Here is a 56247-nt window from a genome sequence, read left to right on the forward strand (position 1 = left end):
GCTGCATGGGGTATGCGTTATACTGCGCGCACCCTATTGCTCAAAGAAATTTCCAGTTATAACTTGGCTAAATTAAAACTCCACGTTCCATTTAAAAAGGACTCGTGGAGCTAGGAACAAATCATATTATACGAGGAGGAAGAAAGATGGAGGTATCCCGTCGTAATTTTCTGAAGCTTTCGGGAGCATCACTCGCTGCCTTAGTGACAGGGCTTGGGTTTGAACCGGAAGTTGCTCAGGCACAAGGGTATGCTCTAAGAATCGAGGGAAGTCAAAAGCTCCCAAGTATCTGCCATTTTTGTTCTGGTGGCTGCGGTATGCTTCTTTATGTTAAGGAGGGCAAGCTTGTTCATTTAGAAGGAGATCCGGATAATCCGACAAATGAAGGGACTTTGTGTCCGAAAGCTGCCAGCTTACGCAGTGTTGCTTACTCACCGGATCGTGTAACGAAACCTCGGCGCAGAGCTCCCGGTTCTGATCACTGGGAAGAGATTTCCTGGGAAGACGCTCTGGACCGGGTTGCCAAAAAAGTAAAAGAAGTCAGAGATGTCACTTGGAAAGCTACCGAACAAGTCAAGAATGCGAAGACGGGTGAAACGGTAGATCTCAGTGTTAATCGCGCAGAGGGAATTGCTTTTCTGGGCTCTGCCGAAGTGGATAATGAAGAATCGTACATTTTCACAAAGTTTTGCCGTGTTATCGGTACACCTTATATTGAACATCAGGCCCGTATATGACACGCTCCCACGGTGTCAAGTTTGACACCCTCATTTGGCCGTGGTGCTATGACCAATTCTTGGTCAGACTTACAAAATTCCCAGGTATTCCTCATTGCCGGCTCAAACTGTGCCGAAAATCACCCCATTGCAATGCGCTGGATTAATCGTGCCAAAGCAAAAGGGGCAAAGGTAATTGTCGTTGATCCTCGGTTTACACGGACTGCATCACAGGCCGATGTTTTTGCACAGATCCGTCCGGGAACAGATATTGCCTATTTAGGAGCAATAATCAACTATATTATTGAAAATAAGGTTTATGATGAAGATTATCTTAGAAAGCATACAAATGCCTTATTAAAAATAAATAAGGATTATAAGTTTGAAGAAGGACTCTTTTCAGGGTTCGATTCGAAAACGAATAAATATGGTACGGCGAGCTGGAGTTATCAACTTGATGCTGATAAAAAACCGCTGCAGGCTACCTCTTTCGAGGATTCTGACTGCGTTATGAGCAAGCTTAAGGAACATTATGCCCGCTATACCTTCGATACGGCAGAGAAAATTACGGGAATTCCGGCCGCTAAAATTAAGGAAATTGCCGAGACGTTCTGCGGTGCCCGCCCGGGAAGTATTCTCTATGCCTTGGGAATGACCCAACATACGACCGGGGTTCAAGGAATTCGTGCCTATGCCGTAATTCAGCTGTTGCTGGGTAATGTCGGTAAGGCCGGCGGCGGAATCAATGCGCTGCGCGGGGAGCCTAACGTCCAAGGCTCTACGGATATGGCCAATCTAGTCAACAATCTCCCGGGTTATCTTCCATATCCTATCAATACTGATCAAACGCTTCAAGATTATTTGGTGCGCAATGGCTCTGTTCAAGAGAAGCCGATTGTGGCCCTTCTCAAAGCGTGGTTTGGCGAAAATGCTACAAAAGAAAATGATTATGGGTTTGGTTATATACCGAAAACCAATCCAGCGGTAAATGCGACAATGGTCAAGGTCTTCGAATTGATGGAAAAAGGGCAGTTTAAGCTTCTCTTTAATTTTGGTTCGAACTCCTTAGTATCGATTGCGAATCGCCAGCTTGTCCGTTCCGCACTCAGAAAAGTGGATATGCTCGTCGTATCCGACCTGTACGAGATTGAAACCGCTCAATTCTGGCGGGAACCCGGAGTAAACCCGGCGGAAATTCAAACTGAGGTCATCATGTTCCCGGCAGCCTTTGTCTATGAAAAAGACGGTTCTCTGACCAATTCTTCGCGTTGGATTCAATGGAAGGATGCGGCGCTTAAACCGCTGGGCGAGGCTAAGCCTGATCTTGATATTATCGATTCCCTGTTTAAAAAGCTACGTCATTTGTATGTCGGAAGTACTGAAGCGAAGGATGCTCCGATTCTCAAGGCCCGTTGGGATTATGGCGAAGAGCCCAGTGCGCTTAAGGTACTTCAGGAGCTCGGGGGTTATGATGAAACGACGGGTCAGGTTTTACCGACATTAGCAAGTTATCTCAATGCTCCGGTGGGAACTGTTTCAACAGGATGCTGGGTCTATGCAGGTGTCACTGGGAATGGGAATTTAGCCGCACGTCGGAAAAACGATGATCCGTCGGGCCTCGGGCTTTACACCGGTTGGAGCTATGCTTGGCCGGGCAATATCCGTATTTTGTACAATCGTGCCTCCTGTGATGATCAAGGGCAACCGCTTGATGCAAAGCGTAAGCTTGTCTGGTGGGATGATGAGAAAAAGCTCTGGACAGGAAATGACGGACCGGATGTTGCGGATAAAACGAAAGGTCCGGATACTCCTCAGGGAATGCAGAGTTTCCGGATGAACCCCGAAGGGGTCGGCCGTCTCTTTGCAGCGACATATACGAGCGGTATGCCCACAACTCCGCCTGCCGACGGAAAACCGGTTATCGGTGTGCGCCCGGCTGCACTCTGTGTCGATGGGCCTTTCCCGGAATTCTATGAACCGACGGAAAGCCCAACCACGAATCTCTTACACCCCGCAGTTTCGGAAAGTCCCACGGCAATTGTGCCTTCTGCTTTCCCGGAAATTCAGAAACGCGGTAAGCCAGAGGATTATCCTTATGTATTAACAACCTATGGCGTTGTGGAGCATTTCTGTGCAGGCGGGATTACGCGTAATATTCCTTGGCTTAATGAATTGATGCCTGAGCCTTTTGCTGAGATCAGCAAAAATCTGGCGCAAAAGATTGGCGTCAAAGAGGGAGACAAAGTTGAAGTTTCCTCGGCCCGCGGCAAAGTGGAAGTGCGCTGCTTAGTCACGGATCGCCTTCAAACTTATAAAATCAACGGCAAAGATACGGAGACCATTGGGATGCCTTGGAGTTGGGGATTTGCAAGCTTAAGCCCCGGACCGAGCACGAACGAATTAACGATTGCATCTATTGACCCCGGTGCAGGAACTCCTGAGACCAAAGTCTGTCTGGTCAACCTAAGGAGGGCTTAAGATGTCAAGAAAAATGGTTTTGGTCGATACTTCAAAATGTACGGGCTGTAAAGCATGCACCGTTGCCTGTAAAGAGTGGAATGAACTCCCGGCTGAGAAAACCAAGCTTGTGACTAGCTACCAGACTATGAAGGATTTCACACCGAATACCTGGACATATATGACGTTTACGGAAAAGTATGAAAAGCAGAAGATGAACTGGTATATTCGTAAGGCACAGTGCTTCCATTGTGAAGAGCCGGCCTGTCTGAAGTCGTGTTCTTCGAATGCCATCAGCAAGAAGGATTCCGGTTATGTCGTGATTGATCAGGAATTATGCATAGGCTGCGGATTCTGCGTCGAGAATTGTCCTTTTGGTGTTCCCAAACTGGATAAGACAACTAAAAAGGCGTACAAATGTACAGGATGCATTGACCGGGTCGAAAATGGCTTAATCCCCTCCTGTGTCGCAACCTGCCAACCGGGAACTCTCCAATTCGGAGAGCGTGAGACGCTTATGGCTGAGGCGAAGAAAAGACTGGCCGAAGTTCAAAAGACTCATCCTAAGGCCCGAATCTATGGAGAAACCGAGATGGGTGGGACAACATTCGTCTATCTGCTCCTGGATGATCCCGAGGTTTACGGCTTGCCGGTCAATCCGCAAACGCCGCTTTCCCTTACATTATGGAAAGATGTTGTCCGGCCGGTAGGTAAAATTGCCGTAGGCGGGGCTGCTGCCGCAGTGGTCGTTGGAGTCATGGGAAACCTCTTGCGCGGAGGATATCGGGGAAAAGATTCAGATGAGTAAGAAGTATAGAAAGGGGGCCAAACGCTGATGTCAGTTCAGACAGGAACAAAAAATAATTTGGGAAAGACCGTCAATTCTAATAAGGTGTTGCGTTTTACGTTGGGCGAGCGCGTAAGCCACTGGGTCCATGCTATATCATTCTTTCTCCTTCTTTTTACGGGGGTGGGGATACTGTCTCTCGCCTTTCGTCCGGCATTAGGGATAATTGGCGGAGTAGACGTTGCTCGTCTCCTTCATCGCGTTGTAGCTGTCATTTTCGTTGTTGTTGTTGGGGCAATGTTTTTTATCGGCAATCCTAAGTATCATTGGTATTGGTTAAAATCAATTTTTCACTTTTCAAAAGCGGATTTGCAGCATGTCACGGCTTTTCCAAAAGAGTTTTTCGGCGGGCATGGAGATTATCCCGCTCAGGATAAGTTTAATGGCGGAGAGAAAATTAATTCACTGTTAACAGTATTTGGCACGATCTTTATTACATTGAGTGGGATTGTTATGTGGTTTGCACCTGCTTTTCCGCCCGCACTGGTTCGCTGGGCATACCCTATTCATGATCTGGCCATGTTTATTATGACGGCTGCGGTGCTCGGGCACTTTTACCTAGGCGTTTTGCATCCGGAGTCGCGCGCGGCTTTGCCGGGTATGTTGAATGGTTATGTTTCCGCTAAGTTTGCCAAGGCCCATCATGCTGCATGGTATGAGAGGATGAAGAAGGGTCAAGAATGATCTGCAAAAGGAGAGGAATCCTGTGACACAGCTAAAACCTTTAAAGGCAACAGAAGAAACAAAGGATACAGAGGAAACAAGGGATAAAGAGCTTGAATCACTGTACAAGGCATATATAAATCTACAGAATATCATTCGGCAATGGCAAAAGGAACGCGGGCAGTATTGGACCCAAAAAATTGTTCCGGCTAAGAGTTATCCCTATTTTAGCTTGTCCAGTCTACCGGAGGAGCCTGTCCTGGAATTAGTCAATCGTTTACTTAATGAAAGTAAGCGGTTATGCTCGGCTGAGGAAATTCAATCCGCCTGGAATGTCTATCGTTTGGAGCAAAGCCTTGAGGATCAAGAACTCTTCAGCTATTTTACGCTAGCTGTTCAGGGGGTTTTCAAACTCGCCTGTCAAACATTGTCCGAGGATCTCATCAAAAATGCGGATGGCGAAGGGGGGTATACTTGCCCTATTTGCGGGCAGGAGGCTGGGTTTTCCGTGCTTGTTCCCCCTGTTGGAAAACGCTTCCTGCATTGTACACGCTGTGATCATGAATGGCCGGGTAAACGGGTAGGATGTATTCACTGCGGCAGTGAAGAAGCGTCTGATCAAACGTATCTAAAAAATGAGAATTATCCCGGTGTAGAGATCGTTGTTTGTCAGGCGTGCGGCGGGGATTTCAAAGAAGTGGATCTAAGAGAACGGGCGGTAGAGGACTGGGGTTGGGAGGATATCCGAACCTTGCCCCTCAATTATGCCGCTGAGAAGTGGGCCCATGAACAGGCCGCGAAAAAGGGTTTAATCTCATAGTTGTTAATCGAATAAAAAGCATTCCTAAAAGACCCAGTCCTTTTGAATCGTTAATGAACGAGAGTCATTAATGCAAAAGGACTGGGGTCTTTTTACCAAATAAATTGCATGCAATATTATAGATTTGGTTATAGAATAAGGGTAAGAGCACAAAGAATAAAATAAGGGAGGGATTTTTATGTATAAGAAAATTCTTGTACCCACAGATGCTTCGGATTATTCCAGACGCTCATTGATGACAGCAATCGAATTGGCTAAGACGTTCCAGTCGGAAATTGAGGTTTTTCATGTCACATATACGCCCCAGGCTTATTGGGGCTATACTGTTTCCTATGGAATCAGCGTAACTCAAGAAGATTTAAACAAGCATGGGAAAATTGCTTTAGATGCTACTCTTGCCGGAATCGATACTCAAGGAGTAGAGATCAAAGCGGTGTTGGCTTCGGGGCATCCGGTGACTAAAATCTTGGAAGAAGTTGAGAAAGAGAACATTGATTTGATCGTCATGGGCAGCCATGGTTATGGTGTTGTGGCGGGTTCGGTTTTTGGAAGTGTGAGTCAACGTGTGTTGGTAAAAGCAACATGTCCAGTTCTTATTACGAAGTGATGTAGAAAACTAAAGAAATACTATCGAAATATAGGGTTTTAGAGAAATCTGTATATGAATTTAGGACTTTGGTCCTTCTCCTTCGGGCAGGGATTTCCGGTGTTAATCGCGAATACCAAAAAGTGTAAACGGTTAATTAACGACTGCAGCTAGGAGACGGTTCCGGAATGAAGGAAAAGATAATTGAATTAAGTTCAGAGGAAATTCGTTATTTGCTGGGCGGAACGATTCACTGGCAGGATATTCAGGAAAAGGAAAAACAGACAGTGCGCAGTTCCGCGGTGAAATCTGAAATGAGTCATTCTCCGGAGACACAGGTTAGCGAACGCCAAGTTAGCGAATGTCAAGTTAGCGAACGTTCTGAATTGAACCGTATATTATTGGGAAATAATCAAAGCATAAGTCCACATTGTTTAGAAGGAAAGCCGGTTGTGTTTGTCTTAGCAACAGTAGGCTTGCTTACTGTATCGGCATGGATATACTTCGTTTTCGCGGGTTAAGCGAAAACGAAGTTTTTTATTTATAGGGGATTATTATTTATACTTTTTAACTTGCAAATTAGAATCATAATGAGTAAGATAATGTTAAAGGTCAAAGAAGGTCATAACGTCAGAAAACGTCATAGTTTAGGAGTGGATCACAATGGGTAACCTTGCAGACCGCATCGAAGCATATTTATTAAGAATATTGGAGGAATCTGACGAGGGATTTGTCGTTCTCCAGCGAGGCGTTCTTGCCGGAGAATTCTCTTGTGCTCCTTCTCAAATCAATTACGTCTTGGGTACACGGTTTACGGTTGAACGGGGATATTTAGTCGAGAGCCGCCGTGGAGGCGGCGGATATCTGCGAATCGTTCGCCTAGGCTGGGATCATGATAATCAATTCCAGAATATTATACGTCAGTTAATCGGCAGCCAGCTTTCTTATGAAAGGGCGCTCGGGCTTCTAAAAAGGCTCTTGCAAGAGGAAGTAGTGACCACCCGGGAAGCGGCCTTGATTCGGACAATGATGCACCCGGATAGTTTAGACAATGGAGTAGTCAATCCGGATGTGCTGAGAGCGCATATCATGAAGCGAATTTTAATCACTCTGAGTCGAGAGGATTTGAATTAAATTGTGAAAGGGGAGAGCCGATATGCTTTGTCAAAAATGTCAACAACGCGAGGCAAATGTACAGATTACGAAAACGATAAACGGAAAAACCCAAAACTTATATCTTTGTGAATACTGCGCACATCATGCGCAGGGATTAAATTTTGTCATTAATCCGGGCATCGTCCCCGATTTCCTGCAAGCTCTCTTTGGCCTGACAACATCGGCCCAAAATCAAGGACAAGATCAAGCCCTAAATCCAACCCAAGAAAAGGTGTGCCCACAGTGCGGCATAAGTTTCTCCCAAATTACACAGGCCGGAAAACTGGGCTGCAGTGTATGCTACCAAACCTTTAGTGATCAGTTGGAACCTTTGCTGCGGCGTATACACGGAGGCGGACAACATGCGGGAAAAATACCGGCCCGCCGCGGAAAAATGCTTAGGGAAAAAGTTCAGATAACGAAGTTAAAAGAAAGACTTCAGCAGCTTGTGCAAAAGGAAGATTTCGAAGGCGCAGTTCTTGTCCGGGATGAGATTAAGAGACTTGAGCAAGCCAAAGGAGGGGAGGAGTAATGCAGCGAAAAGAGCTTTTGTTAGGCCAAAGCGAATGGCTGAAGGAAAGCAGCAATTCCGTTGTCGTCCTCAGCAGCCGCGTGCGCTTAGCCCGGAATCTGGAAAGCATTCCTTTTCCTCATGTTTTAACACCGGAAAAGTCGCATGAAATAGAAGAGAAAATTGCGGAGACCATTAAAAATATAACATTCGAGGGAGAACAACTGACTTATTTATCGCTTCCCGATCTATCGCCTATTGAGCAGCAGGTTCTCATTGAAAAACATTTAATCAGTCCCGGTCTTGTGCAGAGCAAGGGCTCACGGGGCGTAGCGCTGACTGGGAACCATCGTATTTCAGTGATGGTTAACGAAGAAGATCATATCCGGATTCAGTCTCTCCTTCCCGGAAATCAACTTCGAGAATGTTATCGTTTAGCAAACTTAATGGATGATTATTTGGAAGAACGGTTGGATATCGCCTACCAGGAGGCTCAAGGGTATTTAACAGCCTGTCCGACGAATGTCGGAACGGGAATGAGGGCTTCTGTCATGGTCCATCTGCCGGGGTTGGTGATGACCAAGCAAGTCCAGCAAATTTTAGGTTCTCTTTCGAGCCTGGGGCTGGCTGTTCGAGGTCTTTATGGTGAAGGCTCACAGGCCTTTGGCCATCTTTTTCAGGTCTCTAACCAAATCACTCTGGGACAGAGTGAGGAGGATATTTTAACTCATTTGGAAGCAGTAACAGGTCAGATTGTTGAACATGAACTGCATGCCCGAGATGCGCTTAAAAGTGGGGCGAAATCAGTTCTGGAAGATCAGGTATGGCGGGCTCGGGGAACTTTGCAAAATGCGCGGCTGCTTTCCTCGGAGGATGCAATGCATCTATTATCCTTAGACAGGATGGGAGTGGATATGGGACTTCTGCCGCGGACGGAAAAAAGTTTTCAAACCCTCTTAGTCGATTCATTGCCGGGCAATCTTCAGTACATCCTAAACCAAGAATTAGATCCGGCCCAGAGAGATGAAGAACGCGCTCGTATTATTCGAGGAGCGTTAAGTGATCATACTTTGACTGATAAAAAGGAGAGTGAATAATTATGCCGCAGCAATATACGGAAAGGGCAATAAAAGTTTTAAACTTGGCTAAGGCTGAAGCGCAGCGGATGGGACACAATGTTGTAGGAACCGAGCATCTTCTTCTGGGATTGGTTGCCGAAGGGGAAGGAATTGCAGCCAAAGCCTTAAATGCGATAAATGTCGATCCCGACAAGGTCAGAGAACAAATTGAGGCCCTTGTCGGCGTTGGCCAGCCTTATAACGGTGAAGTGGGATTTACACCGCGTGTCAAGCGTGTGCTGGAACTCGCGAATGAAGAGGCTCGGCGTCAGGGCGTAAATTATATTGGGACAGAGCATATACTGCTTGGACTCTTAATGGAAGGAGAAGGAGTAGCGGCCCGCGTGCTTCTTAATATGGGGGTAAGTCCCGATAGGATTTGGAAACAGGTCATCCGTTTGCTGGGAGGCGAACCGGAGGATATTCCAATGCCTGCCGGAGCGAATTCCGTACCGACCGGAAAAAACGCAAGTCAGGGAAATACGCCAACCCTGAATGAATTTGGACGCGATCTCACCCAATTGGCACGGGAGGGGAAACTCGATCCCGTAGTGGGACGGGAGAATGAATTGGAACGGGTGATTCAGATCTTGTGCCGCCGTACCAAAAATAACCCTGTGCTCATTGGTGAGCCGGGGGTTGGGAAAACGGCGATTGCGGAGAGCTTAGCCCAGAAGATTGTTCAAAATAAAGTTCCGGAAATCCTGGCCAATAAACGCGTGGTTACGTTGGATATTTCGTCTGTCGTAGCGGGAAGTAAATATCGCGGAGAATTTGAAGAACGCTTGAAGAAAGTGATGGAGGAAATTCGTGTCGATGGGAATGTCATTGTCTTCATTGACGAATTGCATACCTTAATCGGAGCCGGTGCAGCCGAAGGAGCCATTGATGCCGCCAATATTCTCAAACCGGCTTTGGCCCGCGGTGAGCTGCAGTGCATAGGTGCTACTACACTGGATGAATATCGAAAGTATATCGAAAAAGATGCGGCTTTAGAGCGGCGCTTCCAACCGATTACCGTCGGTGAACCTACGGTTGAGCAGGGAATTGAAATTCTGAAAGGACTTCGCGATCGCTATGAAGCCCATCATCGGACGAAGATCACGGATGAAGCGATTGAAGCAGCGGTTCGTTTATCTGACCGCTATATTTCCGACCGTTTCCTGCCGGATAAAGCCATTGATTTAATGGATGAAGCGGCTTCACGCGTCCGTCTAAAAACTTATAATGCGCCACCGGATATGAAGACTCTGGAAGAGCAGGTTGAACAACTGAAAAAGGAAAAGGAAGCTGCTGTTTTAGCCCAAGAATTTGAAAAGGCTGCAGAAATTCGGGATCGTGAGCATAAGCTTCGCGAGGAACTGGCCCAAAAACGGGCGGATTGGGAAAGCAAGCGGGATATCCATAAAACGAGTGTTACCGAGGAAGATATTGCTCAGATCGTAGCAAGTTGGACAGGAATTCCAGTTAAAAAGATCAATGAAGGAGAGAGCGAACGCCTCTTGCATCTGGAAGATATCTTGCATGAGCGGGTAGTGGGTCAGGATGATGCTGTAGCCGCAGTGGCTAAAGCCGTCCGTCGGGCACGCGCGGGACTGAAAGATCCCAAACGTCCGATTGGTTCCTTTATTTTCCTTGGCCCCACCGGAGTTGGGAAGACTGAACTTGCGCGTACCCTGGCCGAAGCACTCTTTGGTGAGGAAGATGCGATGATTCGGATTGATATGTCCGAATATATGGAGAAACATGCGGTATCCCGCCTCGTCGGAGCACCTCCCGGATATATCGGACATGACGAAGGGGGACAACTCACCGAAGCCATTCGCAGAAGGCCCTACAGTGTCATATTGCTTGATGAAATTGAAAAAGCCCATCCCGATGTTTTTAATATTCTTTTGCAAGTTTTAGAAGACGGCCGTCTGACCGATACGAAGGGTCGAACTGTGGACTTTCGCAATACGGTGGTCATTATGACTTCTAATGTCGGAGCATCCTTCCTTCATAAGGAAGCAATGGGTTTTGCTTCACGCAGAGATGCTGATACAGACTATAAGAATATGCGTTCAAACGTTATGGATGAACTGAAAAAAACGTTCCGTCCGGAATTTTTGAATCGTGTTGATGAGCTTGTCGTTTTTCATTCTCTGCCGAAAGAAGCCTTACTCAAAGTTTCTGAGATTTTGATGAAGCAAGTGAATAAGCTTGTTGAAGAACAAGGCTTTAAACTGCAGGTGGAAATGAGCGCACTGGAACTTATTGCGAAGGAAGGCAATGATCCAATGTATGGAGCTCGTCCTCTGCGCCGGGCAATTCAACGCCTGATTGAGGACAGCCTGTCTGAAAAGATCCTCCAAGGTGAATTTAAAACAGGTGATGATATCCGTGTTGAAGCTGGAGAGGGGAAAATGAAGTTCACGAAGATTTAATAAAGAAATGAGTAATCCGGCTATGCACGTATTGATGTGTACAGCCGGATTTTTCTTTTCTTTATCTTTTGCCGAATGAAGTGGAGGAATACAAGCGTGTTAAAGCGAAAAAGGATAGAGAGAAGGAGGTTTCTATGAAGGCAAAAGTCATTTATCGTTGTTCTCAATGTGGTTATGAAAGTCCGCGCTGGATGGGAAAATGTCAGGAATGTGATTCATGGAATACCTTTGAAGAAGTGATTCACCAGTCCACAGGAGTTTCGGCATCTGCTTTAAATCGCCCGAGGCCTTTCGCTAAAAAACTATCCGAAGTCTTAGCGGGTAACAGTGATCGAATTGTTACGGGAATTAAGGAATTCAATCGCGTTCTGGGCGGCGGGATTGTCAAGGATTCACTGACCATTCTTACGGCTCGCCCGGGTGCGGGTAAGTCGACACTGCTTCTCCAAGTTGCCGATGATGTAGCCTCACAGGGTTATAAAGTCCTTTATGCCTCGGCCGAAGAAAGCGAAAGTCAGATTAAAAGCAGAGCGGATCGCATACTGAAAAGAAATCACCATAATATTTGGCTTCATTCGGATACGCTTTTAAACAATATTCTCGCTTCTGTCGAGGAGCTTGACCCTGATTTAGTGATTATTGATAGTGTTCAGACCTTCTCCTTAGAGCAATATAATTCTCGGCCGGGTTCTCCTGTCCAAACGATGGAATGTGCCAATGAGCTGCTTAAAATTGCCAAAAATAGTGAGCGTCCTCGGGCCGTGATTATGGTCGGGCAGATGACCAAAGAAGATGAAATAGCCGGCCTTAGAGCTTTAGAACATCTTGTGGATACGGTGTTGATTTTAAACGGGGAAAGCGGAGAAGAGCTAAGGGCCGCCTGGTGCTCGAAAAACAGGTTTGGAAGTACGGGAGAAATCGGCTTTTTTTCGATGACCGATCAGGGGATGCTCTCCATTGACAATCCATCCGAGTTTTTTATGACGACGCGTTCACCGGGAGAAAAAGTCTCCGGAAGTGCGCTCACTGTGGTCAAGGAAGGTACCCGTCCGATCATTGTCGAGGTAGAAAGCTTAGTTTCAAAATCCTTTACACCTTATCCCTCAAGAATTTCGGAATGCTTGCGCAGGGAGCAATTAAATACGTTAATTTCGATTCTCGAGCAAAGGGGAAAAATCGATTTATACGATAAAAATGTCGTCATCAAAACAACGGGCGGACTTCAGTTAAAAGAGCAGGCGGTCAATTTGGCAGTGATCCTGAGCATTGTGTCCTCCGTAAGAGATGTGCCTATTCCCGGAGATTCGGTTTTTGTGGCGGATGTGGGGTTGACAGGAGAGCTAAAAAAGGTTCCGGCGCTTGAGTCGCGTATCCGCGAACTGGACAGGATGGGTTTTAAGAAAGTGTATATTCCAAAGGATACGATCAGGAAACCTATGGACTTAACGCAAATTAAGATCGTTGAGAAAGGGACTTTGCGCGAAGTGATTGAGGAGATCTTAAGAACCGGAAAGGGCTAAAATAAGGGAGGGTTTCAGTGGTTAAACAAAAGAAGAAAGTAAAAACAGTTTATAAGTTTCTTTTCCTTACGATTGGAGCAATACTGGCATCGATTGGCTTGGAAATTTTCCTTGTTCCCAATAATATTGTAGACGGTGGAATCAATGGGATATCCATTATTACGAGCTATTTAACGAAGATGCCTTTAGGTGTTTTCATATTCGTCTTTAATCTTCCTTTTCTCATTTTCGGGTATTCTCAGATTGGCAAAACCTTTGTTATTTCAACCCTTTATGCGATTAGCATACTATCCTTGGGTGTAAGTGCTTTTCATACTATGCCGAGTTTAACGCAAGATCCCCTGCTGGCGGCAGTGTTTGGCGGGATTATTATTGGAATTGGCGTGGGAATGGTGATCCGTTATGGCGGCTCTTTAGACGGAACCGAAATCGTGGCCATTATTTTGTCAAAGAAAACAGCGTTTTCCGTGGGCGAAATCGTTATGTTTTTTAATCTCTTTATATTGAGCAGTGCGGGAGTGGTTTTTGGATGGGATCGAGCGATGTATTCCCTCATTGCCTATTTTGTGGCCTTTAAGGTGATTGATTTAACGATTGAAGGGTTGGATGAATCAAAAGCGGTGATTATCATTTCGGATAAACCGGATGAAATTGCCGAAGTATTGATGGCACGTCTTGGCCGCGGCGTTACGTTTTTGGAAGGCCAAGGGGGTTACAGCAAGCAGGCTAAAGGAGTTCTCTACTCGGTTGTTACCCGTTTAGAGGTGTCAAAGTTAAAATCAATAATTGATGAAATCGATGAAGAAGCTTTTGTCACAATTCAAGACGTTCATGAAGTTCTTGGGGGACGTTTGGCTAAAAAGGCAATCCACTAGATCCATAATTTTGTGCACACGAAAAAGGGGCTGTTTTGTAACAGCCCCAGCAGTTTCACGCGCGCCACGCGTGGCACTTAAAAGGTTTTTAAAGTTAAGTAAAATTGAAAATAGTTAAAGTCTTAAGCTTGCTTTCCTCTTTAGTAATAACTTCAGCAAGTGAAATATCCAAAGTATTTGCCAAAGCAGCAATATAAAAGAGTTGTTTTCCTAATTCTGTTTGTATAATATCTCTGCAATTATCACAGAGTTGTCCATCCAATTGACTATTGAGTATGTCCTTTAAGTCGTGGATACTTACATTTTCAGGGAGAGGTTTTTTGTGTGCATCGATTCCAAGGCAGCCACAGCTGGTTACAGATTTTACTACAGCCCGATTGACACGGGCAGAAGCCTCCTGTCCCTTTGATAAAATATCTAAGATACTTTGATGACGGATGAGCAACGATTGGACACTATCTTGGAAATGATCAGTGATTTCTTCCATGGGATCGAACCTCACTCCTTTCTGACCACTTTATTATAGCTAGGCTTGAGGGCAGTTGTCAATTTTCGCGATAACATGCGCTAACAATTGACATTTTAGACAAGACTATGATATAGTTTACTATTTTAAAATTTTGACCCATTTGGGAAACCTTGTTATAATAGGAACAGGGGGTGAATCGTGTGTTTGGAATCGGTGATAAGGTCGTCTATCCAATGCATGGGGCCGGGGTCATTGAAGCGATTGAAGATCGGGAAGTCCTTGGTGAATCTCGGCAGTATTATGTTATGCATATTCCGGTTGGAAGCATGAAGGTTTACATTCCACTGAACAATATTAAACAACTTGGGATACGTCAGATCATATCCCCTGATGAGGTTCCCAAAGTCTTTAAGATCCTTGAAAATGATAGCGAGCTTCCGGTACTTGCTTGGAATCGACGTTATCGGGCGAATCTTGAAAGGATTAAAAGCGGAAGTATTTTTTCTGTTGCGGAAGTCGTTCGCAGCCTTTCCCAGCGTGATCATGAAAAGGGTCTTTCTGCAGGCGAAAAGAAGATGTATGAGAATGCCTATCAAATCTTAATCAGTGAACTTGTTTTAGTCGAAGAGTCACATGAGGAGGAAATGCGCCAACGTCTTAAGGGATTGCTCGTATAGAAACAACGTTGTTTGTAATTATTCGGTGAGTCGGAGTATAATAAGAAATATTTTTAGAAAAAATAAGGTTAAATGCCTTAAAGGAGGTGATGCGATGATTCGCAATATTATACGCGGGATCATCACACTAATTTTTGGTGGAATCGGTTTTTATGCAGGCTTCATTTTATTAAGGTTTGATTTATTACCTTTTTTATCGGGACAATTATCACCTATTTGGATTTCGAGTATCATCGCCCTTATTTTTGCGGTAATCGGTTTTTTAATTGCGCCAAAGTGTATTGACGGTTTTTTGGTTTTAGTGCGTTGGATGGATACTCGGTTGACCAAAATACCGACGCATGATTTAATGGGCGGAGCGATTGGGATTATCATCGGACTTATTATTGCTAGTTTATTAAGTAATACAATATCCCAAATTCCTTTTCTTGGACCTGTTTTATCGATATTGATCAGTCTCTCGCTGGGGTACCTGGGGTTAATTCTTGGTGTTAAACGAAAAGAAGATATTCTGGGATTTTTCAATATCCTGCCTCGTTTAAGAGGAGAAAAAGGGGAAAAAAGTAAAGAACCTAAAGCTGAGCTTCTTCATGAGCAATTATCTAACTCGAATTATAAGATTTTAGATACCAGCGTTATTATCGATGGCCGAATCGCGGATATCGTAAAGACGGGTTTTGTTGAAGGGGTACTCTTAATCCCCGGTTTTGTCTTAGAAGAACTTCGGCATATTGCCGACTCTTCGGATTTGCTTAAAAGAAACAGGGGAAGGCGTGGGCTCGATATCCTGAATCATATCTCCAAAGAGACGGTTATTAAGGTCGAAATTTATGAACAGGATTTCGAAGATATTGCCGAAGTGGATAGTAAACTGGTACGATTAGGGCAGGTTTTAGGGGCTCCCATTTTGACAAACGATTATAATTTAAATAAAGTGGCTGAATTGCAAGGGGTTAAGGTTTTAAATATCAATGAATTAGCCAATGCGGTTAAACCGGTCGTCCTTCCGGGTGAAGAAATGGTCGTGCAAGTGATGAAGGAAGGTAAAGAAGCAGGACAAGGCGTTGCCTATCTTGATGATGGGACGATGATCGTTGTCGATACCGGCCGCCGTTACATGGGGCAGCATCTCACGGTTTTGGTAACAAGTGTTTTACAAACAGCCGCCGGCCGCATGATCTTTGCAAAACCAAAGGGTGTTGTCGGAAAAAAGCCGATGGACCTTTCCTCGACGGATGAGGTGAACCTTCTTGGCTGAGATAGGTATCGTTATTCCTGCCGCCGGGCAGGGAAAACGAATGGGGGCCGCCTGCAACAAGCTCTTTTTAATGCTTGACGGCCGACCGATCTTGGCCCATACTTTAGCTCTCTTTGAATCTTCACCAGAGGTTCGGGAAATTGTAGTCGTTGGTTCTGAGGGAGATTTGCCAAGAATTCGGACCATCGTAGCGCAGTATCGGTTTAATAAGGTTTCTCAAGTTACGCTTGGCGGAAAGGAACGCCAAGAATCAGTTTATGCGGGGGTAAGGGCTCTGAATCCAGCCATCCAACGGGTGGCTGTGCATGATGGGGCACGCCCCCTTTTGACATTGGAAGAGCTCACCCGTTTTTTTACAGAATCGGAAAAGTTTAAGGCAGCCATTATGGCTATACCCTTGAAGGACACCATTAAACGTATCGATGAAAAAGGGTGTGTTCTTGAGACGCCTGCCCGCGAAACATTGAGGGCGGTGCAGACGCCTCAAATATTTGAACGCGGGCTTTTGGAGAGAGCTCATCGTCAATGTGCAGCTGCCGGTTTTCTGGGGACAGATGATGCGAGTTTAGTGGAATGGCTGGGCGAAGCAGTGCAGGTCGTTGATGGAACGCCGGAAAATATTAAAATAACTACGCCGGAAGATTTATGGTTTGCGGAAAGCATCCTTAAGAAAAGATTAGAGAGTGAACACAGAAAAGAATAAGGAGTGAGAACGATTAGAGTTGGTATTGGCTATGATGTACATGCTCTGGTCGAAGGCCGCCCTTTGATTCTCGGAGGAATTGAAATTCCATATGAGCGGGGATTGCTTGGCCATTCAGATGCAGATGTTTTAACCCATGCGATAATGGACGCACTTCTCGGGGCTTTGGCCCTTGGAGATATTGGCAAGCACTTTCCTGATACCGATGAGCGTTATCGAGGAATTTCGAGTTTAGCCTTACTTGAAGAGGTAAGGCAATTATTAAATTCAAAAGGGTATGTCTTGGGTAATTTAGACTGTATCATTATTGCCGAACGCCCGAAACTTGCGGGATTTATCCTTGCTATGCGGGAGAAATTAGCCGCAGCACTGAAGGTTAAAGCAGATCAGGTCTCAGTCAAAGCCACGACGACGGAACACCTGGGGTTTGAAGGCCGAGAAGAGGGTATTAGTGCTCAGGCTATTGTTATACTATCGAAAATAGGGGAGGAACAATAAAATTATGATCAAAGTTCGTTTTGCGCCAAGTCCTACAGGACCTTTACATATTGGAGGGGCACGCTCCGCGCTTTTTAATTATTTATTAGCTCGTCATGAAGACGGAGTATTTATCGTTCGCAGTGAGGATACAGATTTGGAACGGTCAAGCCGGGAATCCGAACACAACATTCTCGAGGCGTTGCGTTGGCTTGATATCAAGTGGGATGAGGGAATCGAAGTCGGCGGCGAAAACGGGCCTTATCGTCAAACGGAGAGGCTTGATCTTTACCGCCAATATACGAAGAAATTGTTAAAAAGCGGACATGCTTATTATTGTTATTGCTCGGAGGAGGAAATTGAAGAGGAGCGCCAAGCTCTGATTGCTAAGGGGGAAACTCCGCGTTATCTGGGCAAATGCCGTCACTTAACAGAAGAACAAAAGGCGCAATATGAAGCAGAAGGACGTAAACCTGTGGTGCGTTTTCGAGTACCTGAAGGACAGCAAATTGTGATTCACGACCTGGTTCGTGGCGATGTCGTTTTTGACAGTGATGGAATCGGTGATTATGTTATTGTCAAATCGGATGGTATCCCAACCTATAATTATGCGGTTGTCATTGATGATACATCAATGCATGTTACCCATGTTGTTCGTGGGGAGGAACACCTTTCGAATACACCACGCCAAGTCTTAATCTATCAGGCTTTGGGACTTCAAGCCCCCGAATTTGCGCACATTTCTCTGATTTTAAATACTGAGGGCCATAAAATGAGCAAGCGGGATGGCGATACGGCTGTCATTGATTACAAAGCAAAGGGTTATTTGCCGGAAGCTGTGGTCAATTTCATTGCCCTTATGGGTTGGGCTCCATCCGGAGAGGAAGAATTCTTTACGATGGAGGAACTAGAAAAAATATTTTCCTTAGACAGGGTTTCTAAGAGTCCGGCTGTCTTTGATTTGAATAAATTGAACTATATTAATGCACATTATATTAAGCAGTCCTCACCTGAACGATTGGCTGGACTAGCGCTTCCTTATCTGCGGGAAATAGGGGTGATGCCTCAGGGTGAGCTTTCCGAGGAGAAAAAAGCATGGCTTATGCATTTTGTCCAAGCGATTGTGAATCACCTTTCGTATATGGCTCAAGTGAAGGATTATGTTCAGTATTTTTATGGGGCTGTGGCTCCGGCTCCGGAGGGAGAGGCCCTCGAAATTCTTCGCGGAGAACAGGTGCCGGCAGTGCTTGAACTCTTTAAGGCTAAGCTTCAAGCGTTGGAAGAGGTAACCGTCGGTGAGATAAAACCCTTATTAAAGCAGATTACCAAGGAATTGAAACTTGGAGGCAAGCTGGTTTATATGCCAATCCGCATTGCCTTAACCGGACAAATGCATGGACCGGAACTCTATGATATTATTCCGCTTTTAGGAAGGGAGAATGTGTTTAAACGGTTGGAGGCAGCGGGTCAGTACCTTTAATTTAAAGGAATGTTGACATTAGGCCGGGGATTATCTATACTTTTATTCAAGCTTGATCCTGATAATTAAAAATGTGAGTAAACGTGATGATAGGAAGAGTAGGAAGGAACCCGATGTTAAGAGAGGATGGACTGGGTGGAAACCATCTCAGAGGGGCCTTGTGAAGTGCATCCTGGAACGGAGCAGAGGAAGTTTGAGTATTCAAATCCGTAGCGGCTGCGTTAAAGCCTTGTGAGAAACAAGTGAGTCTTGTTTAAACAGAGTGGAACCACGGAAATCCTTCGTCTCTGATGAGGGGTTTCCTTTTTTATATTCATTGACTTAAGTGGTTGAAGATTTAGCATATGTATTTCTGAAGGGTGATAGATGATGTTTCATCAAATTAGAAAAGATATTCAGGTAATTTTTGAACGTGACCCGGCCGCAAGGAGTATTGTTGAAGTCATATTATGCTACCCCGGCTTTCATGCGATTCTTTTCCACCGTCTGGCACATTGGCTTTATGGTAAAAAACGGGTTCTTCTTGCCCGGATCATTTCTCAACTCGCTCGTTTTTTAACCGGAATTGAGATCCATCCGGGGGCTAAGATTGGACAGGGATTTTTTATTGACCATGGCATGGGTGTGGTTATTGGAGAAACTGCTGAGGTCGGTGATAATGTTACCCTCTATCAAGGGGTGACATTAGGGGGGACGGGCAAGGAAAAAGGAAAGCGGCATCCTACAATAGGCAATAATGTCTTTATTGGCTCAGGTGCCAAAGTTTTGGGCTCGATCACAATAGGAGACAATGTTAAGATTGGTGCGGGCTCGGTCGTAACGAAGCCTGTTCCGGACAATTCAACGGTGGTGGGAGTACCGGGAACGATTGTAAGGCATATGGGAGTTCGGGTGAACCCTGAGATGGAGCCGACTAAAGAAGTACCGTCAGGCCCAACCGAAAACCTCCCGGATCCCGTTCAGGAAATGTTAAGATGTCTTATGGAGCGGGTAAACGCATTGGAGCAATCTCAAAAAGCAAAGGAGAGTCAATTCGATGTCTTTGAAATTATTCAACACAATGAATCATCAAAAAGAGGAGTTTAAGCCTCGCGATAGTGGGAAAGTTGCGATGTATACCTGTGGCCCCACTGTTTATAACTATGTGCATGTCGGAAACGGGCGGATGCTTGTTGTGTTTGACATGATCAGACGTTACTTGATGTATAAAGGATATGATGTAACCTTTGTTCAGAATTTTACCGATGTGGATGATAAGATCATTAAGCGTGGATTAGAAGAAGGGGTAGATCCTTTAGTGCTCTCTCAAAAATATATTGAAGAGTATTTTAAGGATGCCCGGGCGCTTCATGTTCTGCCGGCAACCGTTCATCCTAAGGCAACAGAGCATATTCCTGAAATGCTTGAGATTATTCAAGGACTGATCACAAAAGGACTGGCTTATGAGGTGGACGGCGATGTGTATTTCGCGGTAGACAAATTCCCTCACTATGGTAAGCTGTCAGGCCGTTCCTTAGAGGATATGCAAGCAGGAGCCCGCGTGGATGTGGATGATCGCAAAAATAATCCCATGGATTTTGCGCTTTGGAAAAAAGCGAAACCCGGTGAGCCTTCTTGGAAAAGCCCTTGGGGGGAAGGACGCCCCGGCTGGCATATTGAGTGTACAGCGATGTCCCTGAAATATTTGGGAGCGGGCTTTGATATTCATGGGGGCGGGGGAGATCTTGTTTTCCCCCATCATGAGAATGAAATAGCGCAGTCGGAAGGCTATCTCGATGGGAAACCTTTTGTCCGTTATTGGATGCACAATGCCTTTTTAACTTTTAATCAGCAAAAAATGTCTAAATCCTTGGGAAATTTCTTTACCGTGCGCGAAGTTCTCGAACATTTCTCAGGGGAGGTTGTTCGTTTTTATCTGCTGAGTACGCACTACCGGAGTCCTCTTGATTTTGACGATGAGAATCTTCGGATGGCTCAAAAAGGTCTGGAACGCTTGCAGACTAGTCTTCGCTTGGCGAATGAGGCGCTGGCCAAGAATAGTCCGGTTGCGGTTAAGGTAGAATTAAATGAGGAGCTTTTAAAGGCTGCAGAGAAGGCTCGCCAAGATTTTGAAGCGGCAATGGATGATGATTTTAATTCAGCCCTCGCTTATGCCAGCCTTTTTGAATTAGGTAAGACCATGAATGCCCATCTCCAGGCTTATCCGTTTGCTTCGACCGGGCTTGCTAAGGCACGTGAGGTATTGCTGGAATTAGCAGGAGTACTGGGCTTTGATTTAGAACATCCCGAATCTCAAGATGTTGAACAGGATGAAAAACTAGCCGAAATTATGGAGATCCTTCTCAGCGTTCGGCTAAAAGCTCGTCAGAAGAAGGATTGGGAAATGGCAGACTTTATCCGGGATCAGTTAAAAGATGTTGGGATTGTGCTTGAGGATACTCCTCAGGGAGCACGGTGGACGATAAAGGGTTGACGATAAAGGGTTAATAAAAGGAGGAAAGGGCATTTTGCCCGTCCAGATGTCAAGAGGATGGCAGGAACAGAATTCACTAACCCTGGCCTATCTTGGGGATGCAGTGTATGAACTGTGGGTTAGAACACATTTACTGGAATTAGGCTACGAAAAAGTTAAGGATTTACATCATGCGGCAACGGATTATGTCCGGGCATCCACTCAAGCCCAGTTGTTACAGGGATTAATGGCTGAACTGACAGAGACAGAAAATCAGGTTGTCATGCGCGGAAGAAATACCAAAGGCAGCCATCCCAAAAGCACCGACGTTATCACTTACCGTCATGCAACGGCTTTTGAGGCTTTAGTAGGGTATTGGCACTTGACCGGACAAGAAGAACGAATGGTTTGGGCTTTTAACCGGGCTGATGCTGTTGTTGCGAGCTGCGGCGCTGTGGAAGATATGTAGCCTGGAAAGATATGTAAAAGATAGATTTAAGGTATAGAGAGAGGGTGGATCATAAGGTGAATGTCGAGTTGATTCAATATACACCGGACCCGGAAAAGGTGGTTGCTGCTGCAGCACGCTTATGTTATTCATCAGACCCTGTTCCGGAGCTGATGGAAAAGCTTACGGATGAAAAAATTGCGGATTTTGTACGTAAACTTAGTTCTATGGGGCATCTGTCTCCCTTTGAACATGTAAGTTTTCAGTTTTCCATCGACGGGGTGTCAAGATCGTTATCCCATCAGTTAGTCCGTCACCGGATTGCTAGTTACTCCCAGCGTTCGCAGCGTTACGTCAAGGAAACGGGATTTGAATTTGTGACACCTCCCAGTATCAATCGTAACCCTGAAGCATTAGAGCGCTTTGAAAGGATAATACAAACCTTGCAGGAAGAATATCAAGAACTTCTCAAAGCCGTTCCGGCAGAGGATGCGCGTTATGTTCTGCCTAACGCTTGCACGACTTCTTTAATGGCTACGTTTAATGCCCGCTCTTTGCTGAATTTCTTTGAGCATCGAACTTGTATGCGGGCTCAATGGGAAATCCGGCAGCTTGCTGAAAAGATGCTTCAGCTCGTTAAGGAAGTGGCTCCTAATCTTTTTGCCGAAGCGGGGCCTACCTGTGTTACCCAAGGCGTATGCCATGAGGGAGCAATGAGCTGCGGACGTATCAAGACACTTATAAAGCGACCGATGTAAAGCAAAATCCTGGCGATACAAAAATACCAGGAGGTAATTCCCGAAAAAATACGCTTAACCTAAGGAGCAATGCTTATGAGTGAAATAAACGATGAAATAGTTTATGGACGCAACTCAGTTAGAGAACTTTTAAAAGCCGACAAACCTATCAACAAAATTCTGTTCCAAGCTGAAGGAACAGGTACAAACTTCCGGGAACTTGTCGAAGCTGTACGAGAAAAAAGAATTCCTTTTCAGTTTGTCGAAAAATCAGCGCTCGATCGTTTAACGGAACATGCTAAGCACCAAGGTGTAATGGCTTATGTTGCGCCAAGAGAGTATGCAACTGTGGAAGATATTTTAGATTTAGCGCGATCTAAAGGGGAAGACCCTTTCATTCTCGTTCTGGATGAAGTTGAAGATCCCCATAATTTGGGCGCACTTATCCGTACCGTTGATGCTGTTGGTGCTCATGGGGTTATTATTCCTAAACGCCGCAGTGTAGGACTGACAGGAACTGTAGCCAAGACTTCGGCCGGGGCAGTTGAGCATGTGCTTGTTGCTCGGAAAACGAATCTCGTCCAAACGTTGAAGGAATTAAAAGAGGCCGGCTGCTGGGTCGCAGGGGCTGAGGCAGAAGGTACGGAGGCCTTTGCAACGGATTTAACAGGCCCAAGGGTATTGGTTATTGGCAGCGAGGGTAAGGGAATCAGCCGCTTAGTCCGGGAAGCTTGTGATGAAATAGTGAGCCTTCCGATGAAGGGGAGAATAAATTCCTTAAATGCCAGTGTGGCAGGTTCTATCCTTTTATACGAGGTTCTTCGACAACGTACCGCCAAAACTTCATCTTGAGGTTTTCGCGTCACTCGGTTATAATATGACTGTTGTTGCTTGCGGACAAGAGTTGTATATTATTTACGCTATCTTCATCACCATGATAAGGGGGGAGCAATTTGAGTTTTAATGCCCAACCTGAGGAGCCTGTAGGGTGCGATGCAATTGAGATCATAGCGGATGAAGAAATCGTAGAGCTGGCCAAAGAAGGCGATGCCGCGGCACTCGAGTACTTAATCAATAAGTATAAGAATTTTGTGAGGGCAAAAGCGCGATCTTATTTTTTGATTGGCGCAGATCGCGAAGATATTATCCAAGAGGGTATGATTGGTCTCTACAAAGCGATTCGAGATTTCCGCGGTGATAAACTCTCTTCATTTAGGGCTTTTGCCGAGTTGTGCATTACACGCCAAATCATTACGGCGATTAAAACAGCAACCCGCCAAAAACATATTCCCCTTAACTCATACGTATCATTAAATAAGCCGATCTATGATGAAGATTCAGATCGGACGCTCCTTGATGTGATTTCAGGAACTCGAATTACTGATCCCGAGGAGCTCATTATCAGCCAGGAAGAGTATGATGATATTGAGGAAAAGATGGGTGAGATTCTAAGTTCATTAGAGTGGAAAGTTTTAATGTCATACTTAGAAGGCAAATCCTATCAAGAAATTGCTGTTGATTTGCATCGTCATGTTAAATCAATAGATAACGCTCTTCAGCGGGTCAAGAGAAAACTTGAACGATATTTAGAGAGAAGAAATGTTTAAGGGTTTCTTACTTATAACTTCGCGGGGTGGAGCAGCGGTAGCTCGTCGGGCTCATAACCCGAAGGTCGTCGGTTCGAATCCGGCCCCCGCAACCAAGCAAATAATAAACTCCGTTTCATAAAATACGGAGTTTTTAATTCTAAATTTTAATTTTAATTTTAGTCTTTTTCAAATCTTTATTGTATTTTTCCGATAAGCAGGTCTTGTGATTAGCTTAAGGATGGGTTACAATAAATAAGATGCAGGAGACAGCGCGGCTGTCTTATTTATTTTACATTTATCTGCTCATTGCTTCAATTTCTTGACAGGACTAGACTCTTGTGATAAATTATTTGAGCATGGATTATTTTGGAGTCATATGTTTTTGCCCAGGGAGGTGTTCATGAATGCGTGTTGCACTTAATTTAGCGTGTACGGAATGCAAAAACCGTAATTATTCTACAATGAAAAATAAGAAAAACAATCCGGACCGAATAGAGCTTAAGAAGTATTGTAAATTCTGCAAGACTCACACTGTTCACAAGGAAACCAAATAATTATTGGGTTTAGGCGTACGCCGGGGGGCGTTGTTGCTAAAGTGCTGCAGATGTCTTGTAAGGATGTGATTGTTTGGGCGCTGAAAAGAAACAGAAAAATACTTCCGGACAAAAATCAGAAAAAGCGTCGGAGTATTTTAGAGGTGTTATAAGCGAACTTAAAAAGGTACAATGGCCGGATCGCCAACAACTCTTAACATATACAGGTGTTGTTTTGGTGGTTGTGGCAATCGTAGCTGTAATGCTTTGGGTAGTCGATAGTGGGCTGAGTTTCGTAATGACAAAAATGCTCGGATAGGATCTCAAACAGGTTGCCCTTAGACTTGGCAAGGAGGTTTGGGACCGGTATTGGAGGTTCCCGTTTGAATCATGGCAAAAAATTGGTATGTCATTCACACCTATTCCGGTTATGAGAATAAGGTGAAGACGAATCTTGAAAAACGCGTGGAATCCATGAATATGGAGGACAAAATATTTCGCGTTCTTGTTCCCATGGAAGATGAGATTGAAATCAAAAATGGGAAGAAGAAAGTTGCCAAGCGCAAGGTATTCCCAGGTTACGTTCTCGTCGAGATGGAAATGACGGACGATTCCTGGTATGTTGTCAGGAATACCCCTGGGGTAACCGGCTTTGTTGGGACAGGTGCAAAACCGATCCCACTATTAGAGCATGAAGTCGTAACTATTTTGCGTCAAATGGGTGTTGAAGAAGTACGAACCCATATTGATTATTCTTTAAATCAAAGCGTCCGCGTTACCTCAGGACCTTTTAAAGATTTCGTCGGTGTTATCCGCGAGATTTTAGAGGATAAAGGGAAGCTGCGAGTGGCTGTCTCCATGTTTGGCCGGGAGACACCTGTTGAACTTGATTTTGCCCAAGTCGAAAAAATCGACTAAGCAGATAGAATTACCCTATTAAGGAGGTGTATAGCATGGCAAAAAAAGTTGTTGGTTTGGTAAAATTAGCGATTACTGCGGGTAAAGCAACACCGGCACCTCCGGTTGGTCCTGCTCTTGGACAGCATGGTGTAAATATCATGGCCTTCTGCAAAGAGTACAATGAGCGCACAAAGGATCAAGCGGGACTTATTATTCCGGTTGAAATTACTGTTTATGAAGATCGCTCCTTTACCTTTATTACTAAAACTCCGCCGGCTTCAGTATTGCTGAAAAAGGCAGCGAATATCAATTCTGGTTCAGGCGAGCCTAACCGTAAAAAGGTGGCTAAGGTTGATAAATCCAAAGTTCGCGAAATCGCTGAACTTAAGATGCAAGACTTGAACGCTGCAAGTGTCGAATCTGCAATGCGCATGATTGAAGGCACAGCGCGGAGCATGGGAATTGTAATCGTCGAAGCTTAATTCGATACGTGGGAGGGCATAGGCCCGAATTGACCACAAGGAGGCTAAAGAATGTCTAAAGTAGGAAAAAACTATCAAGATGCAGTCAAAGCATTTGATCAGAATGCCCTTTATGAACCTGCAGAGGCTTTGTCTATTGTTAAGAAGGTTGCAAAAGCAAAATTTGATGAAACAGTAGAACTTGCCATTAAACTCGGCATTGATACCCGTCATGCTGATCAGCAAATTCGGGGAGCAGTTGTACTCCCGAACGGTACAGGTAAAACTCGTACGGTTCTTGTATTTGCAAAAGGTGAAAAAGCAAAGGAAGCCGAAGCAGCAGGTGCAGATTTTGTCGGCGCCGAAGATATGATCGCCAAAATCGAGCAAGGTTGGTTTGATTTTGAAGTTGTCGTTGCAACCCCGGATATGATGGGGATGGTTGGTAAATTAGGACGGGTACTTGGTCCTAAAGGACTTATGCCAAACCCGAAAACCGGAACGGTTACCGTGGATGTGACAAAAGCAATTAAAGAAATCAAAGCCGGTAAGATTGAGTACCGAGCTGATAAAGCCGGAATCATTCATGCTCGGATTGGAAAAGTGTCATTTACGGAAGAACAGCTTATGGAGAACTATAAGACTCTGGCTGAAGTTCTGTATAAAGCAAAACCTGCAGCGGCTAAGGGACAATTTGTTCGTAGCGCAACAGTCTCATCGACGATGGGACCCGGCGTTCGGATTAACCCGATTAAAGCGCTCTAATTGCAAAATAAGTAAATTCATTCTTGACAGGATTACACAGGTAAGATATACTCAGCAAGAATTGAATAGCATTCCGCTGTAGACAGCAGGGGCTTAAAAGCTTAATTAGCCTGCCGAGGTTGGAGAATAGGTCCTTTTGATTGGGCATTCTTAACCTCTGCATACGCGGAGGTTTTTTATTTTTATGTTTTCATTGTGATGAGTGTAATCTGTGGAAGGGGGTGGACTAAAGTGCCAAATTTCGAAGGTAAAGCACAAGTCGTTTCGGAAATAAAAGAGAAATTCCAAGGATCATCAGGAGTAGTCATTGCTGATTACCGTGGAATAACAGTTGCACAAGCAACCAAATTGCGCGCTCAATTACGTCAAGCCGGTGTCGAATATCGAGTATTGAAAAATACCATGGTTAGCCGTGCTGCGAATGAGGTTGGAATTGAAGGATTGGATGTTTACCTTGAAGGCCCAACCGCTGTTGCTTTTAGTGCTGATCCGGTAGCACCTGCTAAGGTAATAGCCGAATTCGCTAAAGAAGTCAAAAACTTCAAAATCAAAGGCGGTGTCGTTGAAGGCAAGGTCGTGGATTCTGAAGGGGTTAAAGTTCTGGCCGAATTACCTTCACGCGAAGTACTTCTTACACAAGTGGTGCGTGGAATGCAGGCTCCGCTGGTTGGTATGGTCAATGTTCTTCAAGGACCTATCCGCAAGATGGGTTATGCCTTAGAAGAAGTGCGTAAGCTTAAAGAAGCGCAAGCCTAATCGAACTTTATAAGCTTAACGTACAAAATGCTTAATTTAAAAAAGTGAAATTTTATTAATTTTAAAGGTTTTAAGGAGGATATTTTAACATGTCTAAAACTGCTGAAATTCTCGAAGCCGTAAAAGGTTTAACTGTGCTCGAACTCGCTGAACTCGTCAAAGCATTCGAAGAAGAATTTGGTGTTAGCGCTGCTGCTCCTGTAGCCGTAGCTGCTGCTCCCGGTGCTGCCGCTCCTGCCGCTGCTGCTGAGCAAACAGAATTCGATGTAATCCTTACCAGTGCCGGTGGATCAAAAATCAACGTCATCAAAGCTGTCCGCGAAATTACCGGACTTGGCCTTAAAGAAGCTAAAGAACTTGTTGACAATGCACCAAAAGCAATCAAAGAAAAAGTCAGCAAAGATGATGCTGATGCTTTCAAAACTAAACTTACCGATGCCGGTGCTTCAGTAGAAGTAAAATAAGTCTTAAAAAAACTTACGCTATAACAATAAAAGATGCTTTCCAGAGTTGGAAGGCATCTTTTATTTACTAAATTGTTTTGTAGTTTTTTAGATATTTTTAAATTATTCCTTGACAAAATAAAATTTCCTTGGTATCCTTATTAATTGTTACGTTACATATAATGCATATATTATCCAGTATATTCCTGTATAAAATAGCACATTGCAAAGTGCGTAATGGGGAGATTATCATTTGATCAATCGTATGAATGTAGAGGGATCTCCATAAATAGCGAAGCGAGGTTTTAAAATGAAGGCCTTGCTTTTGGTTGTTTATGTTCAAAATATTATTTCCTCGGGCGAGGACATCACACTTGAGGGGTGAAGCGTAAATGTTCTATCCTGTTAAGGTTGGGACGCGGGAGCGCTGGAGTTATTCCAGAATCCGAGAAGTACTCGACATGCCAAATCTAATTGAAATTCAGCAGAACTCCTATCATTGGTTTCTTGATGAGGGACTACGCGAAATGTTCCATGACATTTCTCCGATTCAAGATTTCACCGGCAATCTAGTCTTAGAGTTTATCGACTATAGTCTGGGTGAGCCTAAATATGATGTGGAAGAGTGCAAGGAACGTGACGTAACCTTTGCGGCTCCTTTGAGGGTAAAGGTTCGCCTCATTAATAAAGAGACGGGTGAGGTAAAAGAACAAGAAGTATTCATGGGAGATTTTCCTCTCATGACTGCGAAAGGAACGTTTATTATCAACGGGGCTGAGCGGGTTATTGTCAGCCAGCTTGTTCGTTCACCGGGTGTCTATTATAGTGAAACAATTGACCCCAGCGGTAAAAAGCTTTATGGGGCAACGGTTATACCTAATCGTGGAGCCTGGCTCGAATTCGAGTCTGACTTAAATGATAATATATTTGTCCGAGTTGACCGTACAAGAAAGCTTCCGGCAACTGTTCTTATCCGCGCTTTGGGCTATGCTTCAAATGGTCAAATTCTTGAGCTCTTTGATGATAATGAGCATATTCGCTTGACGCTTGAAAGGGATAATTCTGAATCTACAGAAGAAGCCTTAGTTGAAATCTACAAACGTCTGCGTCCCGGTGAGCCGCCGACGGTGGATAGTGCACGCTCTTTACTTGAAGCGCTGTTCTTTGACCCCAAACGCTATGATCTGGCTAAAGTGGGTCGGTATAAATTAAATAAAAAATTAAGTCTGGATATTCCTCCGGAAGTGCATCATTTAACGCGCGAAGATATTATTGCTTCCCTGCGGCAAATGCTTGATTTGATGAATGGAATAGGTCGTAAAGATGATATCGACCATCTAGGCAACCGACGTTTGCGCTCTGTGGGTGAACTGTTGCAGAATCAGTTCAGGATCGGTCTTTCCAGAATGGAAAGAGTTGTTCGTGAGCGGATGACGATTCAAGATGTCGATGTCATTACACCACAAGTTCTTATCAATATCCGACCTGTTGTCGCTGCAATCAAGGAATTTTTCGGAAGCAGCCAGCTGTCACAGTTTATGGATCAAACGAATCCTTTGGCAGAATTAACCCATAAACGCCGGCTGAGTGCTTTAGGACCCGGGGGTTTAAGCCGGGAACGCGCAGGTTTCGAAGTGCGTGACGTACACTCCTCACACTATGGACGGATGTGTCCGATTGAAACACCTGAAGGTCCGAACATCGGATTGATTGGATCTTTAAGTACGTATGGACGAATCAATGCCTATGGTTTTATCGAGGCTCCTTATCGTAAAGTTGTTGATACCCGCGTTACCGACACCATTGATTATCTGACAGCAGATGAAGAGGAAAAGTTTGTCGTGGCTCAGGCCAACTCTCCTATTGATGAAGAGGGACGTTTCCTTGAAGATAAAATTGATGCACGTCATGGTCCTGATTTCGTGCTTGTTCCGCCTAGCCGGGTTGACTACATGGATGTATCGCCGAAACAGATGGTTTCAATTGCAACGGCACTGATTCCCTTCCTGGAGCACGACGATGCGAACCGTGCTTTGATGGGGGCGAACATGCAGCGTCAGGCAGTTCCCCTTCTCCGTACCGATTCTCCCTACGTGGGAACAGGGATGGAGTATAAGGCAGCCAAAGATTCAGGGGTTTGCGCGCTGGCCGCTAAAGCCGGAGTTATCGAACGTTCGACGGCGGATGAAATCATCATTCGTCATGATGATGGAACACTCGAAAAACATAAGCTCCTTAAATATCTTCGATCAAACCAAGGGACATGCATCAATCAACGCCCGATCGTTGAAAAGGGTGAAGTGGTTGAGGCTGACCAGATTATTGCAGACGGACCATCGACAGATCATGGGGAGTTAGCTCTGGGCCGTAATGTGTTGATTGCCTTCATGACCTGGGAAGGCTACAATTACGAGGATGCTGTCCTCATAAGCGAAAAACTTGTACGTGAAGATTACTATACTTCGATCCATATTGAAGAGTATGAATCAGATGCAAGGGATACAAAGCTTGGACCGGAGGAAATTACACGAGACATTCCGAATGTCGGTGAAGATGTCTTGAAAGACTTAGACGAACGCGGAATTATTCGAATCGGTGCCGAAGTCCGCCCCGGTGACATTCTTGTCGGTAAAGTTACCCCGAAAGGAGAAACAGAACTGACTGCCGAGGAACGTCTTCTCCGCGCAATTTTCGGTGAAAAAGCACGTGAAGTTCGTGACACCTCACTTCGCGTACCCCATGGCGAAGCAGGAAAAATTGTCGATGTCAAAGTGTTTACCCGGGAAAACGGCGATGAGCTTGCTCCGGGTGTTAATGAACTTGTTCGGGTTTATATTGCTCAGAAACGGAAGATTTCCGTGGGTGATAAAATGGCCGGACGCCATGGTAACAAAGGGGTTATTTCCCGTATTATGCGCGAGGAAGATATGCCGTTTTTACCGGATGGCACCCCTGTAGAAATTGTCTTAAATCCGCTGGGTGTTCCGTCCCGGATGAATATTGGTCAGGTTATGGAGACCCACCTTGGTTGGGCGGCAAAGACGCTCGGGGTCAAGGTCGCTACCCCTGTATTCGATGGAGCTCGGGAAGAAGATGTTTTCGAAACACTTAAAAAAGCGGGACTCCCCGAAACCGGAAAAACGGTACTTTATGACGGGCGTACCGGTGAACCTTTTGATAATCAGATTACCGTGGGTATCATGTACTTCTTAAAACTTCACCATTTGGTTGATGATAAAATCCATGCTCGTTCAACCGGACCATACTCTCTTGTTACCCAACAGCCCCTTGGAGGAAAAGCACAGTTCGGCGGACAACGGTTCGGCGAAATGGAGGTTTGGGCACTTGAAGCGTATGGAGCGGCTTATACCTTGCAAGAGATCTTGACGGTTAAGTCGGATGATGTTGTCGGACGTGTTAAAACTTATGAAGCGATTGTTAAAGGCGAAAATATCCCTGAGCCGGGTGTTCCTGAGTCCTTCAAAGTTCTCATTAAAGAACTCCAAAGCTTAGCCTTAGATATTCGGGTGCTCACAGAAGATGACAAAGAGGTCGAGATTCGTGAGCTGGATGAAGATGTGGCTGAAAAGGCAAAAGAACTTGGCATGGATCTTCAGGAGGAAATGCCGGCTCCAAAATCTTCGGAAACCGATGGAGAAAACGAAGACGATGAAAACTCGGAGGATGAACTGGATGGGGAGAACCTCTTAGAAGAGGATAACCCTGACGATTTCGATTAATCCTTAGGTGAAAGGAGAGAGGACCTTGTTAGACTCAAACAATATAGATCGGATGCGTATTGGCCTGGCTTCACCGGAAATGATTCGTGCTTGGTCGCATGGAGAAGTGAAAAAGCCGGAAACCATTAACTATCGTACTTTAAAACCTGAGCGTGAGGGCCTTTTTTGCGAAAAGATCTTTGGACCGACACGTGACTGGGAATGCCACTGCGGTAAATATAAGCGGGTTCGTTATAAGGGAATTGTTTGTGATCGCTGCGGTGTTGAAGTCACCCGTTCAAAGGTACGCCGGGAACGGATGGGGCACATTGAATTGGCTGCCCCGGTCTCCCATATATGGTATTTCAAAGGAATTCCGAGCCGTATGGGACTTCTTCTCGATATGTCCCCACGCTCCTTGGAAAAGGTTCTTTATTTCGTATCCTATATTGTAACTGATCCGGGGGATACATCATTAATTAAAAAACAACTGCTTACCGAAACAGAATATCGGGAATATCATGATAAATACGGTACCCGTTTTCAAGCGGCAATGGGTGCGGAAGCGATTAAAGTTCTTCTTGAAGAGATGGATTTGGATAAACTTTATGATGAACTGCGTACTGAACTCAAAGAAGTATCCGGACAGCGTAAAATCCGTGCCATTCGTCGTTTAGAAGTGGTTGAAGCGCTTAAAGCATCAGGCAATCGGCCCGAGTGGATGATCATGGATGTTGTCCCGGTTATTCCGCCGGAACTTCGTCCAATGGTTCAACTCGACGGAGGCCGCTTTGCAACCTCGGATTTAAACGATCTTTATCGCCGCGTTATTAACCGGAATAATCGTTTAAAGCGGCTTTTAGATTTGGGAGCTCCTGACATTATTGTTCGTAACGAAAAGCGGATGCTCCAAGAAGCAGTGGATGCCTTGATTGATAATGGCCGTCGCGGACGCCCCGTAACCGGACCCGGAAATCGTCCTTTAAAATCTTTAAGTGACATGCTTAAAGGAAAACAAGGCCGTTTCCGCCAAAACTTGCTCGGAAAGCGGGTCGATTACTCAGGCCGTTCTGTTATTGTCGTCGGTCCGAACCTGAAAATGCATCAATGCGGACTGCCTAAAGAAATGGCGATTGAACTCTTTAAACCCTTCGTCATGAAAAAACTGGTCAATGAAGGGTATGCCCATAATATTAAAAGTGCGAAACGGATGGTTGAACGCCTTCGTCCAGAGGTTTGGGACGTACTGGAGGAAGTCATTACTGAGCATCCCGTGCTTTTGAACCGTGCGCCAACGCTTCACCGTTTGGGAATCCAAGCTTTTGAGCCTATTCTTGTGGAAGGACGCGCCCTTCAAATTCACCCTCTGGTATGCACGGCTTATAACGCGGACTTCGATGGAGACCAAATGGCGGTTCACGTTCCTCTTTCATCAGAGGCACAGGCTGAAGCACGTATTCTGATGTTATCTTCGCATAATATTTTAAACCCCAAAGATGGCCGGCCTGTTGCTTCCCCAACCCAGGATATGGTTCTTGGATCCTTTTATCTAACGATGGATCGTCCGCATGCAAAAGGTGAGGGAAAGATCTTCAAGGATATGGATGAGGCCGTACTGGCTTATGATTCAAAAGAGGTTAACCTTCAAGCAGCGATTAAGGTTCGCCGTGAAGATGGAACGCTTTTGGAGACGACAGTAGGCCGTTTGATCTTTAACTCTGTCATTCCACCGGAAGTTGGATATATCAATGAAGTGCAAGGCAAAAAGCAACTGAATAACATTGTGGCGAAGTCCTATCGTCTGTGTGGATATCAAGCCACTGCGGATTTACTGGACGGAATTAAAAGCTTAGGCTTTAAATACTCAACAAGAGCCGGAATGACCGTCGGTTTAGCCGATATTACAGTTCCTGAAGCGAAAAAGGAAGTTCTGAGTGCCGCAGATGAACAAGTCGCGAAAACAGAGCAGCAATACCGCCGCGGTCTTATCACTGATGAAGAACGCTATGGCAAGGTTATTGAAATTTGGACCAAAGCAACAGATGATGTTACCAAAGCGCTGATGGACAGTCTCGATCATTTTAATCCAATTTACATGATGGCAACCTCCGGAGCACGGGGTAATATTCAACAGCTGCGTCAATTGGCCGGTATGCGTGGACTCATGGCTGATCCATCCGGACGGACGATTGAGTTGCCGATTAAAGCCAATTTCCGTGAAGGACTTACTGTTTTGGAATACTTCATTTCCTCTCACGGTGCGCGGAAAGGTTTAGCTGATACCGCCCTGCGGACAGCAGACTCAGGATACCTTACCCGTCGTTTGGTTGATGTTTCTCAGGATGTTATTGTCCGTGAGGAAGATTGCGGTACTACCCAGGGAATTATGGTCGAAGACATTAAAGACGGTCCGGAAGTTATTGAGAAATTCGAGGAACGTCTTGTGGGTCGTTTTGTTCTTGAGGATGTCAAAGATCCGGAGACGGGAGAAATCTTAGCGACAACGCAAAGCGAGATTTCCGAGGAGCAAGCAAAATCAATTGCCAAAGTATACAAACAGCTTAAAATTCGCTCGGTGCTGACATGTAAGAGCCGTCACGGCGTCTGCAAGAAATGTTACGGGCGCAATCTCGCAACCGGTCACCCCGTAGAAATGGGTGAAGCCGTCGGTATCATAGCCGCCCAGTCTATTGGTGAACCCGGAACTCAGCTGACCATGCGTACATTCCATACAGGCGGTGTTGCCGGAGATGATATTACCCAAGGTCTGCCGCGGGTCGAAGAGCTGTTTGAAGCGCGTAAGCCAAAGGGGCAGTCAATCATCTCGGAAATTGACGGAAAAGTTACCACGCAAGAAGTTAAGGGACGCCGAGAAGTTGAAATTGTGAATGAAAATGAGGAACGTGCCAGCTACACCATTCCTTACGGTTCGCGCATGAAGGTTCATGATGGTGACCGGGTTGAGGCCGGGGATGAACTCACCGAAGGAAGCGTTAATCCTCATGATATGTTAAAGGTCAAAGGAATACGCGGAGTTCAGGTCTATTTGGTCGGTGAGGTACAACGCGTTTACCGCCTTCAAGGTGTTGACATTAATGATAAGCACATCGAAGTTATGGTTCGCCAAATGCTTCGTAAAGTGAAGATTGAGGAAGCCGGAGATACGAATCTCTTACCGGGCGCACTGATTGATGTTTTCGAGTTCGAGGATGAAAATGCCAAAACGATCGCCGCCGGGGGTGAGCCCGCAGTTGCCCGTCCTGTTCTGCTGGGGATCACGAAAGCATCACTGGCCACGGATTCATTCCTTTCGGCCGCTTCCTTCCAAGAAACGACGCGTGTCCTAACCGATGCTGCGATCAAAGGAAAAGTAGATCCATTGCTCGGTCTGAAAGAGAATGTAATTATCGGTAAGCTGATTCCCGCCGGAACGGGAATGTCGCGTTATCGCAATGTCAAAATTATCGAAGGTGAAGAAACGCTGAAATCTTGACACTAGAAATCCGGGATGCTAAAATACTATAGTGTGATTTAATGGTATAGTCTTGTGTCATAGACCATTGAATTAGGAGGAAAGCATTTCTTATGCTTGATGAAACCTTAAAAAGTTCCAGAAACAAAACAGTTGGGATTAAGCAAACCCAACGCGCCTTGGAAAAAGGAATCGTGCGCCGAGTATTTGTGGCCAAAGATGCGGAACAGCATGTTCTTCGCCCAATTCTTGAATCGTGCCGGACCCTGGGGATCGAGATGGTTGAAATTCCAACGATGATCGACTTAGGTAAGGCATGCGGCATTGAAGTAGGATCGGCTGTGGCAGCTCTGCTCAATGAATAGTACCGGCACAGAGTAATTCCAATGTTATTTTTGGGAATTGCTTGACCGATGCTGAGTTAAGCAATTCCTTTGATATTCTCTCTTTAGAGGAAGGAGGTTTAGAAATGCCGACAATTAACCAATTGATTCGTCAGGGACGCTCAAAGTTAACAAAGAAATCAACTGCCCCTGCTTTGCAATGGGGTATGAACTCTTTAAAACGTAAGCAATATCCTTCAGGTGGATCACCACAAAAGCGTGGAGTTTGCACTCGTGTTTATACAACGACACCTAAGAAACCTAACTCCGCACTGCGAAAAGTAGCTCGTGTGCGCTTAACAAACGGGATTGAAGTATCTTCTTATATTCCGGGAATTGGTCATAACCTGCAAGAGCACTCTGTTGTACTTGTGCGTGGAGGCCGTGTTAAGGACTTACCTGGTGTACGTTACCATATTGTTCGGGGAGCGTTAGATACCTCCGGTGTCCAAAAACGGATGCAGGCTCGTTCAAAATACGGAGCAAAACGTCCGAAAAAAGCAAAGTAGTCACTTGATGATTAAATATTGCGTTGCAACGAACGAGTAAAGGAGGGAAATGATTTGCCACGTAAGGGGTATATTGCGAAACGAGAGGTTTTGCCGGATCCCATTTACAAAGACCGTGTCGTGACGAAGTTTATTAACCAAATCATGTTAGACGGAAAAAAGGGAACAGCAGAATCCATTTGTTATAGTGCATTTGAATTGATCCGTGAAAAGTCGGGAAAAGATCCTTTAGAAGTCTTTGAAACGGCTCTTAAAAACGTAATGCCGGTATTGGAGGTTAAAGCACGCCGTGTAGGTGGTGCTAACTACCAAGTGCCGATTGAAGTTCGTCCGGAGCGTCGCCAAACCTTGGGCTTACGCTGGATTGTGGATTATGCCCGCAAACGCAGTGAAAAGACAATGGAAGAGAAGATTGCCAGCGAACTGATGGATGCCGCAAACAATACAGGCGGTTCTATTAAGAAAAAAGAAGATATGCATAAAATGGCTGAAGCAAATAAAGCTTTTGCGCATTTCCGTTGGTAGGATGTTTATCCTATGATATCAAGGGAAATGACTATTGTAGAAAGGGGGATTATCAGTGGCAAGGCAATTTCCATTAGAGAAAACTCGGAACATTGGTATTATGGCACATATTGATGCCGGTAAAACAACTACGACCGAGCGTATTCTTTTCTATACCGGACGTGTTCATAAAATCGGTGAAGTCCATGACGGAGCTGCAACTATGGACTGGATGGTTCAAGAGCAAGAACGTGGCATCACGATTACTTCAGCCGCAACAACTGCTCATTGGAAAGATCACCGAATTAACATTATTGACACACCAGGGCACGTGGACTTCACTGTTGAGGTTGAACGTTCCTTACGTGTACTTGATGGGACAGTGGCAGTATTTGATTCTGTCTCCGGTGTAGAGCCTCAATCTGAAACAGTATGGCGGCAGGCCGATAAATATGGGGTACCCCGTATTGCTTATATTAATAAAATGGACCGCATGGGTGCCGATTTCTTCCGAGCAGTATCTATGATTGCTGATCGGTTAGGTGCACACCCAGTACCGATCCAAATCCCGATTGGATCTGAAGAAAATTTTATAGGAATCGTGGATTTGGTGAAGATGGAAGCGTTGGTTTATACTGACGACTTGGGTACAACCAGCGAACACACCGGTATCCCCGGAGACTTAGTCGAAAAAGCCAATGAGTGTCGTGAGAAACTCCTTGAAGCCGTAGCTGATACGGATGAAGAACTCATGATGAAATATCTCGAAGGTGAAGAATTAACGGAGCAAGAAATCCGTGACGGAATTCGCAAAGGAACAATTGCTCTGAAATTTGTTCCCGTACTCTGTGGATCTTCATTCAAGAACAAAGGGGTGCAACCGCTTTTGGATGCGGTTGTCGATTATATGCCTTCCCCGCTTGATGTGCCTCCTATTAAAGGTGTACATCCGGAGACCGGTGAAGAAGATCATCGCCTATCGAGCGATGAAGAACCTTTCTCCGCCTTGGCCTTTAAGATCATGGCTGACCCCTATGTGGGTAAATTGGCATTTTTCCGGGTATACTCGGGTGTTCTAACCTCAGGTTCTTATGTTTATAATTCAACCAAAAATAAACGTGAACGGATTGGCCGTATCCTTTTGATGCACGCTAATCATCGTGAAGAAGTTTCAGAAGCATATTCCGGAGATATCGCTGCTGCGGTTGGACTTAAAGATACTACAACAGGAGATACTCTGTGTGACGAAAAGAACCCCATTATTTTAGAGTCCATGGTTTTTCCTGAGCCCGTAATTGATGTCGCTGTCGAACCTAAGACAAAAGCGGACCAAGAAAAAATGGGCATCGCGCTTGCTCGTTTAGCAGAAGAAGATCCGACCTTCAAAATGCACACGGATCAGGAAACAGGACAAACGATTATTTCAGGTATGGGTGAATTACACTTAGAGATTATTGTTGACCGGATGCAACGCGAGTTCAAAGTCGAATGCAATGTCGGTCGTCCGCAAGTTGCTTATCGAGAAACGATTCGCCGCCCTGTTAAGTCAGAAGGCAAGTTTGTTCGTCAATCGGGTGGCCGTGGTCAATACGGACACTGCTGGCTTGAGCTTGAACCCCTCGAACCGGGAAGCGGTTTCGAATTTGTCAATAAAGTCGTCGGTGGTGTAATTCCGAAGGAATATATTTCTCCTATTGGGGCCGGAGTCGAGGAAGCCATGCAAAATGGTATTCAAGCGGGATATCCCGTAGTCGATATGCGTGCTACCGTTTATGATGGATCTTACCATGATGTTGACTCTTCAGAAATGGCCTTCAAGATCGCAGGTTCGATGGCCTTCAAGGCCGGGGCTGCAAGAGCTAATCCGGTGATTCTTGAACCGATTATGAAAGTCGAAGTCACAGTACCGGATGAGTATATGGGCGACGTCATCGGCGATATTAACTCGCGCCGCGGACGTATTGAAGGTATGGATGCACGCAGCGGAGCACAAGTCATTCATGGCTTTGTACCGCTTAGCGAAATGTTTGGTTATGCAACAGACCTTCGCTCTCGGACCCAAGGACGTGGAGTTTACTCCATGATGATGGATCACTTTGATGAAGTACCCAAAAATATCGCTGAAGGCATTATCGCCAAGCGAACCGGGTCTAAAGAATAATATTAAGGAGTGAAATTCAATGGCAAAGCAAAAGTACGAGCGTACAAAACCCCACGTTAACATTGGAACCATTGGTCACGTTGACCACGGTAAAACCACAACTACCGCTGCGATCACGACTGTTCTTTCCAAAGCCGGCGGTGCTATCGCTACAGCATTCGACCAAATCGACAAAGCTCCGGAAGAGCGTGAACGTGGAATCACTATTTCCACATCACACGTTGAGTATGAAACCGCTAATCGTCACTATGCACACGTAGACTGCCCAGGGCACGCTGACTATGTTAAAAACATGATCACCGGTGCTGCCCAAATGGACGGTGCTATCCTCGTTGTATCCGCTGCTGACGGTCCGATGCCTCAAACACGTGAGCACATTCTGCTTGCTCGCCAAGTGGGTGTTAAATACATCGTTGTATGGCTTAACAAAGCTGATATGGTTGACGATCCTGAGCTGATGGAACTCGTTGAAATGGAAATTCGTGAACTCTTAAATGAGTATGAATTCCCCGGCGACGATATTCCGATCATTCCCGGTTCCGGTCTTAAAGCTCTTCAATGCGGATGCGGATCTCGTGACTGTGAATGGTGCGGTAAGATCTGGAATCTGATGGATGCGGTTGATTCCTATATTCCGACTCCGGAACGTGCGACTGACAAACCGTTCCTTATGCCGGTTGAAGACGTATTCACAATTACCGGTCGTGGTACAGTTGCTACCGGTCGTGTTGAGCGTGGTACTGTTAAAGTCGGCGATGAAATTGAAATCGTTGGTTTAAATGAAGCTCCTAAGAAAACGGTTGTTACAGGCGTTGAAATGTTCCGCAAACTTCTTGACCAAGCAGTTGCAGGGGACAACATCGGAGCCCTGCTTCGTGGTATTGACCGTAAAGAAATCGAGCGCGGACAAGTTTTGGCGAAAACCGGAAGCATTAAACCTCATACCAAATTCAGCGGAGAGGTTTATATCCTGAGCAAAGAAGAAGGCGGACGTCATACTCCTTTCTTCAACAACTATCGTCCCCAATTCTATTTCCGTACAACCGACGTTACCGGTGTAATCACTCTTCCTGAAGGAGTAGAAATGGTTATGCCCGGTGACCGCGTAACGATCAACTGCGAACTCATTACTCCAATCGCTATGGAAGAAGGACTTCGCTTTGCTATCCGTGAAGGCGGCCGTACTGTTGGTTCAGGCGTAGTTGCCAAAATTGAGGCCTAATCAGAGACATGTTGAGAGATGCCGCGGGTTCTCCCTGCGGCATCCCGACTGACTTTATCTAGGGATAGAACTTACAATCAGGGTCGAGGAGATCGCGGATTAAGAATTATAATCTGACATCCGGCATCTGATCTCTGAGCCCTGTTATGACGCAGAAGGTTGCCGGACAAAGTGACTCCGCTTTACCGGGTAATTTCTGCGCCGCATTCCTGATCAATCAGGAATAATTTTAGGAGGTTATTAATTATGAGCAGTCAAAAAATTCGTATCCGCCTCAAAGCGTATGACCACAAAATTTTGGATCAATCTGCGGAGAAGATTGTTGAAACCGCAAAAAGAACCGGAGCTCGCGTAAGTGGACCTATTCCTCTTCCTACAGAGAAAAATATTTACACGATTCTTCGTTCCCCGCATGTAAACAAGGATTCTCGCGAACAGTTTGAAATGCGTACACATAAGCGTTTGATTGATATTCTCGAACCGACTTCGAAAACGGTTGATGCTTTAATGCGTTTGGACTTACCTGCAGGCGTGGATATTGAAATTAAACTCTAAATAAAGGTAAAAGCTGATTCATAAGCCATTATTAAGCGCTCGGGTCTTTAAAATATTTTTTTCAAAGACCTAAAAAAGTAGCGCTTTTTTAGAGTTTATGATATAATTGTCATGTTTGTGGCGCGAAACGCCCGGAGGCGTGGAGTAACACCTCTGTGCTTCGGTCACAGAATATAAACCAAATAAACGAACGCTCTCGTGCCCCGGAAGATGTTCCGGTGCACTTCAAAGTGTTCAGGAGGTGGCATTCGTGTCGAAAGGAATTTTGGGTAAAAAAGTCGGAATGACTCAGGTATTTACGGAAGATGGCAGACTGATTCCGGTAACCGTAGTCGAAGCCGGACCATGCTATGTGGTTCAAAAGAAAACAGTAGCAACCGACGGCTACAATGCAATTCAAGTTGGCTTTAATGAATTGCGTGAAAAACTCTCTAATAAGCCAGAAAAAGGTCATTTCCAAAAAGCGAATTTAAAAGCTATGCGCTGGGTTCGTGAGTTCCGCGTTGATAATGTGGATGCTTTCGAAATTGGCCAAGAAATTAAGGCTGATGTTTTCGTTGCTGGGGATGCAGTAGATGTTGTTGGGATTTCCAAAGGTAAAGGTTTCCAGGGAATGATCAAACGTCATCATGGACACCGTGGACCCATGGGACATGGTTCCAAGTATCATCGCCGTACGGGTTCCCTCGGCGCGAAAGGCCCGGCTCGTGTATTTAAAGGCCGTGACCTGCCTGGGCATATGGGTGGAGAACGTGTTACCGTTCAAAACTTGGAAATCGTCCGGGTCGATGCGGATAAGAATATGATCCTTGTCAAAGGTGCTGTACCCGGTGCTAAAAAAGGATTGCTCGTTCTGAAACGTTCAGTTAAAGTAAAGTAACTTGTGAGAAAGGAGGAATAAGCAATGCCAAAAGTTCAAGTCGTTAACATGCAGGGTTCTCCTGTCGGAGAACTCGAGCTGAATGAATATGTATTTGGGATCGAGCCCAATACTCATGTTTTGCACTCAGCAGTTGTAGCACAACTGGCCAGTCAAAGACGTGGGACGTCTTCGACCTTGCTGAGAGGCGAGGTTCGCGGAGGCGGAAGAAAACCATGGCGTCAAAAAGGAACAGGTCGTGCTCGTGCGGGCAGCATTCGTTCACCGCTTTTCAGAGGTGGTGCGGTGCTCTTTGGACCGAAACCTCGCGATTATGGTTATTCTCTTCCTAAAAAAGTTCGCCGGTTGGCTTTGCGTTCGGCTCTTTCTTCCATGGTTAATGAACAGAAATTGATCGTTTTGGAAGACTTGAGTCTAACAGAAGCAAAAACTCGCGAAGTGGTTAAGGTGTTAAAAGCCTTGAATGCTAATCGAAAAACGATGATTGTTACCGATGAACTTAATGATACAGTGGAACGCTCCGCTCGCAATATCGAAGGGGTAAAAACCACACCGGTTGAGGGAATGAACGTATACGATCTCTTATATCACGATGTTATTGTGATGACAAAAGCAGCGGTAGCGAAAACGGAGGAGGTGTTAGCGTAATGCGCGATGCTCGTGAAGTTCTCGTACGTCCTGTGGTTTCCGAGAAATCTGTGGGGGCGATCGAGGAAAACAGATACTCCTTCTGGGTTAACCCGGCTGCCAATAAGGTTGAAGTTAAAGCCGCGGTAGAAAAGATGTTTAAGGTCCACGTTATTGGAGTAAGGACCATCAATGTTCACGGAAAAATGAAACGTGTCGGCCGTTATTCCGGCAAAACATCAGACCGCAAAAAGGCGATTGTTACGCTCAAAGCTGGAGAACGAATTGAAGGCTTTGCAGGTCTGTAAGTTTGACGCAAAGGAGGGAAAACCATGCCAGTAAAAGGATTTAGACCCTATACTCCAGGCCGTCGGCAAATGACCGTATCGACCTTCGAGGAGATTACTAAAGTTGAACCGGAACGCACCTTGCTTGAGCCTCTGCGCAGGAAGGGCGGCCGTAATAATGAAGGTAAATTAAGTGTCCGTCATCAAGGCGGAGGACACAAAAAGATGTATCGTGTGATCGATTTTAAAAGGAATAAAGATAGTGTTCCTGCAAAAGTCGCTTCTATCGAATACGATCCAAATCGTTCGGCAAATATTGCTCTGCTGCATTATACGGATGGGCATAAAGCCTATATCCTTGCTCCAAACGGTTTGCAAGTAGGTCAAGTTATTGTCTCAGGACCGGATGCTGATATCAAAGTGGGTAATGCATTGCCGATTAAAAATATTCCGGTGGGTACATTGCTCCATAATATTGAGATGAAACCCGGCAAAGGTGCGCAGCTTGTTCGTACAGCCGGCGGCTCCGCCCAGCTGATGGCGAAGGAAGGCAAATATGCAACCTTGAGATTGCCGTCCGGGGAAATGCGGATGGTTCACATCGAATGCCGCGCAACGATTGGTCAAGTCGGAAACCTTGATCATGAAAATATCCATATCGGTAAAGCCGGTCGTACGCGTTGGCTGGGAATTCGTCCAACCGTTCGCGGTTCTGTTATGAACCCGAATGATCATCCACATGGTGGTGGTGAAGGACGTAACCCAATTGGACGTAACCCTGTTACTCCTTGGGGTAAACCTGCACTTGGTGCGAAGACTCGGAAGAAGAAAAATCCTTCTAACCGCTTCATCGTGAAACGCCGCAGTAAGTAATCGAAAGGAGGCCATTAAATGAGTAGATCTCTTAAAAAAGGGCCTTATGTTGAAGAACGTTTACTCGCTCGGGTGGAAGGAATGAATACAGCCGGCGAAAAACGTGTTCTAAAAACATGGTCAAGAAGCTCAACAATTTTCCCGCAAATGGTCGGACATACTATTGCGGTTCATGATGGACGCAAACATGTACCGATTTATATTACTGAAGATATGGTAGGACACAAACTGGGTGAGTTTGCTCCTACACGCACCTATAAAGGCCATGCTGGCAGCGAAAAAACCAGCGGCTTACGCTAAGGAGGAGTAATAAAACATGCAAGCTAAAGCGATTGCAAGATATGTTCGGATCTCTCCTCGCAAGGTGCGCCAAGTGGTCGATCTTATTCGTGGCAAACAAGTTAAAGACGCTTTTGCCATTCTGCAATTTACACCAAACGGTGCAACTGAACCTGTCGCTAAAGTTCTCAAGTCAGCAGTTGCCAATGCAGAACACAATTTAGAGATGGATGCTGACGAACTTTTTGTTACAGAGATCTTTGTAGATCAAGGACCGACCTTAAAGCGCATTAAACCCCGGGCTATGGGACGGGCTGATCAAATCCGCAAGCGGAGCAGCCATATTACCGTGGTCGTCGGCGAGAAGAAGGAGGGTTAAACCGTGGGTCAAAAGGTAAATCCAAAAGGCTTCCGAGTCGGAGTAATCCGCGATTGGGAAGGCCGCTGGTATGCAGATAAAAACTACTCGGATCTCCTTCATGAAGATTTAAAGATCCGCAGCTTTCTTAAAAAGAAACTTCATCAAGCGGGTATTCCCAAAGTAGAAATTGAGCGAGCAGCCAGCCGTGTCAAAGTATCGATCTCGGCTGCTAAACCCGGAATTGTTATCGGTCGGGGCGGCTCAGAAGTCGAAAGTATTCGTAAACAACTGGAAGCTATGACCGGTAAACAAGTTGCCGTAAACATCGTCGAAGTTAAGAAACCCGAACTTGATGCCCAACTCGTTGCTGAGAATGTGGCGCAACAGCTTGAAAAGCGGATTTCTTTCCGCCGCGCGATGAAACAAACTGTTGGACGTACCATGCGTCAAGGAGCTCAAGGAATTAAGATTTCCTGCAGCGGACGTTTGGGCGGAGCTGAAATTGCACGTAACGAATGGTATAACGAAGGCAAAGTACCCCTTCATACGATAAGGGCTGATATTGATTACGGTTTTGCCGAAGCCAATACGACATACGGTAAAATCGGAGTTAAGGTTTGGATTTATAAAGGAGAGGTTCTTCCCGCCAAGAAGGTCGCTCAGGTGGAAGGAGGAAAATAAATGCTAGTCCCAAGCAGAGTAAAACATCGTAAACAACACCGTGGACGGATGCATGGAGTTGCTACACGTGGTAACAAAATCACGTTTGGCGATTATGGCTTAGTTGCATTGGAATCGTCATGGATTACGAATCGCCAAATCGAAGCTGCCCGTATTGCAATGACCCGTTATATCAAACGGGGTGGCCAAGTTTGGATTAAGATTTTTCCGGATAAGCCAATCACCGCTAAACCGGCTGAAACTCGGATGGGTAGCGGTAAAGGGGCTCCCGAATATTGGGTAGCTGTTGTAAAGCCGGGACGCGTTATGTTTGAAATGGCCGGTGTTACAGAAGAGATTGCCCGTGAAGCATTGCGCCTAGCTATGCATAAGCTTCCTATTAGATGTAAGGTTGTAAGCAAGGAAGAATTAGAGGGAGGTGACGCAAATGAAAACTAAGGAATTCCGTGAAATGACTGAAGATGAGATTCTAAAGCAAATTGATGATCTTAAGACGGAACTGTTTAATTTGCGTTTCCAACTTGCGACTGGACAACTAGACAATCCAATGCGGATTCGTGAAGTTCGGAAAGGGATTGCTAAAGGCAAGACCATTCTCCGCGAGCGCGAACTGAACATTAACCGTGCTTAAGGAAAGGAGGCTTTCTGACATGGAAAGAGCCCAACGTAAAGTTAAAGTGGGTAAGGTTGTCAGTGACAAGATGGATAAAACGGTTGTCGTTGCTGTTCAAATTACTGAAAGTCACCCGCTTTATCATAGAATTGTTCGTCGGACCGAAAAATTTAAAGCTCATGATGAAAACAACGAAGCTCACGTAGGAGATACCGTTGTGATCATGGAGACTCGTCCGCTCAGCAAAGACAAACGCTGGCGTGTAGTTGAGATCACCGAGAGGGCGGTTGTTCTCTAAAAATAGCATATTGAATTTGGAAGGGGGTCAACAGGATGATCCAGGTTCAAACAAGGCTCAAGGTTGGAGACAACTCAGGAGCTAGAGAGCTGATGTGCATCCGCGTGCTTGGTGGCTCACTGCGCCGTTATGCTTCGATTGGAGATGTAATCGTTGCTTCAGTTAAAAGCGCAACGCCAGGCGGCGTTGTTAAAAAAGGCGAAGTTGTCAAAGCCGTTGTAGTACGTACGACAAAAGAAATTAAACGTAAAGACGGTAGCTATATCCGTTTTAGCGAAAATGCTGCCGTTATTATTAAGGACGATAAAAGTCCTCGCGGAACCCGTATTTTTGGACCGGTTGCCCGCGAATTACGCGATAAAGATTTCATGAAAATCATTTCTCTGGCACCGGAAGTAATTTAATTGACCCCATAGCAATGGAGGTGAACGAAGTGGCTGCTGTAAAGCAAAAGATACATGTTAAAAAAGGTGACATGGTTATGGTTATCACGGGCAAGGATGCCGGCAAGAAAGGCAAAATCCTTGAAGTCCTTCCGAAAAAAGGCCGTGTTGTTGTTGAAAAGGTCAACATTGTTAAACGCCATACCAAACCTACTCAAAGTATGCCTCAAGGCGGTATTTTGGAAAAGGAAGCACCTATCGCAAGTTCGAATGTAATGCTGTTCTGCGCCGAGTGCAATAGTGTGACACGGGTCAGTACTAAAGTAACTGACGCCGGAAAAGTCCGTGTTTGCAAGAAATGCGGAGTCAACTTACCCGATAAGAACTAATCCAGAAGGGAGGGACCTTAGTGGCTCGTCTGAAAGAAAAGTACGTTCAAGAAATTGCTCCTGCTCTTCAGCAGAAGTTCAACTATAAAAACGTCATGCAAACTCCAAAACTCGATAAAGTTGTTATCAATGTAGGTTTGGGAGAAGCAGTTCAAAATTCTAAAGCGATTGACGCTGCAGTTGGTGACATCATGAAAATTAGCGGTCAAAAACCAATTGTAACGCGAGCAAAGAAATCAATCGCGGCATTTAAACTTCGTGAAGGAATGCCGATCGGTGCAAAAGTAACCTTGCGCGGAGACCGTATGTACGAGTTCGTTGACCGGCTGATGAATGTAGCCTTACCTCGCGTCCGTGATTTCCGCGGCGTTTCAAGTAAAGCATTTGATGGCCGTGGCAACTATACTCTCGGAATTAAAGAGCAACTCATCTTCCCTGAGATTGAGTATGACAAAATTGATAAACTACGCGGAATGGACATTGTGTTCGTAACAACTGCGAAATCCGATGAGGAAGCTCGCGAATTGCTGGGTATGCTTGGCATGCCGTACCAGGAGAAGTAAAAAGGAGGGTTAAAGAGCGTGGCTAAAAAGTCAATGATCGTTCGTAATATGCGCGAACAGAAATATGCCGTTCGCTTCCATAACCGTTGCAAAATCTGCGGCCGTCCTCATGCATATATCCGTAAATTCGGAATATGCCGGATTTGTTTTCGGGAGTTAGCTTATAAAGGCGAACTGCCGGGAGTCAAAAAGGCTAGCTGGTAACCGCAGTAAGAAAGGGGGAAGACTCTAGTGGCAATGTCAGATCCGATTGCAGATTTCTTGACTCGCATTCGTAATGCAGGAATGATTTATCATGACAAAGTTGAAGTTCCTGCCTCCAATGTCAAGAAAGCGCTTGCCGAAATCCTGAAAGAAGAGGGTTTCATTAAAGATTTTGAATACATTGCAGATAACAAGCAAGGTGTTCTTCGCTTGTATCTGAAATATGGCCCAAACCGTGAACGCGTGATCACAGGCTTGAAACGAATTAGCCGTCCGGGACTCCGCGTTTATGCAAAAAAAGATGAAGTTCCGAAGGTCTTAGGTGGCCTGGGCGTGGCTATTATCTCCACCTCCCAAGGTATCATGACCGATAAAAGGGCTCGTCAAATAGGGCTTGGCGGAGAAGTGCTCTGCTACATTTGGTAACGATACACTACGGAGGTGCAGAGAATGTCCAGAATTGGCAAAAAGCCCATCACGATCCCCAGTGGCGTTGATGTCAAAATAGAGGGCAATGTTGTCACCGTTAAAGGACCAAAGGGTACCTTAACGAGGGAAATGCATCCGACAATCAACATTGCACTTGTTAACCAAGAAGTTATTGTGACTCGCCCAGATGATGAACCTCTGAGCCGGTCGTTGCATGGTTTAACTCGTACTCTTATCGCTAACATGGTGGAAGGGGTAACGAATGGTTTCAGCAAAGGCCTTGAGATGGTCGGTGTTGGATATCGTGCAGCAAAACAAGGTAATAAGCTTGCACTGTCTGTGGGTAAGTCCCATCCGGTTGAGCTTGTTCCTTTTGAAGGAATAGAATTTGAAGTTCCTGCTCCCAATAAAATTCTCATTAAGGGAATGGATAAGGAACTTGTTGGAGATTTCGCAGCTGTTGTCCGTGCAGAACGCCCACCCGAGCCTTATAAAGGTAAAGGAATCAAGTATGAAAACGAAGTTATTCGTCGTAAAGTGGGTAAGACGGGCGCTAAGAAGAAGTAATTTAGGCAAGGGCAAAATCTCTTGACCATTTGAAAGGAGTGAGATTCCTTGATTACACACGTAGACCGTAAACAAATCCGCTTAAAAAAGCATAAGCGTGTTCGTAAAAACGTGCTCGGAACTGCAGAGCGTCCGCGTTTAGCTGTTTTCCGAAGTCTTAATCATATTTATGCTCAAGTGATCAATGACGAGAAAGGCATAACGTTAGTTTCGGCTTCTTCAATTGATCCTGAGTTTAAAGCCACCGGAATTGCCGGCGGTAATATCGAAGGGGCTTCCAAAGTGGGTGAGCTTGTTGCGAAACGAGCTCTGGAAAAAGGAGTAACCACCGTGGTTTTTGACCGTGGAGGAAATCTCTATCACGGACGGATTGCTGCAGTAGCCGAAGCAGCACGCGAAGCTGGCCTTAACTTCTAAGACTGGGTAAAGGAGGGAAAATCATTGGCGAAAATTGATGCGAGTAAATCAGAGTTGACTGAAACAGTCGTTCATATTGCCCGCGTAGCAAAGGTTGTCAAAGGGGGACGCCGATTCAGCTTTAGTGCCTTAGTCGTTGTCGGAGACGGAAACGGTCTTGTTGGAGCCGGACTCGGAAAGGCCGGAGAAGTTCCTGAAGCGATTCGTAAAGGAATTGAAGATGCAAAGAAAAACTTGGTTTCAGTGCCCCTAACAGGAACAACAATCCCGCATGAGATTATTGGTGACTTTGGTGCCGGTTCAGTCCTTTTGAAACCGGCTGTAAAAGGTACCGGAGTTATTGCAGGAGGCGCTGTTCGTTCCGTACTTGAAGCCGCAGGATTACGCGATATTCTTACAAAATCTTTAGGATCATCAAATCCGCATAATATGGTCAATGCCACGATGGTTGCCTTAAAATCTCTGAAGAGAGTAGATGAGGTTGCTAAACTCCGCGGTAAAACCGTAGAAGAAATTCTGGGTTAGGAGGGTTGGCAATGAAAGTAAAAGTTACACTTGTAAAGAGTCCAATCGGATATTCCGAAGCACAACGCAAGGTGCTGAAGAGCTTGGGCTTGGGAAAAATGAACTCGAGTAAAATACATGAGAACAACCCAAGTATCCAAGGAATGATCCGTAAATGTGCACATTTAGTTGCGGTTGAAAATATATCAGAATAAAAGGGGGTGTTGACGAGCATGAAATTGCATGAACTGAAGCCTGCCAAAGGAGCGACCCATGCTACCAAACGTCTGGGTCGTGGAATCGGGTCCGGAACCGGAAAAACAGCCGGGAAAGGACATAAAGGCCAAAAAGCCCGCTCGGGCGGCGGCGTTCGTCCCGGATTTGAAGGCGGTCAAATCCCCTTGGCCCGTCGGATGCCGAAACGCGGTTTTACAAACATCTTCAAAAAAGAGTATGTTGTTCTCAATGTACGCGACTTGGAACGTTTTGATAATGGCGCGGTGGTAAACTATGAGAGCCTTTTTGAATTAGGCCTTATCAAAACGATCAAGGATGGTGTCAAGATTTTAGGAACAGGAGAATTAACCAAGGCGCTGACTGTTAATGTCGATAAGGTCAGTCCAGCCGCGGCAGAGAAAATCGTTGCTGCTGGCGGAAAAGTAGAGGTGGAATAGGATGATTGTCGATTCCCTGAAGAATGCATGGAAGGTCGCAGAGATCAGGAATAAAATCGGTTTCACCTTACTCATGTTCCTTATCTTTCGGATCGGAGCGCATATTCCCATTCCATTCATTAACCATAGTGCACTCGCTAATATGATTGGTTCAGGAAGCATTTTCGATTTTCTGGATACGTTTTCCGGGGGATCTTTTAGACGGTTTTCTGTATTTGCGTTAAGTATTACGCCCTACATTACGGCTTCTATTATTCTTCAACTTCTAACGATTGTTATTCCTTATCTTGAGCGCTTAGCAAAGGAAGGACAGTACGGTCGGAAAAAGATTACCCAGTATACTCGCTATGGAACAGTTATCTTAGGCTTTATTCAAGGTTTAGGACTAACGTATGGCCTTCGGTCAGCACTGGTAATTCCAAGTCCGAGTTTGAGATGGCCGATTTACCTTTTTGTTGCACTCATCCTCACCGCAGGAACCGCATTTCTGATGTGGATTGGTGAGCGGATTACAGAAAAAGGAATCGGCAATGGGATTTCACTGATCATCTTCTGTGGGATTGTGGCAAGAGTACCGGATAGCTTAAAATACATCTGGGGCCTCCTCAAAGTCGGTGAAATCAATGCTCTCTCGGTTATTGGTTTACTTGTTATGGCGGCTGCGATCATTGCCGGGGTTGTCTTTATTCAAGAAGGACAGCGGCGCGTACCTGTACAATATGCAAAACGTGTAGTTGGCCGTCGCGTTTACGGTGGTCAAGCCTCACATATTCCGCTGAAAGTGAACCAATCCGGAGTTATTCCGATCATCTTTGCAATTTCGCTTCTCGCTTTTCCAACAACCATCGCGACTTGGATGCCTGCTACATCAGGATATGTACAGTTCGTCAATCGCTGGTTCACGATGAATGGTACGGTTTACTCGATACCTTATCTCTTGATCTATGCGATGTTGATTATCTTCTTTACGTATTTCTATTCCGCAGTTACGTTTAACCCTGTGGATGTAGCAGATAACATCAAGAAATATGGGGGTTTCATTCCCGGACTTCGTCCCGGCAGGGCTACTTCCGATTACCTTGCGAAGATCCTGAGCCGTTTAACGTTAGCCGGAGGAGTGTTTCTATCCATAATCGCAGTTCTTCCGAGCCTGCTTGTTGGATTAACGGGTATCAAGAACATTTCCCTTGGTGGTACATCTCTCTTGATTGTTGTCAGTGTCGCTTTGGAAACCATGAAACAAATGGAATCTTTGCTGATGCAACGACACTATCAAGGTTTTATGAAGTAAGGGGGGCAAAAAGATGAGAGCAATCCTCATGGGCCCACCCGGTGCGGGTAAAGGAACACAGGCTGCGGGCCTCATTGAAAAATATCAGATTCCTCACATTTCTACGGGTGACATGTTTCGGAGTGCCATTAAGGCCGGAACACCGTTAGGGTTGAAGGCAAAACAATTTATGGACGCCGGATCCCTTGTACCCGATGAAGTCACGATTGGGATCGTTGCTGAGAGATTAGCTGAAAAGGATTGTGTTGCCGGATTTCTGCTAGACGGATTTCCCCGCACAATCGCTCAAGCTGATGCCTTAGATAAAATTCTTGTTGATCTTAAGATGAAATTAGATGGAGTCTTAAACATTGAAGCGGCTGAGGCGAAACTCATCGAGCGGCTCACCGGCCGCCGGATTTGCCGGCAATGCGGTGCGACCTATCACATGGTTTTTAATCCTCCAAGTGCTGAGGGCGTTTGCGATAAATGCGGCGGGGAATTATACCAGCGCAGCGATGATACGCTTGAAACAGCTAAAAACCGCCTAGATGTGTATAATCTCCAAACCCAACCTTTGATTGAATATTATCAGAGAAAGGGAATACTGAAAAAGATTAACGGTGACCAGGACATCAGCAAGGTGCTAGAAGATATTCTGGCTGCTTTGGAGTAAAGCAATGATAGAACTTAAAACGAAGTCCCAAGTGGAACACATGCGTAAGGCCGGTAAAATCACGGCAGATACATTGCAGCTGATTGGCGAGTCGATCCATCCAGGGATCACGACCCAGGAAATTGATCAGATTGCCGAGAAATATATTCGAAAGTGCGGTGCTGTTCCTACTTTCAAAGGTTACAATGGTTTTCCGTATTCCATCTGTGCTTCCGTAAATGAAGAGGTTGTACACGGATTCCCGGGTTTAAGGGCGTTACAATCTGGAGATATTATCAGTATCGATTGCGGTGCGACTTATGAAGGATATGTTGGCGACTCTGCTGTAACCTTCGCGGTTGGGGAAATCTCCGACGAACTGCAAAAGTTGTTGCGCGTGACGAAGGAGTCCTTAATGCTTGGAATTGAACAAGCTCATAAAGGAAATCGTCTCTATGACATTTCCCATGCGGTTCAAACTCATGTTGAGGCCAATGGCTTTTCCGTCGTTCGCGATTATGTGGGTCACGGAATAGGCCGGCAGATGCATGAAGAACCGCAAATCCCCAATTACGGAAAAGCTGGACGGGGGCCTCGACTCGACATCGGGATGTGTTTGGCTATTGAACCGATGGTCAACTTGGGAACGTATGAAGTGAAAACACTCCGTAACCATTGGACTGTTGCGACGTTGGACGGCAAAGCTTCTGCCCATTTTGAACACACGGTAGCTATTACTGAAAATGGCCCTGAGATTATGACTCGGAGTTAGGATACCCGATTGAGTGCCAGAGGAGGGTTATAATGTCAAAAGAGGACGTTATTGAAGTCGAAGGAAAAGTACTGGAGCCGCTTCCTAATGCCATGTTTCTCGTCGAATTGGCGAATGGACATAAGGTATTAGCACATGTCTCCGGTAAGATCCGAATGAATTTTATTAAGATTCTTCCAGGGGATCGGGTTACGTTGGAGCTTTCTCCCTACGACCTATCGCGTGGAAGGATTGTCTATCGGTTTAAGTAAAGCCCAAAGGGAGGGGATTACGATGAAAGTAAGGCCTTCTGTCAAAAGAATCTGTGAAAAATGCAAAATTGTTAAACGCCATGGAAAAGTCATGGTCATCTGTGAAAATCCGAAACACAAACAACGTCAAGGTTAATTCAACAGTTCCTTTGCGCGGCTGATTGGAGACAATCCATTGCAGAGAGAACGGCTGATATAGACCTAAGCAAAGGTTTGTTGTTAATGATTGGTAATATATCATGAGGGTTTTAAGAAACAGCAATATGGAGGTGTAAATTTTAGATGGCACGTATCGCTGGAGTTGATTTGCCGCGTGAGAAACGTGTAGAGGTCGGATTGACCTATATCTACGGTATTGGTCTTCCCACATCACAGAAGATTCTCGCAAAGACCGGCGTTAATCCGGATACCCGAGTTCGTGACTTATCCGAAGAGGAAGTAGGCCGCCTCCGGGAAGTTATTGATAAAGAATTAAAGGTCGAAGGTGACCTGCGTCGGGAAGTATCCCTCAATATCAAACGTCTGATGGAAATTGGCTGCTATCGTGGATTACGTCATCGCCGTGGGCTTCCTGTTCGGGGACAGCGCACCAAAACGAATGCACGTACACGTAAAGGTCCAATTAAGACGATTGGTGCAAAACGCAAAAAATAATAAGGGGGGATCACCGAGATGGCGCGTAAAGTTGTTCGTACAAAACGCCGCGAACGCAAAAATATTGCAAGTGGCGTAGCTCATATTCGTTCAACGTTTAATAATACGATGGTAACCATTACGGATACCAACGGAAACGCGATATCCTGGTCTAGCGCAGGTGCGCTCGGCTTTAAAGGATCTCGTAAAAGTACGCCGTTTGCAGCGCAAATGGCTGCTGAAACTGCAGCTAAAACTGCGATGGAGCATGGCATGAAAGAAGTAGAATGCTTTGTAAAAGGACCGGGTGCCGGCCGTGAGGCAGCAATCCGCGCTCTCCAAGCTGCAGGACTCGAAGTTAACTTAATCAAAGACGTGACGCCGATTCCGCATAACGGTTGTCGGCCTCCGAAACGTAGAAGAGTATAAGAAGGAGGTGTCTACATGGCAAGATATACAGGTCCCGTTTGTCGTTTATGTCGCCGAGAAGGGATGAAACTTTTCCTGAAGGGTGATCGCTGCTATACCGGAAAATGCGCGATTGACCGTCGAGCTTATGCTCCTGGTCAACACGGTCAAAGCCGTGGTAAAAAGCCTACTGAGTATGGCATTCAGCTCCGTGAAAAACAAAAGGTCCGCCGTATCTATGGCGTTGGTGAAAAACAATTCCGCAGCTATTTCGTTGAAGCAAACCGCCAAAAAGGGATAGCCGGTGAAAACCTTCTTCGTCTATTAGAGCGTCGGCTTGACAATGTTGTATTCCAGCTTGGTTTTGCAACTTCTCGCCCGGAAGCTCGTCAGCTTGTTCGCCATGGTCACTTTATTGTTAATGGTCGTCGAGTTGATATTCCTTCCTTCCTTGTTCGCCAAGGTGATGTTGTCGCTTATAAAGAGGCCAGTAAGAGTTCACCACGAATCAAGGAAATTATCAGCAGTCTTGATCGTACTCCGCCGAAATGGCTTAGCCTTGATGCTAATGCTGTTAGCGCCACAGTCGTAGCACTACCCACTCGAGAAGATATTCAAATGCCTATCGAAGAACATCTCATTGTTGAGAAATACTCTCGTTAATTCTAACGTAGGATAAATTGATATCAAGTTCCCGAGAAAGAAGGTGCATTCCGATATTAGAAATCGAGAAGCCCAAAATTGAATGCGTTGAACGTTCTGACGACAACACCTATGCAAAGTTTGTAGTTGAACCTCTTGAGAGGGGATATGGGATTACCCTAGGGAATTCCTTACGGCGAATCCTCCTATCCTCACTTCCGGGTACAGCCGTAACTGCAATTAAAATTGATGGTGTTCTTCATGAATTCTCCACGGTACCAGGAGTTCTGGAAGATGTAACAGATATCATTCTTAACCTGAAGGGCTTAGCTTTAAAAGGTCACACAGACGAAACGAAAACTTTACGTTTGGAAGCTGTTGGTGAAGGAGTGATCCGCGCCGGAGATATTATTACGGATGCGGATATTGAAGTACTGAATCCTGATTTGAAGATCGCCACTCTGGATAAGGATGCGCGTCTTTCAATTGAGATGACGGCTGAAAGAGGCCGTGGTTATGTATCGGCTGACAAAAATAAGAGGCCGGATCAAGTGATTGGCGTAATCCCTATTGATTCCATCTTCGCTCCGATCTATAAGGTAAATTATACCGTTGAAGATACTCGGGTGGGTATGGTCACAGACTATGATAAACTCACTCTGGAAGTCTGGTCTAACGGAAGTATTTCACCGGAAGAAGCGACTAGCCTGGCAGCTAAGATCTTAAGCGAACATCTTCTTTTGTTCATTGGTCTTACCGATAAACTCAACGATGTTGAGATTATGGTTGAGAAAGAAGAAGAAGGTAAAGATAAGATCCTTGAGATGACAATTGAAGAGCTAGATCTCTCAGTTCGTTCGTATAATTGCTTGAAACGGGCTGGAATTAATTCGGTGGAAGAACTTACCCAAAAGACGGAAGAGGACATGATAAAGGTCCGCAACTTGGGCCGGAAGTCCTTGGAAGAAGTGGAATTCAAGTTAAAAGAGCTCGGCTTAGGGTTCCGCACAGTCGAGGACTAATTCGGTCAAAAGGAGGGGAACATCATTGGCTTACCGTAAGTTGGGAAGAAATATGGGCCATCGTGGCGCTATGCTGCGTAACCTTGCCACTTCCCTTTTGAAATACGAGCGGATTGAAACGACTGAGGCTCGTGCCAAAGAACTCAGCGCAATTGCTGAGAAAATGATTACGCTTGGCAAGCAAGGAGATCTTGCTGCACGCCGTAATGCGATGGCATATCTTATGGAGGAAGATGTCGTCACGAAGTTATTCGAGACGATTGCTCCTAAGTACAGTGATCGCCAAGGCGGTTACACCAGAATCATAAAGACCGGCTTCCGCCGCGGAGACGCAGCTGAACTCGTTCTCATCGAGCTTGTGTAACATATTCACTTGATTAAGTGAGTTTAAAATTTCAGTAAAATATACCCTATAGAGTAGATTAGAAACTACTTTATAGGGTAATTTTTATGCGCTTTTTTCGCATATTATAATTTTCGAATATGAATATTGCGCAATGACGTTCTTGATTGTAAACTAGAGAATATAGCAAAGGTATACAAAAAGAATGCAAAAATATGTAGTGCGTAGACTTTGATTTATCAGCTATAAGTTTATTCTTTGATCGATAAAAGGAGAGAGACCCCAGAAGTGAGGAAAACATAAGGTGTATGAGCTGCATATTAAGGATTTAAGCTACAAAAAGATTCTGACCAAAGTCAGTTTTGACTGGAGTCAGGGAAAAAAGATTGCGTTGATGGGAGCGAACGGTTCGGGAAAGTCAACTTTGGGCCGAATCATTGCCGGTCTTATTGAACAGGATTCCGGTGAGGTTACGCTCACCAAGGATGGAGATGGCTTGATAGGGGATAATCAGCCGCGCTGGCAGAAAGTCGGTTTTGTGGGTCAGCATCCTCGCCGGCAAACCATCGCCGCTACGGTCGCTGAAGAACTTGGATTTGGGTTATTAAATTTAGGATTAAGTGCGTCGGAAGTCAAGGAGAGGGTCAAGGGCTTAGCAACGCAGATTGGACTTGAAAGTCGATTGAATCAATCCATAGCAAAGCTTTCAGGGGGCGAGAGACAGAGGCTGGTAATGACAGCGATCCTTGCTCTGCAACCGGCCTTTATTATTCTCGATGAATCGCTTTCGATGCTCGATCTTAAATCGAGACAAAGCATTTTGGATCTTCTGGCTGATCAACCCCGTTTAGAAAT

The 56247-nt window shown here is 45.4% G+C and carries 70 protein-coding genes, 1 tRNA gene and 2 other annotated features (1 of these 73 only partly in view); of the genes, 70 read left to right on the forward strand and 1 reads right to left on the reverse strand.

Annotation, left to right across the window (positions count from 1 at the left end; translation table 11 throughout):
• Positions 1-146: 146 nt before the first annotated feature.
• The 12 genes from fdnG (at position 147) to VB077_RS08610 (ending at position 13694) form a co-directional block, all read left to right on the forward strand.
• Entirely contained in the window at positions 147-3194 is a 3048-nt protein-coding gene (fdnG, locus tag VB077_RS08555) for a formate dehydrogenase-N subunit alpha (protein WP_323414808.1), read from the forward strand.
• 1 nt (position 3195) lies between these two features.
• A complete protein-coding gene (locus VB077_RS08560; RefSeq protein ID WP_323414809.1) occupies positions 3196-3981 on the forward strand; it encodes a 4Fe-4S dicluster domain-containing protein in 786 nt (261 codons plus the stop codon).
• 27 nt (positions 3982-4008) lie between these two features.
• Positions 4009-4704, forward strand: a complete 696-nt coding sequence (locus tag VB077_RS08565; protein ID WP_323414810.1) for a formate dehydrogenase subunit gamma — start codon at positions 4009-4011, stop codon at positions 4702-4704.
• Between the two features lie 22 nt (positions 4705-4726).
• On the forward strand, positions 4727-5503 hold the full coding sequence (fdhE, locus tag VB077_RS08570) for a formate dehydrogenase accessory protein FdhE (RefSeq protein WP_323414811.1): 777 nt from the start codon (positions 4727-4729) through the stop codon (positions 5501-5503).
• 178 nt (positions 5504-5681) lie between these two features.
• A complete protein-coding gene (locus tag VB077_RS08575) occupies positions 5682-6110 on the forward strand; it encodes a universal stress protein (RefSeq protein ID WP_323414812.1) in 429 nt (142 codons plus the stop codon).
• A gap of 167 nt (positions 6111-6277) precedes the next feature.
• Complete coding sequence (locus VB077_RS08580) at positions 6278-6610, forward strand: hypothetical protein (protein ID WP_323414813.1); 333 nt, start codon at positions 6278-6280, stop codon at positions 6608-6610.
• A gap of 142 nt (positions 6611-6752) precedes the next feature.
• Positions 6753-7223 (forward strand): CtsR family transcriptional regulator, encoded by a 471-nt coding sequence (locus VB077_RS08585; protein WP_323414814.1) that lies wholly within the window; start codon positions 6753-6755, stop codon positions 7221-7223.
• Positions 7224-7245: 22 nt separating this feature from the next.
• Positions 7246-7776 (forward strand): UvrB/UvrC motif-containing protein, encoded by a 531-nt coding sequence (locus VB077_RS08590; protein ID WP_323414815.1) that lies wholly within the window; start codon positions 7246-7248, stop codon positions 7774-7776.
• Complete coding sequence (locus VB077_RS08595) at positions 7776-8852, forward strand: protein arginine kinase (RefSeq protein WP_323414816.1); 1077 nt, start codon at positions 7776-7778, stop codon at positions 8850-8852. The genes VB077_RS08590 and VB077_RS08595 overlap by 1 nt, the downstream gene beginning before the upstream one ends.
• Before the next feature lie 2 nt (positions 8853-8854).
• A complete protein-coding gene (locus tag VB077_RS08600; protein WP_323414817.1) occupies positions 8855-11299 on the forward strand; it encodes an ATP-dependent Clp protease ATP-binding subunit in 2445 nt (814 codons plus the stop codon).
• 134 nt (positions 11300-11433) lie between these two features.
• Entirely contained in the window at positions 11434-12819 is a 1386-nt protein-coding gene (radA, locus tag VB077_RS08605; RefSeq protein ID WP_323414818.1) for a DNA repair protein RadA, read from the forward strand.
• A 17-nt stretch (positions 12820-12836) separates the two neighbouring features.
• Positions 12837-13694, forward strand: a complete 858-nt coding sequence (locus VB077_RS08610; protein ID WP_323414819.1) for a YitT family protein — start codon at positions 12837-12839, stop codon at positions 13692-13694.
• Positions 13695-13788: 94 nt separating this feature from the next.
• Here VB077_RS08610 and VB077_RS08615 read toward each other — a convergent pair whose 3' ends face one another.
• The gene (locus VB077_RS08615; protein ID WP_323414820.1) at positions 13789-14181 is read right to left on the reverse strand and encodes a DUF1573 domain-containing protein; all 393 of its coding nucleotides are present in this window, start codon (positions 14179-14181) and stop codon (positions 13789-13791) included.
• A 182-nt stretch (positions 14182-14363) separates the two neighbouring features.
• Between VB077_RS08615 and VB077_RS08620 the strand changes: the two genes are divergently transcribed.
• The 58 genes from VB077_RS08620 to VB077_RS08905 form a co-directional block, all read left to right on the forward strand.
• Positions 14364-14840, forward strand: a complete 477-nt coding sequence (locus VB077_RS08620) for a CarD family transcriptional regulator (protein WP_323414821.1) — start codon at positions 14364-14366, stop codon at positions 14838-14840.
• 94 nt (positions 14841-14934) lie between these two features.
• The gene (locus VB077_RS08625; RefSeq protein ID WP_323414822.1) at positions 14935-16098 is read left to right on the forward strand and encodes a PIN/TRAM domain-containing protein; all 1164 of its coding nucleotides are present in this window, start codon (positions 14935-14937) and stop codon (positions 16096-16098) included.
• On the forward strand, positions 16091-16801 hold the full coding sequence (gene ispD, locus VB077_RS08630; RefSeq protein WP_323414823.1) for a 2-C-methyl-D-erythritol 4-phosphate cytidylyltransferase: 711 nt from the start codon (positions 16091-16093) through the stop codon (positions 16799-16801). Before VB077_RS08625 ends, ispD begins: the two co-directional genes overlap by 8 nt.
• A 3-nt stretch (positions 16802-16804) precedes the next feature.
• The gene (ispF, locus tag VB077_RS08635; protein WP_323414824.1) at positions 16805-17299 is read left to right on the forward strand and encodes a 2-C-methyl-D-erythritol 2,4-cyclodiphosphate synthase; all 495 of its coding nucleotides are present in this window, start codon (positions 16805-16807) and stop codon (positions 17297-17299) included.
• Positions 17300-17303: 4 nt separating this feature from the next.
• Positions 17304-18758 carry a glutamate--tRNA ligase gene (gltX, locus tag VB077_RS08640; RefSeq protein WP_323414825.1) on the forward strand — a complete coding sequence of 485 codons (1455 nt, stop codon included), beginning with the start codon at positions 17304-17306 and terminating at the stop codon, positions 18756-18758.
• 77 nt (positions 18759-18835) lie between these two features.
• Positions 18836-19050: a binding site (T-box leader), on the forward strand.
• Between the two features lie 74 nt (positions 19051-19124).
• Positions 19125-19844, forward strand: coding sequence for a serine O-acetyltransferase (gene cysE / locus VB077_RS08645; RefSeq protein ID WP_323414826.1), 720 nt, complete (start codon positions 19125-19127; stop codon positions 19842-19844).
• Positions 19795-21231: a cysteine--tRNA ligase gene (gene cysS, locus VB077_RS08650; RefSeq protein WP_323414827.1), complete on the forward strand. Its 1437-nt coding sequence runs from the start codon at positions 19795-19797 to the stop codon at positions 21229-21231. The genes cysE and cysS overlap by 50 nt, the downstream gene beginning before the upstream one ends.
• Positions 21232-21277: 46 nt before the next feature.
• On the forward strand, positions 21278-21679 hold the full coding sequence (locus VB077_RS08655) for a Mini-ribonuclease 3 (protein WP_323414877.1): 402 nt from the start codon (positions 21278-21280) through the stop codon (positions 21677-21679).
• Between the two features lie 56 nt (positions 21680-21735).
• A complete protein-coding gene (gene thyX / locus VB077_RS08660) occupies positions 21736-22416 on the forward strand; it encodes an FAD-dependent thymidylate synthase (RefSeq protein WP_323414828.1) in 681 nt (226 codons plus the stop codon).
• An 84-nt stretch (positions 22417-22500) separates the two neighbouring features.
• Positions 22501-23247 carry a 23S rRNA (guanosine(2251)-2'-O)-methyltransferase RlmB gene (gene rlmB, locus VB077_RS08665; protein ID WP_416337048.1) on the forward strand — a complete coding sequence of 249 codons (747 nt, stop codon included), beginning with the start codon at positions 22501-22503 and terminating at the stop codon, positions 23245-23247.
• 101 nt (positions 23248-23348) lie between these two features.
• On the forward strand, positions 23349-24002 hold the full coding sequence (gene sigH / locus VB077_RS08670; protein WP_323414830.1) for an RNA polymerase sporulation sigma factor SigH: 654 nt from the start codon (positions 23349-23351) through the stop codon (positions 24000-24002).
• Between the two features lie 20 nt (positions 24003-24022).
• Positions 24023-24097: transfer RNA gene (locus VB077_RS08675), tRNA-Met, on the forward strand.
• A gap of 291 nt (positions 24098-24388) precedes the next feature.
• Positions 24389-24538, forward strand: a complete 150-nt coding sequence (gene rpmG / locus VB077_RS08680) for a 50S ribosomal protein L33 (RefSeq protein ID WP_323414831.1) — start codon at positions 24389-24391, stop codon at positions 24536-24538.
• A 73-nt stretch (positions 24539-24611) separates the two neighbouring features.
• Positions 24612-24836, forward strand: a complete 225-nt coding sequence (gene secE, locus VB077_RS08685; RefSeq protein WP_323414832.1) for a preprotein translocase subunit SecE — start codon at positions 24612-24614, stop codon at positions 24834-24836.
• 71 nt (positions 24837-24907) lie between these two features.
• Positions 24908-25435, forward strand: coding sequence for a transcription termination/antitermination protein NusG (nusG, locus tag VB077_RS08690; RefSeq protein WP_323414833.1), 528 nt, complete (start codon positions 24908-24910; stop codon positions 25433-25435).
• A 35-nt stretch (positions 25436-25470) separates the two neighbouring features.
• A complete protein-coding gene (gene rplK / locus VB077_RS08695; protein WP_323414834.1) occupies positions 25471-25899 on the forward strand; it encodes a 50S ribosomal protein L11 in 429 nt (142 codons plus the stop codon).
• Between the two features lie 51 nt (positions 25900-25950).
• A complete protein-coding gene (gene rplA, locus VB077_RS08700) occupies positions 25951-26643 on the forward strand; it encodes a 50S ribosomal protein L1 (RefSeq protein WP_323414835.1) in 693 nt (230 codons plus the stop codon).
• Between the two features lie 58 nt (positions 26644-26701).
• Positions 26702-26831, forward strand: a sequence feature (ribosomal protein L10 leader region).
• Between the two features lie 43 nt (positions 26832-26874).
• Positions 26875-27399 carry a 50S ribosomal protein L10 gene (rplJ, locus tag VB077_RS08705; RefSeq protein WP_323414836.1) on the forward strand — a complete coding sequence of 175 codons (525 nt, stop codon included), beginning with the start codon at positions 26875-26877 and terminating at the stop codon, positions 27397-27399.
• 89 nt (positions 27400-27488) lie between these two features.
• Complete coding sequence (gene rplL, locus VB077_RS08710; RefSeq protein ID WP_323414837.1) at positions 27489-27863, forward strand: 50S ribosomal protein L7/L12; 375 nt, start codon at positions 27489-27491, stop codon at positions 27861-27863.
• 371 nt (positions 27864-28234) lie between these two features.
• Entirely contained in the window at positions 28235-31582 is a 3348-nt protein-coding gene (gene rpoB / locus VB077_RS08715; RefSeq protein ID WP_323414838.1) for a DNA-directed RNA polymerase subunit beta, read from the forward strand.
• A gap of 25 nt (positions 31583-31607) precedes the next feature.
• Entirely contained in the window at positions 31608-35054 is a 3447-nt protein-coding gene (rpoC, locus tag VB077_RS08720; RefSeq protein WP_323414839.1) for a DNA-directed RNA polymerase subunit beta', read from the forward strand.
• A gap of 92 nt (positions 35055-35146) precedes the next feature.
• Positions 35147-35398: a L7Ae/L30e/S12e/Gadd45 family ribosomal protein gene (locus VB077_RS08725; protein WP_323414840.1), complete on the forward strand. Its 252-nt coding sequence runs from the start codon at positions 35147-35149 to the stop codon at positions 35396-35398.
• 104 nt (positions 35399-35502) lie between these two features.
• Positions 35503-35925 (forward strand): 30S ribosomal protein S12, encoded by a 423-nt coding sequence (gene rpsL, locus VB077_RS08730; RefSeq protein WP_323414841.1) that lies wholly within the window; start codon positions 35503-35505, stop codon positions 35923-35925.
• Positions 35926-35979: 54 nt separating this feature from the next.
• On the forward strand, positions 35980-36450 hold the full coding sequence (rpsG, locus tag VB077_RS08735; RefSeq protein WP_323414842.1) for a 30S ribosomal protein S7: 471 nt from the start codon (positions 35980-35982) through the stop codon (positions 36448-36450).
• A 55-nt stretch (positions 36451-36505) separates the two neighbouring features.
• Positions 36506-38590: an elongation factor G gene (gene fusA / locus VB077_RS08740; RefSeq protein ID WP_323414843.1), complete on the forward strand. Its 2085-nt coding sequence runs from the start codon at positions 36506-36508 to the stop codon at positions 38588-38590.
• Between the two features lie 19 nt (positions 38591-38609).
• Positions 38610-39812, forward strand: a complete 1203-nt coding sequence (tuf, locus tag VB077_RS08745) for an elongation factor Tu (RefSeq protein WP_323414844.1) — start codon at positions 38610-38612, stop codon at positions 39810-39812.
• 246 nt (positions 39813-40058) lie between these two features.
• On the forward strand, positions 40059-40367 hold the full coding sequence (gene rpsJ / locus VB077_RS08750) for a 30S ribosomal protein S10 (RefSeq protein WP_323414845.1): 309 nt from the start codon (positions 40059-40061) through the stop codon (positions 40365-40367).
• Between the two features lie 250 nt (positions 40368-40617).
• The gene (gene rplC, locus VB077_RS08755; protein WP_323414846.1) at positions 40618-41247 is read left to right on the forward strand and encodes a 50S ribosomal protein L3; all 630 of its coding nucleotides are present in this window, start codon (positions 40618-40620) and stop codon (positions 41245-41247) included.
• Positions 41248-41271: 24 nt separating this feature from the next.
• The gene (gene rplD / locus VB077_RS08760) at positions 41272-41895 is read left to right on the forward strand and encodes a 50S ribosomal protein L4 (protein ID WP_323414847.1); all 624 of its coding nucleotides are present in this window, start codon (positions 41272-41274) and stop codon (positions 41893-41895) included.
• On the forward strand, positions 41895-42182 hold the full coding sequence (gene rplW / locus VB077_RS08765) for a 50S ribosomal protein L23 (RefSeq protein ID WP_323414848.1): 288 nt from the start codon (positions 41895-41897) through the stop codon (positions 42180-42182). The genes rplD and rplW overlap by 1 nt, the downstream gene beginning before the upstream one ends.
• A 24-nt stretch (positions 42183-42206) precedes the next feature.
• Positions 42207-43034, forward strand: a complete 828-nt coding sequence (gene rplB / locus VB077_RS08770; protein ID WP_323414849.1) for a 50S ribosomal protein L2 — start codon at positions 42207-42209, stop codon at positions 43032-43034.
• Positions 43035-43052: 18 nt separating this feature from the next.
• A complete protein-coding gene (gene rpsS / locus VB077_RS08775; RefSeq protein ID WP_323414850.1) occupies positions 43053-43334 on the forward strand; it encodes a 30S ribosomal protein S19 in 282 nt (93 codons plus the stop codon).
• 16 nt (positions 43335-43350) lie between these two features.
• Complete coding sequence (gene rplV / locus VB077_RS08780; protein WP_323414851.1) at positions 43351-43692, forward strand: 50S ribosomal protein L22; 342 nt, start codon at positions 43351-43353, stop codon at positions 43690-43692.
• Positions 43693-43695: 3 nt separating this feature from the next.
• Positions 43696-44355 carry a 30S ribosomal protein S3 gene (gene rpsC, locus VB077_RS08785; RefSeq protein ID WP_323414852.1) on the forward strand — a complete coding sequence of 220 codons (660 nt, stop codon included), beginning with the start codon at positions 43696-43698 and terminating at the stop codon, positions 44353-44355.
• A complete protein-coding gene (gene rplP / locus VB077_RS08790; protein WP_323414853.1) occupies positions 44356-44793 on the forward strand; it encodes a 50S ribosomal protein L16 in 438 nt (145 codons plus the stop codon). It begins immediately after the preceding gene.
• Positions 44783-44986, forward strand: a complete 204-nt coding sequence (rpmC, locus tag VB077_RS08795) for a 50S ribosomal protein L29 (protein ID WP_323414854.1) — start codon at positions 44783-44785, stop codon at positions 44984-44986. The genes rplP and rpmC overlap by 11 nt, the downstream gene beginning before the upstream one ends.
• A gap of 19 nt (positions 44987-45005) precedes the next feature.
• A complete protein-coding gene (gene rpsQ / locus VB077_RS08800; protein WP_323414855.1) occupies positions 45006-45266 on the forward strand; it encodes a 30S ribosomal protein S17 in 261 nt (86 codons plus the stop codon).
• A gap of 35 nt (positions 45267-45301) precedes the next feature.
• Entirely contained in the window at positions 45302-45670 is a 369-nt protein-coding gene (rplN, locus tag VB077_RS08805) for a 50S ribosomal protein L14 (RefSeq protein WP_323414856.1), read from the forward strand.
• 29 nt (positions 45671-45699) lie between these two features.
• A complete protein-coding gene (gene rplX / locus VB077_RS08810; RefSeq protein ID WP_323414857.1) occupies positions 45700-46038 on the forward strand; it encodes a 50S ribosomal protein L24 in 339 nt (112 codons plus the stop codon).
• Positions 46039-46058: 20 nt separating this feature from the next.
• Entirely contained in the window at positions 46059-46601 is a 543-nt protein-coding gene (rplE, locus tag VB077_RS08815) for a 50S ribosomal protein L5 (RefSeq protein ID WP_323414858.1), read from the forward strand.
• Between the two features lie 18 nt (positions 46602-46619).
• A complete protein-coding gene (locus VB077_RS08820) occupies positions 46620-46805 on the forward strand; it encodes a type Z 30S ribosomal protein S14 (RefSeq protein ID WP_323414859.1) in 186 nt (61 codons plus the stop codon).
• 27 nt (positions 46806-46832) lie between these two features.
• Complete coding sequence (gene rpsH / locus VB077_RS08825; protein ID WP_323414860.1) at positions 46833-47231, forward strand: 30S ribosomal protein S8; 399 nt, start codon at positions 46833-46835, stop codon at positions 47229-47231.
• 24 nt (positions 47232-47255) lie between these two features.
• Complete coding sequence (rplF, locus tag VB077_RS08830) at positions 47256-47801, forward strand: 50S ribosomal protein L6 (protein WP_323414861.1); 546 nt, start codon at positions 47256-47258, stop codon at positions 47799-47801.
• Between the two features lie 48 nt (positions 47802-47849).
• A complete protein-coding gene (rplR, locus tag VB077_RS08835) occupies positions 47850-48218 on the forward strand; it encodes a 50S ribosomal protein L18 (RefSeq protein ID WP_323414862.1) in 369 nt (122 codons plus the stop codon).
• Positions 48219-48242: 24 nt separating this feature from the next.
• Positions 48243-48743: a 30S ribosomal protein S5 gene (gene rpsE / locus VB077_RS08840; protein ID WP_323414863.1), complete on the forward strand. Its 501-nt coding sequence runs from the start codon at positions 48243-48245 to the stop codon at positions 48741-48743.
• Between the two features lie 11 nt (positions 48744-48754).
• Complete coding sequence (gene rpmD / locus VB077_RS08845) at positions 48755-48937, forward strand: 50S ribosomal protein L30 (protein WP_323414864.1); 183 nt, start codon at positions 48755-48757, stop codon at positions 48935-48937.
• 18 nt (positions 48938-48955) lie between these two features.
• Entirely contained in the window at positions 48956-49396 is a 441-nt protein-coding gene (rplO, locus tag VB077_RS08850) for a 50S ribosomal protein L15 (protein ID WP_323414865.1), read from the forward strand.
• A 1-nt stretch (position 49397) separates the two neighbouring features.
• The gene (secY, locus tag VB077_RS08855; RefSeq protein WP_323414866.1) at positions 49398-50687 is read left to right on the forward strand and encodes a preprotein translocase subunit SecY; all 1290 of its coding nucleotides are present in this window, start codon (positions 49398-49400) and stop codon (positions 50685-50687) included.
• 13 nt (positions 50688-50700) lie between these two features.
• Complete coding sequence (locus VB077_RS08860; protein ID WP_323414867.1) at positions 50701-51342, forward strand: adenylate kinase; 642 nt, start codon at positions 50701-50703, stop codon at positions 51340-51342.
• A 4-nt stretch (positions 51343-51346) separates the two neighbouring features.
• Positions 51347-52093: a type I methionyl aminopeptidase gene (map, locus tag VB077_RS08865; RefSeq protein ID WP_323414868.1), complete on the forward strand. Its 747-nt coding sequence runs from the start codon at positions 51347-51349 to the stop codon at positions 52091-52093.
• Positions 52094-52125: 32 nt separating this feature from the next.
• Complete coding sequence (gene infA / locus VB077_RS08870; RefSeq protein ID WP_006716359.1) at positions 52126-52344, forward strand: translation initiation factor IF-1; 219 nt, start codon at positions 52126-52128, stop codon at positions 52342-52344.
• Between the two features lie 22 nt (positions 52345-52366).
• Positions 52367-52480, forward strand: coding sequence for a 50S ribosomal protein L36 (gene rpmJ, locus VB077_RS08875; protein ID WP_323414869.1), 114 nt, complete (start codon positions 52367-52369; stop codon positions 52478-52480).
• A gap of 146 nt (positions 52481-52626) precedes the next feature.
• On the forward strand, positions 52627-52998 hold the full coding sequence (rpsM, locus tag VB077_RS08880) for a 30S ribosomal protein S13 (protein WP_323414870.1): 372 nt from the start codon (positions 52627-52629) through the stop codon (positions 52996-52998).
• Between the two features lie 18 nt (positions 52999-53016).
• Complete coding sequence (gene rpsK / locus VB077_RS08885) at positions 53017-53406, forward strand: 30S ribosomal protein S11 (protein ID WP_323414871.1); 390 nt, start codon at positions 53017-53019, stop codon at positions 53404-53406.
• A gap of 15 nt (positions 53407-53421) precedes the next feature.
• Complete coding sequence (gene rpsD, locus VB077_RS08890; RefSeq protein ID WP_323414872.1) at positions 53422-54048, forward strand: 30S ribosomal protein S4; 627 nt, start codon at positions 53422-53424, stop codon at positions 54046-54048.
• A 53-nt stretch (positions 54049-54101) separates the two neighbouring features.
• Entirely contained in the window at positions 54102-55049 is a 948-nt protein-coding gene (locus VB077_RS08895) for a DNA-directed RNA polymerase subunit alpha (RefSeq protein ID WP_323414878.1), read from the forward strand.
• 25 nt (positions 55050-55074) lie between these two features.
• Positions 55075-55413, forward strand: a complete 339-nt coding sequence (rplQ, locus tag VB077_RS08900; protein WP_323414873.1) for a 50S ribosomal protein L17 — start codon at positions 55075-55077, stop codon at positions 55411-55413.
• Between the two features lie 283 nt (positions 55414-55696).
• Positions 55697-56247, forward strand: partial view of an ABC transporter ATP-binding protein gene (locus VB077_RS08905; RefSeq protein ID WP_323414874.1) — the 5' end (the start) only. The gene runs 925 nt beyond the window's last position; 551 of the gene's 1476 nt are visible here — the first part of the coding sequence; the start codon lies at positions 55697-55699; its stop codon lies beyond the right edge, outside the window.

It is taken from the genome of Desulfitobacterium sp., assembly GCF_034927245.1.
Taxonomy (GTDB): Bacteria; Bacillota; Desulfitobacteriia; order Desulfitobacteriales; family Desulfitobacteriaceae; genus Desulfitobacterium_A.

What these genes read in the sequence shown, in the direction of transcription:
- VB077_RS08560 (WP_323414809.1), top strand. Translation starts at nt 3,196, where the DNA reads ATGTCAAGAAAAATGGTTTTGGTCGATACTTCAAAATGTACGGGCTGT.
- VB077_RS08565 (WP_323414810.1), top strand. Translation starts at nt 4,009, where the DNA reads ATGTCAGTTCAGACAGGAACAAAAAATAATTTGGGAAAGACCGTCAAT.
- VB077_RS08575 (WP_323414812.1), top strand. Translation starts at nt 5,682, where the DNA reads ATGTATAAGAAAATTCTTGTACCCACAGATGCTTCGGATTATTCCAGA.
- VB077_RS08580 (WP_323414813.1), top strand. Translation starts at nt 6,278, where the DNA reads ATGAAGGAAAAGATAATTGAATTAAGTTCAGAGGAAATTCGTTATTTG.
- VB077_RS08585 (WP_323414814.1), top strand. Translation starts at nt 6,753, where the DNA reads ATGGGTAACCTTGCAGACCGCATCGAAGCATATTTATTAAGAATATTG.
- VB077_RS08590 (WP_323414815.1), top strand. Translation starts at nt 7,246, where the DNA reads ATGCTTTGTCAAAAATGTCAACAACGCGAGGCAAATGTACAGATTACG.
- VB077_RS08595 (WP_323414816.1), top strand. Translation starts at nt 7,776, where the DNA reads ATGCAGCGAAAAGAGCTTTTGTTAGGCCAAAGCGAATGGCTGAAGGAA.
- VB077_RS08600 (WP_323414817.1), top strand. Translation starts at nt 8,855, where the DNA reads ATGCCGCAGCAATATACGGAAAGGGCAATAAAAGTTTTAAACTTGGCT.
- radA (WP_323414818.1), top strand. Translation starts at nt 11,434, where the DNA reads ATGAAGGCAAAAGTCATTTATCGTTGTTCTCAATGTGGTTATGAAAGT.
- VB077_RS08615 (WP_323414820.1), bottom strand. Translation starts at nt 14,181, where the DNA reads ATGGAAGAAATCACTGATCATTTCCAAGATAGTGTCCAATCGTTGCTC.
- VB077_RS08625 (WP_323414822.1), top strand. Translation starts at nt 14,935, where the DNA reads ATGATTCGCAATATTATACGCGGGATCATCACACTAATTTTTGGTGGA.
- gltX (WP_323414825.1), top strand. Translation starts at nt 17,304, where the DNA reads ATGATCAAAGTTCGTTTTGCGCCAAGTCCTACAGGACCTTTACATATT.
- cysE (WP_323414826.1), top strand. Translation starts at nt 19,125, where the DNA reads ATGATGTTTCATCAAATTAGAAAAGATATTCAGGTAATTTTTGAACGT.
- cysS (WP_323414827.1), top strand. Translation starts at nt 19,795, where the DNA reads ATGTCTTTGAAATTATTCAACACAATGAATCATCAAAAAGAGGAGTTT.
- VB077_RS08655 (WP_323414877.1), top strand. Translation starts at nt 21,278, where the DNA reads ATGTCAAGAGGATGGCAGGAACAGAATTCACTAACCCTGGCCTATCTT.
- rpmG (WP_323414831.1), top strand. Translation starts at nt 24,389, where the DNA reads ATGCGTGTTGCACTTAATTTAGCGTGTACGGAATGCAAAAACCGTAAT.
- nusG (WP_323414833.1), top strand. Translation starts at nt 24,908, where the DNA reads ATGGCAAAAAATTGGTATGTCATTCACACCTATTCCGGTTATGAGAAT.
- rplK (WP_323414834.1), top strand. Translation starts at nt 25,471, where the DNA reads ATGGCAAAAAAAGTTGTTGGTTTGGTAAAATTAGCGATTACTGCGGGT.
- rplA (WP_323414835.1), top strand. Translation starts at nt 25,951, where the DNA reads ATGTCTAAAGTAGGAAAAAACTATCAAGATGCAGTCAAAGCATTTGAT.
- rplL (WP_323414837.1), top strand. Translation starts at nt 27,489, where the DNA reads ATGTCTAAAACTGCTGAAATTCTCGAAGCCGTAAAAGGTTTAACTGTG.
- rpoB (WP_323414838.1), top strand. Translation starts at nt 28,235, where the DNA reads ATGTTCTATCCTGTTAAGGTTGGGACGCGGGAGCGCTGGAGTTATTCC.
- VB077_RS08725 (WP_323414840.1), top strand. Translation starts at nt 35,147, where the DNA reads ATGCTTGATGAAACCTTAAAAAGTTCCAGAAACAAAACAGTTGGGATT.
- rpsL (WP_323414841.1), top strand. Translation starts at nt 35,503, where the DNA reads ATGCCGACAATTAACCAATTGATTCGTCAGGGACGCTCAAAGTTAACA.
- tuf (WP_323414844.1), top strand. Translation starts at nt 38,610, where the DNA reads ATGGCAAAGCAAAAGTACGAGCGTACAAAACCCCACGTTAACATTGGA.
- rpsJ (WP_323414845.1), top strand. Translation starts at nt 40,059, where the DNA reads ATGAGCAGTCAAAAAATTCGTATCCGCCTCAAAGCGTATGACCACAAA.
- rplD (WP_323414847.1), top strand. Translation starts at nt 41,272, where the DNA reads ATGCCAAAAGTTCAAGTCGTTAACATGCAGGGTTCTCCTGTCGGAGAA.
- rplW (WP_323414848.1), top strand. Translation starts at nt 41,895, where the DNA reads ATGCGCGATGCTCGTGAAGTTCTCGTACGTCCTGTGGTTTCCGAGAAA.
- rplB (WP_323414849.1), top strand. Translation starts at nt 42,207, where the DNA reads ATGCCAGTAAAAGGATTTAGACCCTATACTCCAGGCCGTCGGCAAATG.
- rpsS (WP_323414850.1), top strand. Translation starts at nt 43,053, where the DNA reads ATGAGTAGATCTCTTAAAAAAGGGCCTTATGTTGAAGAACGTTTACTC.
- rplV (WP_323414851.1), top strand. Translation starts at nt 43,351, where the DNA reads ATGCAAGCTAAAGCGATTGCAAGATATGTTCGGATCTCTCCTCGCAAG.
- rplP (WP_323414853.1), top strand. Translation starts at nt 44,356, where the DNA reads ATGCTAGTCCCAAGCAGAGTAAAACATCGTAAACAACACCGTGGACGG.
- rpmC (WP_323414854.1), top strand. Translation starts at nt 44,783, where the DNA reads ATGAAAACTAAGGAATTCCGTGAAATGACTGAAGATGAGATTCTAAAG.
- rpsQ (WP_323414855.1), top strand. Translation starts at nt 45,006, where the DNA reads ATGGAAAGAGCCCAACGTAAAGTTAAAGTGGGTAAGGTTGTCAGTGAC.
- rplN (WP_323414856.1), top strand. Translation starts at nt 45,302, where the DNA reads ATGATCCAGGTTCAAACAAGGCTCAAGGTTGGAGACAACTCAGGAGCT.
- rplF (WP_323414861.1), top strand. Translation starts at nt 47,256, where the DNA reads ATGTCCAGAATTGGCAAAAAGCCCATCACGATCCCCAGTGGCGTTGAT.
- rpmD (WP_323414864.1), top strand. Translation starts at nt 48,755, where the DNA reads ATGAAAGTAAAAGTTACACTTGTAAAGAGTCCAATCGGATATTCCGAA.
- rplO (WP_323414865.1), top strand. Translation starts at nt 48,956, where the DNA reads ATGAAATTGCATGAACTGAAGCCTGCCAAAGGAGCGACCCATGCTACC.
- secY (WP_323414866.1), top strand. Translation starts at nt 49,398, where the DNA reads ATGATTGTCGATTCCCTGAAGAATGCATGGAAGGTCGCAGAGATCAGG.
- VB077_RS08860 (WP_323414867.1), top strand. Translation starts at nt 50,701, where the DNA reads ATGAGAGCAATCCTCATGGGCCCACCCGGTGCGGGTAAAGGAACACAG.
- map (WP_323414868.1), top strand. Translation starts at nt 51,347, where the DNA reads ATGATAGAACTTAAAACGAAGTCCCAAGTGGAACACATGCGTAAGGCC.
- infA (WP_006716359.1), top strand. Translation starts at nt 52,126, where the DNA reads ATGTCAAAAGAGGACGTTATTGAAGTCGAAGGAAAAGTACTGGAGCCG.
- rpmJ (WP_323414869.1), top strand. Translation starts at nt 52,367, where the DNA reads ATGAAAGTAAGGCCTTCTGTCAAAAGAATCTGTGAAAAATGCAAAATT.
- rpsM (WP_323414870.1), top strand. Translation starts at nt 52,627, where the DNA reads ATGGCACGTATCGCTGGAGTTGATTTGCCGCGTGAGAAACGTGTAGAG.
- rpsK (WP_323414871.1), top strand. Translation starts at nt 53,017, where the DNA reads ATGGCGCGTAAAGTTGTTCGTACAAAACGCCGCGAACGCAAAAATATT.
- rpsD (WP_323414872.1), top strand. Translation starts at nt 53,422, where the DNA reads ATGGCAAGATATACAGGTCCCGTTTGTCGTTTATGTCGCCGAGAAGGG.